At 68.5% G+C, this 57172-nt stretch carries 47 protein-coding genes and 1 pseudogene (1 of these 48 cut by a window edge); 23 read left to right on the forward strand and 25 right to left on the reverse strand.

From position 1 onward, the window contains the following. Positions 1 to 120 precede the first annotated feature (120 nt). Entirely contained in the window at positions 121 to 1551 is a 1431-nt protein-coding gene (locus D7X99_RS12830) for an SH3 domain-containing protein (protein WP_233613330.1), read from the reverse strand. Positions 1552 to 1871: 320 nt separating this feature from the next. On the opposite strand from D7X99_RS12830, the gene D7X99_RS12835 reads away from it, so the two are divergent. The 4 genes from D7X99_RS12835 to D7X99_RS12850 all read left to right on the forward strand — a co-directional run bounded on the left by D7X99_RS12835 (position 1872) and on the right by D7X99_RS12850 (position 7346). Next, the gene (locus tag D7X99_RS12835) at positions 1872 to 3719 is read left to right on the forward strand and encodes a M48 family metallopeptidase (protein WP_121752482.1); all 1848 of its coding nucleotides are present in this window, start codon (positions 1872 to 1874) and stop codon (positions 3717 to 3719) included. Between the two features lie 318 nt (positions 3720 to 4037). Continuing rightward, positions 4038 to 5201, forward strand: a complete 1164-nt coding sequence (locus D7X99_RS12840; RefSeq protein ID WP_121778054.1) for a hypothetical protein — start codon at positions 4038 to 4040, stop codon at positions 5199 to 5201. Positions 5202 to 5304: 103 nt separating this feature from the next. Continuing rightward, positions 5305 to 5856 carry a hypothetical protein gene (locus D7X99_RS12845; RefSeq protein ID WP_147476142.1) on the forward strand — a complete coding sequence of 184 codons (552 nt, stop codon included), beginning with the start codon at positions 5305 to 5307 and terminating at the stop codon, positions 5854 to 5856. Positions 5857 to 6047: 191 nt separating this feature from the next. Continuing rightward, complete coding sequence (locus tag D7X99_RS12850; RefSeq protein WP_121778056.1) at positions 6048 to 7346, forward strand: hypothetical protein; 1299 nt, start codon at positions 6048 to 6050, stop codon at positions 7344 to 7346. A gap of 507 nt (positions 7347 to 7853) precedes the next feature. Here the strand turns inward: D7X99_RS12850 and D7X99_RS12860 are convergent. The 3 genes from D7X99_RS12860 to D7X99_RS12870 form a co-directional block, all read right to left on the reverse strand. Then, positions 7854 to 8606 carry a hypothetical protein gene (locus D7X99_RS12860; RefSeq protein WP_121778057.1) on the reverse strand — a complete coding sequence of 251 codons (753 nt, stop codon included), beginning with the start codon at positions 8604 to 8606 and terminating at the stop codon, positions 7854 to 7856. A gap of 130 nt (positions 8607 to 8736) precedes the next feature. Beyond that, positions 8737 to 9375, reverse strand: coding sequence for an O-methyltransferase (locus tag D7X99_RS12865; RefSeq protein WP_233613332.1), 639 nt, complete (start codon positions 9373 to 9375; stop codon positions 8737 to 8739). 52 nt (positions 9376 to 9427) lie between these two features. Continuing rightward, a complete protein-coding gene (locus D7X99_RS12870) occupies positions 9428 to 10177 on the reverse strand; it encodes a siderophore-interacting protein (protein WP_158627001.1) in 750 nt (249 codons plus the stop codon). A gap of 110 nt (positions 10178 to 10287) precedes the next feature. Between D7X99_RS12870 and D7X99_RS12875 the strand changes: the two genes are divergently transcribed. Both D7X99_RS12875 and D7X99_RS12880 read left to right on the forward strand, forming a co-directional pair. Continuing rightward, a complete protein-coding gene (locus tag D7X99_RS12875) occupies positions 10288 to 11181 on the forward strand; it encodes a helix-turn-helix domain-containing protein (RefSeq protein WP_233613334.1) in 894 nt (297 codons plus the stop codon). A 149-nt stretch (positions 11182 to 11330) separates the two neighbouring features. Then, a complete protein-coding gene (locus tag D7X99_RS12880; RefSeq protein ID WP_121778061.1) occupies positions 11331 to 12353 on the forward strand; it encodes a deoxyhypusine synthase family protein in 1023 nt (340 codons plus the stop codon). Between the two features lie 68 nt (positions 12354 to 12421). On the opposite strand, the gene D7X99_RS12885 is transcribed toward D7X99_RS12880, so the two are convergent. Both D7X99_RS12885 and D7X99_RS12890 read right to left on the reverse strand, forming a co-directional pair. After that, the gene (locus D7X99_RS12885) at positions 12422 to 13690 is read right to left on the reverse strand and encodes an SBBP repeat-containing protein (protein WP_233613336.1); all 1269 of its coding nucleotides are present in this window, start codon (positions 13688 to 13690) and stop codon (positions 12422 to 12424) included. Positions 13691 to 13859: 169 nt separating this feature from the next. Beyond that, positions 13860 to 14774 (reverse strand): NmrA family NAD(P)-binding protein, encoded by a 915-nt coding sequence (locus tag D7X99_RS12890; protein ID WP_121778062.1) that lies wholly within the window; start codon positions 14772 to 14774, stop codon positions 13860 to 13862. 115 nt (positions 14775 to 14889) lie between these two features. Between D7X99_RS12890 and D7X99_RS12895 the strand changes: the two genes are divergently transcribed. Next, positions 14890 to 15432 (forward strand): TetR/AcrR family transcriptional regulator, encoded by a 543-nt coding sequence (locus tag D7X99_RS12895; RefSeq protein ID WP_211485034.1) that lies wholly within the window; start codon positions 14890 to 14892, stop codon positions 15430 to 15432. 136 nt (positions 15433 to 15568) lie between these two features. On the opposite strand, the gene D7X99_RS12900 is transcribed toward D7X99_RS12895, so the two are convergent. Further along, positions 15569 to 18499 carry a PQQ-dependent sugar dehydrogenase gene (locus D7X99_RS12900; protein WP_121778064.1) on the reverse strand — a complete coding sequence of 977 codons (2931 nt, stop codon included), beginning with the start codon at positions 18497 to 18499 and terminating at the stop codon, positions 15569 to 15571. Positions 18500 to 18583: 84 nt separating this feature from the next. Between D7X99_RS12900 and D7X99_RS12905 the strand changes: the two genes are divergently transcribed. Further along, entirely contained in the window at positions 18584 to 18982 is a 399-nt protein-coding gene (locus D7X99_RS12905; protein WP_121778113.1) for a GFA family protein, read from the forward strand. Here D7X99_RS12905 and D7X99_RS12910 read toward each other — a convergent pair. The 3 genes and pseudogenes from D7X99_RS12910 to D7X99_RS12920 form a co-directional block, all read right to left on the reverse strand. Next, positions 18925 to 20038 (reverse strand): annotated as a pseudogene (locus tag D7X99_RS12910) (low specificity L-threonine aldolase). The gene D7X99_RS12905 and the pseudogene D7X99_RS12910 overlap by 58 nt on opposite strands. A 24-nt stretch (positions 20039 to 20062) precedes the next feature. Beyond that, positions 20063 to 20893 carry an AraC family transcriptional regulator gene (locus D7X99_RS12915; protein WP_121778065.1) on the reverse strand — a complete coding sequence of 277 codons (831 nt, stop codon included), beginning with the start codon at positions 20891 to 20893 and terminating at the stop codon, positions 20063 to 20065. An 11-nt stretch (positions 20894 to 20904) separates the two neighbouring features. Further along, positions 20905 to 21576 carry a TetR/AcrR family transcriptional regulator gene (locus D7X99_RS12920; protein WP_121778066.1) on the reverse strand — a complete coding sequence of 224 codons (672 nt, stop codon included), beginning with the start codon at positions 21574 to 21576 and terminating at the stop codon, positions 20905 to 20907. An 83-nt stretch (positions 21577 to 21659) separates the two neighbouring features. Between D7X99_RS12920 and D7X99_RS12925 the strand changes: the two genes are divergently transcribed. Then, positions 21660 to 22823: an NAD(P)/FAD-dependent oxidoreductase gene (locus D7X99_RS12925; protein WP_121778067.1), complete on the forward strand. Its 1164-nt coding sequence runs from the start codon at positions 21660 to 21662 to the stop codon at positions 22821 to 22823. A gap of 46 nt (positions 22824 to 22869) precedes the next feature. Here the strand turns inward: D7X99_RS12925 and D7X99_RS43660 are convergent, their stop codons facing one another. Beyond that, positions 22870 to 23556 carry a hypothetical protein gene (locus tag D7X99_RS43660; RefSeq protein ID WP_233613340.1) on the reverse strand — a complete coding sequence of 229 codons (687 nt, stop codon included), beginning with the start codon at positions 23554 to 23556 and terminating at the stop codon, positions 22870 to 22872. Between the two features lie 261 nt (positions 23557 to 23817). Here D7X99_RS43660 and D7X99_RS12935 point away from each other — a divergent pair, with 261 nt between their 5' ends. After that, positions 23818 to 24279 (forward strand): hypothetical protein, encoded by a 462-nt coding sequence (locus D7X99_RS12935; protein ID WP_233613342.1) that lies wholly within the window; start codon positions 23818 to 23820, stop codon positions 24277 to 24279. Positions 24280 to 24369: 90 nt separating this feature from the next. Here the strand turns inward: D7X99_RS12935 and D7X99_RS12940 are convergent, their stop codons facing one another. After that, on the reverse strand, positions 24370 to 25476 hold the full coding sequence (locus D7X99_RS12940; protein WP_121778068.1) for a helix-turn-helix transcriptional regulator: 1107 nt from the start codon (positions 25474 to 25476) through the stop codon (positions 24370 to 24372). 226 nt (positions 25477 to 25702) lie between these two features. On the opposite strand from D7X99_RS12940, the gene D7X99_RS12945 reads away from it, so the two are divergent. Then, a complete protein-coding gene (locus tag D7X99_RS12945; RefSeq protein ID WP_147476143.1) occupies positions 25703 to 26203 on the forward strand; it encodes a hypothetical protein in 501 nt (166 codons plus the stop codon). Between the two features lie 118 nt (positions 26204 to 26321). After that, entirely contained in the window at positions 26322 to 26906 is a 585-nt protein-coding gene (locus tag D7X99_RS12950; RefSeq protein ID WP_121778070.1) for a class I SAM-dependent methyltransferase, read from the forward strand. 124 nt (positions 26907 to 27030) lie between these two features. On the opposite strand, the gene D7X99_RS12955 is transcribed toward D7X99_RS12950, so the two are convergent. Continuing rightward, entirely contained in the window at positions 27031 to 27930 is a 900-nt protein-coding gene (locus D7X99_RS12955) for a LysR family transcriptional regulator (RefSeq protein WP_121778071.1), read from the reverse strand. Positions 27931 to 28075: 145 nt separating this feature from the next. On the opposite strand from D7X99_RS12955, the gene D7X99_RS12960 reads away from it, so the two are divergent. The 3 genes from D7X99_RS12960 (at position 28076) to D7X99_RS12970 (ending at position 30594) form a co-directional block, all read left to right on the forward strand. Beyond that, positions 28076 to 28996 carry a pyridoxal-phosphate dependent enzyme gene (locus D7X99_RS12960; RefSeq protein ID WP_121778115.1) on the forward strand — a complete coding sequence of 307 codons (921 nt, stop codon included), beginning with the start codon at positions 28076 to 28078 and terminating at the stop codon, positions 28994 to 28996. Between the two features lie 90 nt (positions 28997 to 29086). Then, the gene (locus tag D7X99_RS12965) at positions 29087 to 29683 is read left to right on the forward strand and encodes a carboxymuconolactone decarboxylase family protein (RefSeq protein ID WP_121778072.1); all 597 of its coding nucleotides are present in this window, start codon (positions 29087 to 29089) and stop codon (positions 29681 to 29683) included. Continuing rightward, positions 29680 to 30594: an RNA polymerase sigma-70 factor gene (locus D7X99_RS12970; protein ID WP_121778073.1), complete on the forward strand. Its 915-nt coding sequence runs from the start codon at positions 29680 to 29682 to the stop codon at positions 30592 to 30594. The genes D7X99_RS12965 and D7X99_RS12970 overlap by 4 nt, the downstream gene beginning before the upstream one ends. Positions 30595 to 30605: 11 nt before the next feature. Here the strand turns inward: D7X99_RS12970 and D7X99_RS12975 are convergent, their stop codons facing one another. Further along, complete coding sequence (locus D7X99_RS12975; protein ID WP_169824449.1) at positions 30606 to 31184, reverse strand: TMEM175 family protein; 579 nt, start codon at positions 31182 to 31184, stop codon at positions 30606 to 30608. Positions 31185 to 31253: 69 nt separating this feature from the next. After that, entirely contained in the window at positions 31254 to 32126 is an 873-nt protein-coding gene (locus D7X99_RS12980) for an aldo/keto reductase family oxidoreductase (protein WP_121778075.1), read from the reverse strand. A gap of 105 nt (positions 32127 to 32231) precedes the next feature. On the opposite strand from D7X99_RS12980, the gene D7X99_RS12985 reads away from it, so the two are divergent. Continuing rightward, positions 32232 to 33134, forward strand: a complete 903-nt coding sequence (locus D7X99_RS12985) for a LysR family transcriptional regulator (protein ID WP_171805192.1) — start codon at positions 32232 to 32234, stop codon at positions 33132 to 33134. A 3-nt stretch (positions 33135 to 33137) separates the two neighbouring features. Here the strand turns inward: D7X99_RS12985 and D7X99_RS12990 are convergent, their stop codons facing one another. Continuing rightward, positions 33138 to 34211 carry a DUF3592 domain-containing protein gene (locus D7X99_RS12990; protein ID WP_121778077.1) on the reverse strand — a complete coding sequence of 358 codons (1074 nt, stop codon included), beginning with the start codon at positions 34209 to 34211 and terminating at the stop codon, positions 33138 to 33140. 128 nt (positions 34212 to 34339) lie between these two features. Between D7X99_RS12990 and D7X99_RS12995 the strand changes: the two genes are divergently transcribed. From D7X99_RS12995 to D7X99_RS43665, 3 genes are all read left to right on the forward strand, one after another. After that, a complete protein-coding gene (locus tag D7X99_RS12995; RefSeq protein ID WP_121778078.1) occupies positions 34340 to 34531 on the forward strand; it encodes a hypothetical protein in 192 nt (63 codons plus the stop codon). Between the two features lie 13 nt (positions 34532 to 34544). After that, on the forward strand, positions 34545 to 35573 hold the full coding sequence (locus tag D7X99_RS13000; RefSeq protein ID WP_121778079.1) for a hypothetical protein: 1029 nt from the start codon (positions 34545 to 34547) through the stop codon (positions 35571 to 35573). A 282-nt stretch (positions 35574 to 35855) separates the two neighbouring features. Further along, positions 35856 to 37556 (forward strand): Ig-like domain-containing protein, encoded by a 1701-nt coding sequence (locus tag D7X99_RS43665; RefSeq protein WP_233613344.1) that lies wholly within the window; start codon positions 35856 to 35858, stop codon positions 37554 to 37556. A gap of 2 nt (positions 37557 to 37558) precedes the next feature. On the opposite strand, the gene D7X99_RS13010 is transcribed toward D7X99_RS43665, so the two are convergent. Both D7X99_RS13010 and D7X99_RS13020 read right to left on the reverse strand, forming a co-directional pair. Further along, the gene (locus D7X99_RS13010) at positions 37559 to 39037 is read right to left on the reverse strand and encodes an FAD-dependent monooxygenase (protein WP_121778080.1); all 1479 of its coding nucleotides are present in this window, start codon (positions 39035 to 39037) and stop codon (positions 37559 to 37561) included. A gap of 441 nt (positions 39038 to 39478) precedes the next feature. Then, complete coding sequence (locus D7X99_RS13020; protein WP_121778081.1) at positions 39479 to 40822, reverse strand: PQQ-dependent sugar dehydrogenase; 1344 nt, start codon at positions 40820 to 40822, stop codon at positions 39479 to 39481. 160 nt (positions 40823 to 40982) lie between these two features. Here D7X99_RS13020 and D7X99_RS13025 point away from each other — a divergent pair, with 160 nt between their 5' ends. Further along, a complete protein-coding gene (locus tag D7X99_RS13025; RefSeq protein WP_121778082.1) occupies positions 40983 to 41840 on the forward strand; it encodes a DUF2911 domain-containing protein in 858 nt (285 codons plus the stop codon). A gap of 23 nt (positions 41841 to 41863) precedes the next feature. On the opposite strand, the gene bshA is transcribed toward D7X99_RS13025, so the two are convergent. Genes bshA through bshC form a run of 3 tightly spaced genes read right to left on the reverse strand, consistent with a single transcriptional unit; the run spans position 41864 to position 45452 of the window. Further along, complete coding sequence (gene bshA / locus D7X99_RS13030; RefSeq protein WP_121778083.1) at positions 41864 to 43027, reverse strand: N-acetyl-alpha-D-glucosaminyl L-malate synthase BshA; 1164 nt, start codon at positions 43025 to 43027, stop codon at positions 41864 to 41866. Next, positions 43024 to 43830, reverse strand: a complete 807-nt coding sequence (gene bshB1, locus D7X99_RS13035; protein WP_121778084.1) for a bacillithiol biosynthesis deacetylase BshB1 — start codon at positions 43828 to 43830, stop codon at positions 43024 to 43026. The genes bshA and bshB1 overlap by 4 nt, the downstream gene beginning before the upstream one ends. Continuing rightward, positions 43827 to 45452, reverse strand: a complete 1626-nt coding sequence (gene bshC, locus D7X99_RS13040) for a bacillithiol biosynthesis cysteine-adding enzyme BshC (protein ID WP_121778085.1) — start codon at positions 45450 to 45452, stop codon at positions 43827 to 43829. Before bshC ends, bshB1 begins: the two co-directional genes overlap by 4 nt. A gap of 132 nt (positions 45453 to 45584) precedes the next feature. Here bshC and D7X99_RS13045 point away from each other — a divergent pair, with 132 nt between their 5' ends. From D7X99_RS13045 to D7X99_RS13055, 3 genes are read left to right on the forward strand one after another with little or no spacing between them, the layout of a single operon-like run. Beyond that, complete coding sequence (locus D7X99_RS13045) at positions 45585 to 48068, forward strand: PIG-L family deacetylase (protein WP_121778086.1); 2484 nt, start codon at positions 45585 to 45587, stop codon at positions 48066 to 48068. After that, positions 48065 to 48244: a hypothetical protein gene (locus D7X99_RS13050; RefSeq protein WP_120575079.1), complete on the forward strand. Its 180-nt coding sequence runs from the start codon at positions 48065 to 48067 to the stop codon at positions 48242 to 48244. Before D7X99_RS13045 ends, D7X99_RS13050 begins: the two co-directional genes overlap by 4 nt. Next, complete coding sequence (locus tag D7X99_RS13055; protein WP_121778087.1) at positions 48241 to 49953, forward strand: sodium:solute symporter; 1713 nt, start codon at positions 48241 to 48243, stop codon at positions 49951 to 49953. The genes D7X99_RS13050 and D7X99_RS13055 overlap by 4 nt, the downstream gene beginning before the upstream one ends. Positions 49954 to 50352: 399 nt before the next feature. Here the strand turns inward: D7X99_RS13055 and D7X99_RS13060 are convergent, their stop codons facing one another. The 4 genes from D7X99_RS13060 to D7X99_RS13075 form a co-directional block, all read right to left on the reverse strand. Further along, entirely contained in the window at positions 50353 to 51102 is a 750-nt protein-coding gene (locus D7X99_RS13060) for a hypothetical protein (protein ID WP_199745992.1), read from the reverse strand. Positions 51103 to 51323: 221 nt separating this feature from the next. Continuing rightward, positions 51324 to 55085 carry a bifunctional serine/threonine-protein kinase/formylglycine-generating enzyme family protein gene (locus tag D7X99_RS13065; RefSeq protein ID WP_121778088.1) on the reverse strand — a complete coding sequence of 1254 codons (3762 nt, stop codon included), beginning with the start codon at positions 55083 to 55085 and terminating at the stop codon, positions 51324 to 51326. Continuing rightward, positions 55082 to 56194: an ADYC domain-containing protein gene (locus D7X99_RS13070; protein ID WP_233613350.1), complete on the reverse strand. Its 1113-nt coding sequence runs from the start codon at positions 56192 to 56194 to the stop codon at positions 55082 to 55084. Before D7X99_RS13070 ends, D7X99_RS13065 begins: the two co-directional genes overlap by 4 nt. A gap of 18 nt (positions 56195 to 56212) precedes the next feature. Then, positions 56213 to 57172 carry the 3' portion of a sigma 54-interacting transcriptional regulator gene (locus D7X99_RS13075; protein WP_211486152.1) on the reverse strand. 426 nt of this gene lie beyond the right edge of the window, so the window shows 960 of its 1386 coding nt (coding positions 427-1386); its start codon lies off the right edge, out of view; it ends in the stop codon at positions 56213 to 56215.

Consider the following 57172-nt stretch of genomic DNA (forward strand, 5'->3'; position numbering starts at 1 on the left):
CATGTCGGTGCACTCACCAGGGGTGCTCAGCTCTTCCTTTCCCTGCAAGCTCAACCCTGCCCACGGGGCTGGCGGCCGCTCGGCCTCCAGCACCTTTCTTCAGATAATTAGGGACACCCCCTAGGGCCGCGTGACGTGCACGAGGCTCGTCATCGCGTCCACGTACAGGGTCGTGTCGTCGGCGTACAGCGGCAGCAGCGGGGTGACCGACACCTGGTTGAGCTTCGTCTTGCGGACCTGCTGCGTGGCCGGGTCCTTGAACACGGCATACGGGACATCCTGGATGACGTAGGGCTCGCCGTTCACGTGGCCGATGATCATCAGCACATGGCCGGGGACGACGACGAGGTCGCCCACCTCCGTCTGTTCCAGCGCGCGCACCCGTTCGGCGTGTGAGTCGTGCGCCGTGAAGAGGCGGTGTTTCAGCGCCGCGCTCTTGCCCTGCATCCCGGAGTTGGGCGGAAGCAGCAGCCCCATGCTGCGGTACACCTCGCTGGTCAGGCCGCTGCAATCACGCGCATTGAACTGGTGCCCCCAGCCGTAGCGCTCGCCGAGGAACTTGAAGGACTGGCGGAGGATGTTGGCGCGGGTCAGCGGCAGATAGCCGGGCGCGGTGTCGGCGGTCCGGCGCAGCAGGGCGCTCCGGAAGGCCAGTGAGCCGTCCTGCTCGCGCACCGGCAACTGCACCGGCCACGAGGCATAGCTGCTGGCGCCGTTGACGGGCTCGCCGGGCGCCACGTCGGCCCGCGGCAGCGCGACCCCCATGTCGAGATCGAGCTCGGACACTCCCGGCGCTTCCGGCGTGAAGACCGTGCGCACCTGATCACCCGTGACGACGCGCCCGGGCGCCTTCGCCACGTAGGAGAACACCGCGTCCGCCGTGCCTTCCGCGATGTCGCCGCGCTTGACCCACGCGGGCCCCTGCGTCGTCTGGACGAACAGCCATTGCTGGTCCGCGCTCTGGTGCGCGATGGCGACCGGCTCGCCCGGGAACAGGACGCCGGCCTGAAGGCTCTCGTAGTCGCGCAGGTCCTGCGAGGCGAAGAACAGTCGACCGGACGGCAGTGACCGCAAGGGCGTGCGCCGCACGCTGAGGCCGTAGCGTGCAGTGGAGGTTTCGGGGATGTGCTCGGCCGCGGCGTTCTGGCGGAGTTCGCCGAGCATCGCCTCCGTCACCGGCTGGCCCTGTTCGTCGATGACCGCCTGGATGGGCGTCTGCTGCGCATCCCTGACCCAACCGGCGACCTGTGCCCGTGTCAGCGTGGCCGGGATGCCCTTCAGGTCGACCAGGCCGCCCTCCGGGCCGAACGCGCGCAGGCGCTTCGCCGCAACCTGGTCGGCATCGAGCAGCACCGCATCGGGAGACGGCGCGCGGCGGATCCAGAACTCAGGCGACAGCATGTCTTCGCTGAACGCCGGCACCCCGGACGAAGACACCGCGAGCGCGGACGGCGTGGCGCACGCGCCAAGGCTGGCTGCGGCCCCCATCACCGCGAGCGAGAGTGCCCGCATGCGCCACGTACGACGAGAAGGGAAGGCCAGGCGGCTCATGGGTTCTGCTCCCGCTTGAGGGTCGGTTGCTCTCCTATCGGGAGAACGAACTCTCAGTGGGGGCTATTTCGCAGGGTGGAGCAATCAGGGGGACTCCAGAATGTGGCCGAGATCGCGGTCCACCACGGTGAATTCGGGGGACTGGTAGCGGACGCCGAGGTGTCTTCGAAGGCGTGCACGATGGCGCGCCTGGCGCCCATCCCGTGCATGCGCCCGAGCCATGAGGTGCTCCATGGCTTCGAGGTCGGCCATGTCTCGATGGAGACGGAGCAGGGGATGGGGCGGAGCGCGCGCCGCGCTATGCTGCGTCACCTGTCCCCATGGCCTCTTCTCGCAAATCCCCTGGTTTCGTCCGCAGCCTCGTGTTGCCCGCGCTGCTGCTCTTCGCCCTGCCGCTGTTCGGGCTCTGGTTCTCCGGTCATGCCTCCGACCGCTTCGACGCGCAGGTGTTCGAAGTCATCGAGAAGCAGATTGGACGCGACACGGAGTTGAGCGCGGAGGATCGCCAGGAGGCGCTCGCCTTCTACCGCGAGGTCCCCGCGTCGGCGGCCTGCACGAGCGACAGCGAGGACCTGGCGCGCTACCGCAACAGCCTGGGCGAAGCGTGCTCGGACGCGAAGCAGTTCGGGTGGGCGTACCTGGCCTCCTGGGTCCTGCTGGCGCTCGGGCTTGCCTCCACGGGGGTCGCGCTCCTGTGCGGCCTGGCTGCGTTCATCTCGCGTCCCTTCCAGTACGGCAGCTTCGTGGTGGGCTGGCTCGTGCTCCGCATCACCAGCGCGCTCCAGGTGCTGGGCCAGGGTGTGCTGCTGGTGTGGCTCTCCTACTGGGTGACCGCGCTCTGGGCCAATCGCTACTACCCGAAGCTCATCGGCATCATGGCCCTCCTGGCGGCGGTCGCCGTCTTCCTGGTGGTGGTGGCCATCTTCCGCCGCCCGCCCATGGACTTCGACGTGGAGGCGGAGGAGGTGCCCGAAGCGCGCGCCCCGGAGCTGTGGGCCTGCGTGCGCCGGCTGTGCGAGCGGCTCCAGACGACGCCGCCCGACCACATCCTCGCGGGCATCGACACCAACTTCTTCGTCACGGAGAACGACGTGCGCGTGGACGGGCGCATCCTCTCCGGCCGCACGCTCTTCGTGAGCCTGTCCCTGCTGCGCCTGCTGGAGCGCTCCGAAGCGGAGGCCGTGCTGGCGCACGAGATGGGGCACCTGCTGGGCGGCGACACGGGGCACGGCAAGCGCCTGGCGCCCATGCTCTCGCACTTCGGCCACTACCTGGAGACGCTGTACGAGGGCGGCGTGACGCGCCCTGTCTTCTATTTCATGGCGGCCTACCGCGGGCTGTTCGAGCTGTCCCTGGGCCGCAGCCGTCGCGCCAGCGAACTCGCGGCGGACCGGCTGGCGGCGGGTGTCACGTCGGGGCAGGACATCGCCCGCTCGCTGGTGAAGGTGGGCGCGTACTCGAGCTTCCGGGACCGCGTGGAGGCGAAGCTCTTCGCCCAGGACGAGCAGCACCAGTCGGTGGGCATCTCCCAGCGGGTCGCGCACGGCTTCTCCGAATACGCCCAGTCCGAGGCGGTGCACGACGACCTGCAGGGCGCCGTGACGCCCCATCCGTTCGACTCACACCCGCCGCTGGGCGCGCGCATGGAGAACGTGGGCGTCCACCTCAAGCCCGCGGACATGGCGCAGGTGCTCCTGGAGCCCGTGGAGTCCTCGTGGGCGGAGGCCTTCGAGGACGCGGAGGCCATCGAGGCGCGGCTGTGGGGCGCCTACGAGGCGCGCTTCTCCCAGGCCCATGACCTGGCGCTCGCGTGCCGTTACGAGCCGTCCACGGACGAGGAGCGGCAGCACGTGGAGAAGTTCTTCCCGGCGCTCGTCTTCGAGGGCAAGGAGGCCGGCTACGAGGTGCGGATGGACTACGCGCAGGTGAGCTGCTCGGAGTGGGAAGAGCCCGTCGAGTTCGAGCGGATCGCCTCCGCCTCCACCGCCGACCGCATGTTCAAGAAGTACCTGGACCTGAAGGTCACCGGCGAGGGCCGCTTCAAGGGCGGGCGCTCCATCTGCTTGAGCAAGCTGAAGGAGCAGGACGCGGTGCTGGCGGCCTTCGAGCGCTACCTGGGACGACACCGGTTCATGAAGGCGCACCGCTCGGACTCGCGGGCCGCTTGAGCAGGAGCTCCGCCCGCTGGCGTCACGTCGCCGGCGGGCGGGTGCGGTAGAGAACTCCGTTCGCGAGCTCGAACGAGGTGCCGGCGGCAAGCCGGGTCCCCGGGCGGCAAGCGCGGGCCCATGGTGACTGGCGCCATCCTCCTGGTGACCGCGGTCACCAGCCCGCGGGCCCTTTCCGTGAAGCCCCTTCCGCCAACTCGTTGAAACCACAGGCGGGCATGAGGCCACACCGGTCGACATGAGCCCGGCATGCCGGGTGCAGTAGGGCAGGGCATCGCTGTACTGCTCCCCCTTCGACGCACTCCTGAGGTTCCTGCCATGGCCCGTCGCATCGGTTCGTCCCTGCCCCGCACCTCCAGCCTCCCGACCTCCACGGTGTCTCAGCCGAAGCCCCCGGCGCGCGCGTCGACGCTCCCTGCCTCGACGACGGCCGCGAAGCCCACGGCCACCAAGCCCACGGCGACCCCGCCCGCGGCAACGGCGACCAAGCCCACGGCGACGACGCCCGCCGCGAACACGGCGACGCCTCCGAAGCACGCGGCGGCTCCCGAGGGGCAGCCCTCCTACAGCCCCTGGGAGCTGACCTCGGGCGCCTCGGACGTGGCGGTGAGCGGCGGTGACAACAAGCTCACGGCGCCCGCGGCCGCGAAGCAGACGATGTTCATCGACAAGCCGGCGACGCCCTACCAGAAGGACACCTTCGGCGGTGGCCGGGTGAGCGCCAACATGGGCTCGGCGCAGGCCTCCACCACCAGCCACAGCGGCGGTGGCGTGCACCACTACTCGGCCCAGGCCGAGGCCCAGGGGCCCAACGCCTCCTTCGAGTGGCAGAAGTCGCACTCCGGCCGGATGGGCGTGTCGAGCGCGCAGGTCACCGGCGAGGCCAACACCTTCAAGGCGCAGGCCCAGGCCGGTGTGTCGGCCGACACGAACTCGCACGCCTACACCGCCGCGCTGACGGCCAAGGCGGAGACGGGCGTGGGCGTCACGGCGAGTGCGAACCACGACTTCAACCGGCACGTGGGCGGCTACGTGAAGGGTGAGGCGAAGGCCGGCGCCTCCGCCTACGCCGAGGGCGTGGCCACCCTGGACCCGAAGACGGCCACGGCGATGGTCTCCGGGCAGGTGGGCGCGGGTGCCACGGCGGGCGCGTACGCCACGGCGGGCGGGCACGTGGGCCGGGTGCACGGCTCGGTCACCGCCGGCGCGGTGGCGGGCGCGTCGGCCCAGGCGGGCGGCAAGTTCGGCCTGGAGAATGGCTTCCTCAAGCAGTCCGCGGACGTGAACACCGCCCTGGGCGTGGGCACCCACGTGAAGTCGGACGTGGCGGTCGACCTGCGTCACCACATCAAGCCGGGCATCGCCTCGGGCCTGCGCCCCGCGCTCGGCACCGCGATGGGCGTGCCCGCGCCCGCGATCGCCATCGAGCCCGAGAAGTCGGGCATCGAGAAGCTCTTCGCCAAGGCCTTCGGCAAGGAGTGACCCGCTGGGGGCATACCCCCCGTCCGGGTGTTCCTCCCTGGCGTCGTCATGGGCCACTTCGTAGGTTGCGCTCCCCCCCAGTCCTTCGAGCGCTTCCCACTCCATGACGACGTCCATCCTCCGAACCCTCCTCCTCGGTGCTCTTGTTCTCCAGGCGCTCTCCGCCTGCGCCACGGCCCCACTGCGTCACGAGCAGCCGCCGCATACCGCTCCTCCCGCGGCGGAGCTGACCGAGGCACTGAAGCCCTTTTCCTTCCTCATGGGAGCGTGGGACGCGGAGGGTGGCGGTACGCCCGGTGCGTCCGCCGGAACCTTCACGTTCCAGCCGGATGTGCAGGGTCATGTGCTGATCCGCCGGAACGCATCCTCCACGCCGGGTGGGCGGCACGAGGACCTGATGGTCCTGTATCCGGGAGCACCTGGCGCGGTGCGTGCGAGCTACTTCGACAACGAAGGGCACGTCATTCAGTACTCAGCCCGCGCGGAGAGTTCCCCGGCGAGCGCGGAGTTCGTCACCGACGAGGCCGCAGGCACGCCCCGGTTCCGTCTGTCGTATCTGCTGAACACAGACGGCACACTCAACGTCAAGTTCGAGATCGCCCCTCCCGGTGCCGGCTTCCGGACCTACCTCGAGGGTACTGCCCGGCGGAGATAGGCATTGGCGGCGGGTGCGACATCGTGACGGCCAATACCCAGCACATGAGGTGAAAGGCAGCCGCCGAATCCTCTACACTGACAGTCATGTCACGATGGCTGATTGCGCTGGTGATGCTTTCGGGATGTACGGGCTCTGTCTCGCCGTCCGACGCGGGCATACGCGACGCGGGTCCGTCCTTCGATGCAGGCGTGCGCGACGCTGGCGTCTCCCCGGGCTGGGGGCAGGGCACGGAGGTCGGCACGGTCGTCAACGACGTCTGGACCCCCGGGCGTGACAATGACGGCCGCGTGAACGAATCCAGCTGGGCGCTGGTGCCGCATGGCCGGTGGGTGAGCGTCTCGGACACGAACCTCGACGTCCTGGGGGCGCAGGTGCAGGCCGCCATTCCCGGGTGGAGGGACTACGGCAGCCAGGGCTGGGGCGGCGTCACCGAGGCGTGGAACGCGCCGGCCTTCGACCTCGCCGGCCGTCGCCTGTGGCGTCACGGCGGCGGTCACGGCGACTCGAGCAACAACGGCATCTACCGCTTCGACCTGGACTCGATGCGCTGGTCGATTGAGCACATGCCGAGCGACACCAACCTCTGGAATCAGGCGTACCGCCAGTCCGCCACCTTCGCGGGTTGCCCGGAGTCGAGTGCGGCCTACCACGCGGAGGTCGACGCGGGCACCTGGGCGCAGCGCGACCACTGGTACTACGACGAAATCTTCTGGGACCGCACCGCGAGCAATCCCATGGGCAATCCCACGGCGCGGCACGTGTACGACGGTTTCATCTACGTGCCGGAGAGTGACGAGCTCGTCGTCGCCTGCCGCCGGCTGTGGCGGTACTCGCTCGAAAGCCACACGTGGACAATCAAGACGCATCCGCGCGCGAACGGTGACGAATATGCCTTCACGGAGGACATCATCGCGGTGCTCGACCACGAGTCGAAGCTGGTGATTGGCTCTTGTGGTTCCGGTGGCCCCTTCGCCGCGGACTACGACCTGCGCACCGACACCTGGCTCGCCCCGCGTGCGAGCTGGGGAAGCTGGGACTGGACCGGCGCCGCCTACACGCAGGATGGCGACATCGTCACCATCTTCATGCCGCCGCACAGCTCAGGGAACTACGCCTCCCCCGGCCGCTGGCAGCGCTACGACGTGGCCACCCACTCCGTGCTCGCGTCGGGCTCGACGTGGAACTACGAAGGCGGTCTGTCGCTCGCGTCATTCCCGGACACCGAACATGCCACCGACGGTCACGGCATGGTCTACGTGCCGACCGAGGGCGTCTACTGGGTGTACACGAAGCTCAACAGCGGCATGGCCTGGCTGGAGCTCGACCTCAAGACGACGCCCGCGACGTTGCGGCCGAAGACCTTCGCCAACGCTGCTCCCGTCCTGCCGAGCGGCATCGCGCGGCGCCGGGCCATCTACTTCCCCAGCCTCGACGCCATCGTGTGGATGAGCCCCGCGGACCAGGATGTGATCGTCTTCCGTCTGTGAGGCCTCATGCAGCGTACGCCGATCAGGCGCTGGACGTAGCTCGCGTCCAGCGCCTGCTTCCAGGCCGGTCCAGCGACATCAACCGAAGCGAAGGCTAGTTACAGGGCGCGCCGCAGGTGCCCGCCCCACGGGCCTGACATGCCGCCGTGTTGATGCAGAACAAGCCATCACCCGTGCAGCACCCGAGCAAACGCGAGGACTCGTCCGTGGTCTCGTCCGGAACCGCGCTGCTGGGGCTGGTCGAAACGAGCACGGCCTCGTTCGGCACGACTTCGCTCGGGGCGAGCTGAGAGGAGGAAACAGCCATTCCCACCACGAAGGCAAAACTCAGGGCAACTCCGGAAACAAGCGTCCGCAGCATCTGATGCTCCTTGGGTTGAGAGGCGTCTGGGATGGTACTCCCAGTGTGCCCCTCAATCCAAGACTCCGGAGTCTGGCTTTGTTTGGTGTTCGGGGTGTTGAGTGTGGATGTATTTTGATGGGTGGGGCAAATGACACGCTGCGAAGTCAGGTCTTCCCGTAGCGGCGCACGGCCTCGTCGAATTCAATTCGGCGTGCGCGCAGCAGTCCACCCGCCAGGGGCTCTGCTCCGTCGACGTCCACGTAGTCGAGCTTCCAGGCGAAGCCGAGTGCCGGGTCGAGCCGGTCGACGATGAGGTCGAAGGTGTATGCGGGGCCCTTCGTGGCCACCAACCCATGCACGTTGTCGTGTTGGTCCGAGATGCTTGAGAGATCCCCGGGTCCGGACACGCGGTCGATGCTCGGACGCAGCACCAGGTGCTTGGGCTGACTTTCGACGCGTTCGAAGTGGCGCAGGTGGAACTCCCCGGCGAGCACCACGTGCATGGACACCATGTTCTGATGTCCGTGAGGCACGATGGCTCTGCCTTGAGCCAGCCCGAAGAGCTTCGTGCCAAAGACGCGCGGCAACCCCTCGACCCTGGGCAATGGCGCGGACATCGCACCGGCTCGGTCATCCGGCAGCTCGAGGCCCGGCTTCAGTCGGTCGGCGTCGATGGCCCGAACCAGCTCGGAGAGAGGGACCCGGGCGAAGAGCGCCTCGACCTGCTGCTGCCATTCCCGTGGCTCGAGCTTCCGGTCATGGACATCCGAACAGAGTTGATGGGTACGGGAGAGCCACGCCTGGACCTCCTTGCGCACGGGCCCCGCGAGCGCGTCCTGCCGCAGGAGCATGGGGATCAGGGCATAGCCCGTCAGTGCTTGGAGCAGGACCTCTCGCCGCGTAGAGCGCTGAGTCATACCCGAGCAAGGAAGCAGGGTGCATGCCAGCATTGCGGACGGCATGTTCGAGGCAAGGTCCCGACTCCATGCGCTCGCCCGCGGGTGAGCAGCCACAGGTGTGGCTGGATCCGCACAGGCCTGGCCGCGCCTACTGCCGGACCGAGTACTCGGTGCCCGAGCGGAAGGGGATGGTCATCGACGCGAAGCCGTGGCGCGGGTCGCGCACCCAGGTGACGTAGTCGCGGTAGTCGGCCTTGAAGACACCGACGTTGTCGGTCACCACCACGGCGCCCGGACGCAGGGCCGGGGCGACGAGCTTGAGCACGTCGAGCGCCCGCACGGGGAACCCATCGTTGAGCATGAAGTCCACCTCGCCGAGGTCCTCCGCTCGCAGCGTCTCCGTCGCGTCACCCACGCGAATCTCCGCGAAGGACGCGAGCCCCGCCTCCTCCAGGTGCGCCTGCGCGCGCCGCGCCTTCTCTGGCAGGAGTTCGGTGCCAATGACACGGCCGCCGCCGTTGTCGCGCACCGCCGCCGCCAGCCACAGCGTCGAGACGCCAAAGGACGTGCCGAACTCGACGACGGTCCTGGCGCGGAGCGCCCGCGCCGTCAGGTAGCAGAAGGCGCCCTGGGCGCGCTCGATCGCAAGGTACTTGTCCGCGAAGGCGTGCTCGGTGCCCGGCTTGTCGATGGGGCGGCCGAGGAGCATTCGCGGCAGCTGTGGCAGGAGGTGGAGGAGGACGCCCGGCATCTGCCGTTCGGCCTCTCCGTGGAGTCGCCGCAGCACGGCGCGCACCCGTTCGTCGGGCAGGACGGCCAGGGGACCCCTGGCATTGTCGTTAGCGCTGAACACCGGAGAATCCCTTTCGGCCTGGCGCCCAATAGGCGACGTTGGTGACCTGCTTCGCGGAGATGCCTGCTCGCCGCACCGCCTTGTAGAGGCGCTGGATTGACGGAGCCTTCCCGGTGAAGACACACCGCGTCCGCGGTTCGGCGAGCAGCGCGCGCATGAGTTCGTTCTCGATGCGATCGAGGTGAACAGCCTCCGGCTCGCGCGCGGTCAGCGTCACCCCATTCGTGACGCCAATCCGGTCGAGTGCGATGCGCGAGGCTTCGGTGGATTCCACCTCGAACGAGAACGCCACCTCCCGGATTCCCTCGGGTGTCGCTCGAAGCGCGGCCGCGGTGCTGAACGAGGTTTCGTCGCCGAAGAAGAACAACGGCCGGTCGACGGCGGCGAGGTCCAGCGCCGAACGTGGGCCCACGAGGAAGAGCGGCTCTCCCATGGTCGCCGACGCGAGCCAGTTCGACGCGATGCCCTGGCCGTGAACGAACCCGAGAAACGTGGCGGTGCCGGTTCGCGGCTCGAAGGAGAGCGGCGTGTACGCCCGCCCGGCCAGGCCGGCGAAGCCGATCTGGATCATGTCGCCGGGTGTCCAGCGGCGGCCTTCAAGGTCTTCTCCCTCAATCGTGACGAGGCGGAACGCATCGCCCACGGACTCGACTTCGCGAACCCTGGCGCGGCGCGAGACGAGGCGATGGAACATGGACTCGACGACGCCCGAAGGCGCGGTGGATGGCGACGGCATGCGGGAGACCATAGGGAGTCGCGCCCCTGGCCGCATTGCGCAATCAGGACAATTTGTTTATCAAAACGGTCATGGCGGCGAAGCGGCGGAAATCGAAGGCGACACGGCCCGTGGATCCGACGAGCTGGACGTTCAGCGGAGACGTACGGGTGGCGAACGGGCCTCCTGGCGCGGTGGCTTCGCTCGAGTCGCTCGGGGTCCGGTTCACGCTCGATGCGCGTGGACGCTTGAAGACCGCGGTCGAGCGGCCGGTGAACGCGATCGGGCTCAGCATGGCGAGCGGCGGGCTCGAAAGCGAACCCCACGCACACCGCGAATCACAGCTCATGTACCTGGTGCGCGGAGAGATGATCTGCGAGGCGTCGAACGCCCTCTGGATCGTCCCGCCGCAATCCGCGCTGTGGATCCCCGGAGGCGTGACGCACCGGATCCGGGGTCGCGCGCCGCTCGAAGGCTACAGCGTCTTCCTCAATCCGCGCTCGGCGCCGAACCTTCCGAAGGATTGCTGCGCGGTGTCGGTGACGCCGCTCTTCCGTGAGCTCCTGCTGCGCCTGGCGACGCGTCCCGCGCTCTACGACCTCAAGGGGCCGGACGCACGCCTGGTGACCGTGCTCCTCGACGAACTGGCGACGGTCTCCATCGAGAAGCACCGCCTGCCGATGCCGAGCGATCCCCGGCTCCGGCGTCTGGTGGACGCGATGGCCGCCGAGCCGGCGATTGGCGTGACGACGAAGACATGGGCGAAGCGAATCGGCGTCAGCGAGCGCACCTTGAACCGCGTCCTCGTCGAGGAGACGGGCTTGAGCTTCGGCCGCTGGCGCCAGCAGCTCCACATCATCCTGGCCATCCAGAAGCTCTCCCGGGACGCGACCGTGCAGAACGTGGCGTTGGAGCTCGGCTACGAGAACGCGAGCAGCTTCGTGACCATGTTCCGCAAGGCGCTCGGGACGTCGCCCGCGCAGTACATGGCGAACCGCCTGGCCACGCCGGCGGGGAAGCGATAGCCGCAAGCCCCCTTCCGTGGTACCTGCCCGGCAGCCACTTGACGCTCCGATGGCGGTGCGACGTTCTGTCGCGACCGTAGGGTGTCCTCGGGTGGCATTCGTCGGCTGGCGCCTCCCGGGTCATGACCCCGTTGTTTCTGGAGGCCCCCATGTCCACGTCCGAACTGCCCGTCCTCGAGTTCATCCTCACGAACTACAAGAACTTCAACGCCCGCGCGACGCGCGACGCGCTCCTGTCCTACTGGGAGCATGTGTCGAGCGGTGGCCGGATGTTCTGGAGCGTCGCGGGCGCCATGTCGTCCGCGCAGCTCGGCATCACGCTCGCGCCCGCCATCCGCTCGGGCCTGATTCACGGCCTGTCGGTGACGGGCGCCAACCTGGAGGAGTCGCTCTTCCGGCTCGTCGCGCACACGGCGTACAAGGACTTCCCCGAGTACCGCTACTTCACCAAGCAGGACGACACGAAAATCCTCGAGCAGCGGATGCGCCGGGTCACCGACACGAGCATCCCGGAGGACGAGGCGTTCCGGGCGGTGGAGAAGATCGTCGTCCCCATGTGGAAGAACGCCTCCGCGAAGGGCGAGCGCCGCTTCTGGCACGAGTACTTCTACGAGCTCATCCAGGTGCTGGAGCCCTCGGCGTACGAGGGAGACCCGGAGGCCTGCTGGCTGATGGAGGCGGCGAAGCGCAAGCTGCCCATCGTCGTCCCGGGCTACGAGGACTCGACGTTCGGGAACATCTTCGCGTCCTACGTGAAGACGGGCGACTGCAACCCGAGCATCGCCAAGTCTGGCATCGAGTACATGGCCGACTTCTACGACCGCTACGAGGAGCTGTCCGCGGGCAAGGGCGTGGGCTTCTTCCAGATTGGCGGCGGCATCGCCGGTGACTTCCCCATCTGCGTCGTGCCGTCGACGAAGTACGACATGCAGAAGCCCGTGAAGCCGTGGGCCTACTTCTGCCAGATCAGCGACTCGACGACGTCCTACGGCTCGTACTCGGGCGCGACGCCCAACGAGAAGATCACCTGGGACAAGCTGACGGAGACGACGCCGATGTACGTCATCGAGTCGGACGCCACCATCGTCGTCCCGCTGATGCTCCGCGCGCTGCTGGAGTGCCAGGGCCATCCGGAAGCGGCGAACGCGCTCATCGCCCGGCACCGGCGCTAGTCACGCGCGAACCGCGGCAGGGCCCGGAACGTGTTCGGGCCCTGCCGGGCTTTCGTCAGAGGCCTTGCTCAGAAGCGGGCGAGGAAGGCGTCGTTGCTGCCGGCGTTGATATTGCCGCCGAGGCTTCCGCCCGTCTGTCCGGCGACGTAGGCGTTGCCGGAAGCGTCCACGGCCACGCCGCGGGCGACGTCCTGGCGCGAGGTGCCCAGGGTCTGGCTGCCCAGCTTCGTGCCGAGCGCGTCGTAGCGAGTGAGGAAGGCGTCGGAGGCGCCCGCATACGGGATGCCGGCGAGCCCGCCCGTGTAGCCGACCACCTGTACGACGTTGTTCGAGGAGACGGCGACGCCGAACGCGTAGTCGGGCTGCCCACCTCCGAGCATGCGGCTCCAGTCGCGGTTGCCGGCGCTGTCGTAGCGGGCGAGCAGCACGTCGATGGTGCCGTTATTGGTGTTGCCGTCCAGGCTGCCGAACGTTTCACCAACAATGTAGACGCCGCCATCGGGGCCCACGGCGACGCTCTTGCCGTCATCCAGCTCGCCCGCGTCAATCTGCCGGACCCACTGCTGGGCGCCCAGGATGTTGAGCTTGAGCAGGAAGATGTCGCTGTTCACCGCCGGGGTGGTGCCGTCGAGGCTGCCGTAGGTGTTCCCGACGATGTAGACCTCGTGGGTGGGCGTGACGGCGATGCCGCGAGCCATGTCGCTCGCGGAGCTGCCGAACTGCTGGAGCCAGTACGGGTTGCCCGCCGTGTCATAGAGCCCGGCGATGATGTCGTAGTTATTGGGGTTGCCGCCGTTGGCGAAGCTGCCGCCGGTGTAACCGGTGAAGTAGAGGGTGTCGTCCGCGCCAATGGCGATGCCGGTGGCGAAGTCATCCATCTGCGTGCCGTTCTGGCGCAACCACAGGCGGTTGCCGGCTGCGTCATACTTGGCGATGAAGAAGTCGATGCCGCCCGCGTTGCTGTAGAAGTCGAAGCCACCGAAGGTGGTGCCGGCCACATACGCGTTGCCGTCCGCGTCAGTGGCCACGGCGGTGGCGCGGTCCGCCCCGGTGGTGCCGAGCTGGTGGACCCACTGGAGGTTGCCGGCGGTGTCGTACCGGGCAATGAACGCGTCCTGACCGCCGGCCTTCGGGTCGGCGCCGAGCTGGCTGGTCGTCTGACCCACCACGTAGACGCTCGCGCCCGACACGGCCACGGCGTTGGCCTGCTCATCCAGGTTGGCGCCGAGCTGGGCCACCCAGGAGGGGGACGGAACCTGGGCCGCGGCGACGGAGGGGATGGCCGCGGCGCCGACGACGCCCGCGAACCCAAACATGCTCAAGAGAAGGTGTTTCATCACGAACTCCATTTCTCAGTGGGGGGAACAGCTCCGCGGCGTCAGGGAGGGAAATCTGCCGCCACGGCATCCTTTCAAGACCACGAGAATCGGTCGCGCGGAAGATGGGTAGTGAAAGACACACATGCGACAGTGTCTGGCTTGAACACGACCGTGACACATGGACGCGTCATGTCATTTCGCGACGCTGCCGCGCCCAGGCCTCGAAGCTCATGGGGGAGAGGCCGTAGGAGCGCGCGATTTCAGGCCGAGCCAGCACCGGGGCGACGTTCATGTACGTCATGCCTTGCGCCACGCCGGGATGCAGGCCGGCCGCGACGGCCTCTTCGATCGTGGAGGACTGGACCACGTACTCCTTGCCGTCGACGCGCGAGAGGACCTCGGTGATTTGAGGGAGCGTGAGCACGTCACCCGCGAGCTCCAGCGTCACCCCATGGAACTTCGCAGGCTCGTTGATCGCCGCCGCGGCCGCCTTGCCGATGTCCTCGGGGGCGATGAGCCCGATGGGCTTGTCGGCTCTGACCACCGTGAGCAACCGGCGCCCGTCGACGAAGCCGGAGGGATCCAACATCGCGTGGTCCATGAAGGTGGCGGGCAGGAGGAGGGTCCAGTGCTTGAAGCCCGCGGTGCGGACGAGGTCGCACGTGGCCAGCTTGTTCTCCCAGTACTCCTCGTGGAACTTCCAGCGCCCCTCCGCCCAGCCCTCGACGTCGCGGTGGGCGCCGACGCCGGTCGTCGCGGTGTGCACGAACGTCTCGACGCCCTCGGAAAGCGCGGCCTCGACGAGGTTCTTCCCTTGCTGGCGCTCCTTGCTGAAGTCGATGCCGGTCGCGGAGACGATGGGTGACTGCATGGAGAAGACCGCCCGCGTCCCGGCGCAGGCGGCGCGCAACGACGCTGGATCGTCCAGGTCCCCGACGACCACCTCCGCGCCAGCCGCCGCGAGGGCCCTGGCGTTCGCCGCCTCCGGATTGCGCACCAGGACGCGCACTTTCGTGCGGCCCTCGGCCAGCAATGCCCGGGCGGTGGCACCCCCCTGGCGTCCTGTGGCGGCGGTAACAAGAACGGACGCGTTGCTGCGCATCGGCGGCTCCTTTGTAAGTGGTGGACCCCACCGTTTATTGTTCGTGTTAAATACGGAGGGGCCCCCCGTTTGTCAAAGAGAAGGGTCTCGTGAGGAGGAGTTCGCCGTGGAGCAGATGAAGCGGTTGCGCGCGGACGGGCAACGCAACCGGGAGCGGATTGTCGCGATCGCCGCCGAACTGGTCGCCAGGGAGGGCGCGCAGGTGTCTCTCGAGGAGATCGCTCGGAAGGCGGGGGTCGGTTCGGCGACCCTGCACCGGCATTTCCCGTCGCGGCAGGCGCTGCTGGAGGTGGTCTTCCGCGATGGCGTCGCGCAGCTTTGTGAGCGGGCCGCCACGCAACCGGGTAAGGCACCCGCCGCCGAGCTGGCGGACTGGATCGAAGAGGTGACGGTCTACACCGCGACCCACCGCGGGCTCGCCGCCGCGCTACTGGCCGGCCCGGATGGCCTGTCCGCCGAAGACATCTGCTGCACCGACATGCTGCTCAACGTGCTGAAGGTGCTGGTGGCGCGGGCGTCATCCGTGGGTGCGCTTCAAGCGGGCGCCACGGCGGAGGACCTGATGATGCTGGCGAACGCGATCGCCGTCGCGAACGAAAACGATCCGAACACCGCGCGCCGGGTGCTGCGCCTCGCGCTCACCGGCATCCGGCGCTGAGCGCGGTCGAGGGGGCGCGGGTCCCGGGGGAGCAGGCAACCCCAGGCCCCAAACGCGAAGGCCCTCAGGCGGTGCTGGAGGCCTTCGTGGGTCTGTCGTTCCGAGCGCTCCAGAAGGTCGTCATGGAGCGCTTCGACTACGGACCAGATGGGGGGCAGGTCGCGGGCTCGAGGTAGAAGGCTTCCCACGAGCCCGTGTCGGTGGGATTGCAGATGCCTCCGTTGCCGCCATTTCCGCTCTGGATGGGAGCGCCGGGGGTGTTCTCCTTCCAGTTGCGCGCGGTGCCTGTCGTCGACTCGAAGCCATAGCGATTGCGGCCGCCGAAGACGCCGCATGCGTGGCGGGTGAACGACTCCGCCGTGCCGAGCGAGGCATTCACGGTGAGTTGATCCGCGACCACCGCCAGGTACGCGCCGCTCGCTCCCTTGAGCTTGTATTTCGCGCCGCTGGTGACGAGCTCGAAGACCTCGCCACCGGTCTGCGTCGTGCCGAGCGCGGCCACCTTGCCCGCGCCGTCGACGGTGAGCCACTGGTCGGTGCGCTCACTCTGGATGCGGAAGCAGCCCGCGCTGCCGCTGGCCTCGGTATGGCAGGTCGCATCGCAGCCATCGCCCGGCTGGGTGTTGCCATCGTCGCACTGCTCGCCGCTCTCGACCGTGCCGTTGCCGCACACGGGGCCGCCGCCGCTGCCCGGGCAGCTCACCGGTTCGAGGTAGAAGGCCTCCCAGGCGCCGCCATCGGCCGGATTGCAGGCGCCGCCATTGCCGCCGTCACCACTCTGGATGGGCTCGCCCGGCGCGGCTTCCTTCCAGTGGGGCGCGCTCCCCACGGAGGCCCGGAAGCCGACGCGGGTGCGCCCGCCGTAGCCGCAGGCCAGCTGGGTGAACGACTCCCCGCTGGTGAAGTTGGCGCCCATCGTGAGCTGGTTCGCCACCACCGTCAGGAACGCGTCGCCCGAACCCTTGAGCTTGTACTGGGCTCCGTTCGGAACGAGCTGGAAGACCTGCCCGCCGGCTTGCGTCGTGCTGCCGGCGATGACCTTGCCCGCGATGTTGACGGTGAGCCACTTGTCGGTGCGCTCGCTTTGAATCTGATAGCAGCTCCCGCCCGAGGTCTCGACGAACCAGGCGGTGTAGGTGGCCGCGCTGCCAGGCGTGATGAAGGTGTGTGATTGCGCGCCTCCGTCCGACCACGACGAGAACGCCCAGAACCTACCGCCCGCATACTGCGGCGACTCGGCGCCCACGGAGCGGACGACACCGACCACGCCCGTCGTGTTGTGCGGCGCCGCGACCGGCCGCCCGTCCATCAGGACCTGCAGTCCGCTCGGCACGCTGGTCACGGTGAGCGGGACCGTGACGGGGTGGACGTCGCGATACGTCGTGTGGGTGAGGCCAATCGAGTCGCGCACCGTGAGCCGCAGGCGATACCAGACGTTGGCCGAGCTCTCTCCGATGCTCGGGATGGGCCAGCTCCCGCTCGCGACGCCGGTGGTATCCGCCATGGCCGGGTGCGTGTGGGTGTCGTGATGGAAGGTGATGTTCCAGGTCATCGCGCTCGGCGGCAGCGCGCCATCCTCCAGGTCGCTGGCCGAGCCGGAGAACGTCATGTTGGTGGAGGCGATGTAGGTCGCGCCCGTGGCGGGCGTCACAATCGTGGCCACCGGCGGCTTGTTGGTCGTCACCGTCAGCACGGCCTCGGCGCTGGTGGCCGAGCCAAGCCCGTTGGTCACGACCGCGCGGAAGCGCGCGCCGGTGTCGGAGAGCTGCGCAGCGGCCAGCTCGTAGCTCGGCGAGGTCGCGCCGGCGATGTCCACGCCGTTGCGCTGCCACCGGTAGGTGAGGGGCGGCTCGCCGCTCGCCGACACCGTGAAGGTGGCAGGATAGCCGACCGATACCAACGTGCTCGCAGGCTGCTGCGCGATGCTCGGCGGCAGCGAGGCCGTATAGGCGATGCGGCCCACCTGGCCCGAGCCGCGCGCCAGGTAGTAGAGCGCGCCATCGGGCCCGACATCGAGGTCCACGGGCCCCGCGGCGGCCGTCGCGAACAGCGAATTCGCACCGGTGTTCGGGTCGATGCGCGCAATCCAATTGTTGGTGTAGTCCGCGAAGAAGTACTGACCGACATACGCGCTGGGAAAGGCCGAGACGGGTGGATTGTAGAAGGCTCCGCCCGCGATGCAGTTGCCGGCGGCCGTGCCGGAGCCATGCGGGTACGCGTAGAACGGCTGCGTGAGTTCCGGGCGGTTCGTGAAGTAGCCCTCCGTCATCGGCCAGCCGTAGTTGGCACCGGCCTGTCCGCGGTTGATCTCCTCCCAGCCGCCTTCGCCCACGTCGTTGATGAACAGGATGCCCGTGCCGGGTTGAACGTCGAAGGTGAAGGGGTTGCGCAGCCCCATCGCCCAGGTCGCCTTCGCGAGCCCGGTGGCGGTCGCATAGAACGGATTGTCCGTGGGGATGCTGCCGTCAGGGTTGAAGCGCAGCAGCTTGCCGAGCGGCGTGTTCAGGCTCTGTGAATTGGAGGAGACCGCGTTCTCGCCGACGGAGACATAGAGCTTGCCGTCGAGTCCGAAGCGGACCGCGCCGCCGTTGTGGTTGGCGGCGTCCAGCGTCGGAAAGTCGGCGAGCACCAGCTCGCTTCCGGGAACCGCCACATTGCCGTTGGCGGTGAAGCGGCTGACCCGGTTGTGGATGCTGCCGGCGACCGACGTGTAATAGACGTAGAGATAGTGGTTGCTGCCGAAGTTGGGATCGAACGCGATGCCCATCAACCCACGCTCGTTGTCGTTGTCCACGGCGAGCGTCATGAACGGAGTCGCCAGAAGCTGACCGTTCACGACGACGCGCAGCGAGCCATTCTTCTCCGAGATGAACAGGCGCCCGTCAGGCGCGAAGGTCATGGTGGTGGGGCCCTGGAGGCCACTGACAAAGACCGAGTCGGCGAAGTTTGCGTCTTGCATGACCGCGGCTGCGCGCGCTTCCGCCAGCTCCGGGGGCGACTGCATCGAACAGCCCACGAGGAGGGAGAAGACCGCGCACACGACGGCTCGCACATTCGTTCCTGGCATCCCTGCTGCTCCCGGTCGAGTAGTGATGTCCGCTTTTACGCTGAAAACATGTTCGACTGGAATAGCATAAAGATGAGGTCATCCATGCATCGAGGTTCCTGTTTGTGCGGCGCGGTCCGCTTCACCGTGGAGGGCGAATTGCACAGCCCTGACGCATGCCACTGCAGTCAGTGCCGCAAGCATTCGGGCCACTATTTTGTCTCGACGGACGTGCCGCGCTCAGCCGTCACGATCGAAGGCCAAGACAAGATCAGCTGGTTCCAGTCATCCGAGAAGGTGCGTCGCGGCTTCTGCTCCGTCTGCGGATCGTCGCTGTTCTGGGATCCCATTCAACGCGATTGGATTGGAATCGCGATGGGCGCCTTCGACACGCCTACCCACACCCGCATCGCCGTTCACGTCTACATGGCCAACAAGGGCGACTACTACGACGTCGAGGACGGGGTGCCGCGATTCGACACGATTCCTCCAAAGCCGGGGTGAGGCCGTTCCCCCGCTGCGATGGCGGCCACTTCCGCGAGCGTCGTTTCGATGTCGTGACGATTGACGTCGATGTGGGTCACCGCTCGAATCAGTCCACGGACCTGCCCTACGCGCACGCCACGGCTGGCAAGCGCCGTGACGAATTGTTCATTTGACAGTCCGATGCCACTGACATCGAAGAACACCATGTTGGTCTCGGGGTGGAGCGTCGTCAGCCGGATGCCTGGAATCCGCGCCAGGCCGTCGGCCAACAGCCGGGCGTTCGCGTGGTCTTCAGCCAGGCGGTCCACATGATGGTCGAGCGCGTACAAGCACCCGGCGGCAGCAATCCCCGCCTGGCGCATCGCTCCGCCGAAGACGTGCTTGTAGCGCCGAGCCTGGGCAATGAACTCCTTGCTGCCCGCGAGCATCGCCCCGATGGGAGCGCCCAGCCCCTTGGTGAAGTCGATCCAGAGGCTGTCGGCCTGGGCCGCGAACCGGGCAGCAGACACGCCGCTGGCGACGCACGCATTGAAAAGGCGTGCTCCATCCATGTGGACCGCGAGGCCTTCGGCTCGTGCGGCTTCCGCCACCGCCGTCAGTTCCTCGAGCGACCAGACGGTGCCGCCTCCGAAGTTGTGTGTCTGCTCGACGCACACCAGCCTGGCGATGGGTCCGTAGGGCGAGGGCACGGTCTTCACTCGCGACAAGGCCTGGCGCAGTTCGTCCGCGGTGAAGATGCCTCGCTCCGTCGGAACACCCTCCCGACTCCGCCCGGATGATGTGGGCCATTCCGTCCGCGATGACGGCGTCCGCTGGCCGTGTGTGGACCTTGACGGCGACGAAGTTGCACATCGTTCCCCCAGGGAACCAGAGCGCCGCCTCCTTGCCCAGGAGCGCCGCGACGCGCTCCTGCAGCAGGTTCTCCGTGGGGTCTTCGCCATGCTGCTCGTCGCCGACCTCGGCGCTCGCGATGGCCTGGCGCATGGCCGCGGTGGGCTTGCTCTCGGTATCACTGGACAGCGGAATCAGGTGCGCAGGGGAGGGCAGGTTCATGGGTTCTCTCTGCCTCCTCATGGTGAGAGGTGTCTTGAACGTTCCTTACCTGCGGCCCGCCATCCTGGCGAAGGCGCCCGGCGTGATGCTGGTGATGCGCTTGAAGTGTCTCGTGAGATGGCTTTGATCCGAGAATCCCGCGAGGGCCGTGACCTCCACCAACGGCATCCCGAGTCGGATGAAGTGCCTGGCGCGCTCCACTCGCAGCGCGATGAGATACGCATGCGGAGCAAGGCCGGTGGCCGCACTGAACGAACGGATCACCTGGGTCTCGGAGACACCCGACTCGGCGGCAAGCTCCGCGATGCTGATGTTCTCCGAGAACCGGTCGTGAAGGGACTGCCTGACCCGCGAGACGGTTCGTGGGTCACGCAAGAGCCTTGAGCCCGCGGGTGCCGCGGTATGCCGAGTGAACAGCTCACGCAGGAACATGAGCGTGCGGCTCTCCCGCTCCAACAGGTCCTCGGCGCATTGGGACGCTCGATGGAGGGCTTCGAACTGCCGGTACAGCGAGCTGTCCAGCAACACGTGGCCATCGAAGGACGGGGGGCTCCGGTGGGTTTCCAGCGCGCGAAGGACCAGCGTCGGGGAGGGGTAGAACATCCGATAGCGCCAGCCACCGTCGACGCCGCAATTCCCTTCGTGGACCATGCCGGGATTGATGACGCACAGAGTCCCCTCTGGCATCAACAGGGGAGAGGACCGGCCCGGACGGAAACGCTGAGCGCCTCGCTCGATGATCCCGATGGCATAGGTCTCATGGAAGTGAGCAGGGAAGGCGAAGTCCCGGTACTCCGCGCACAGGTATTCGACTGACTCCAGTGCGGGTTCAGGCCAGAACTTCACCTGGTTCTCGTTCGCACCCGCGGACGCCATGGGAACCGCCTTTAGCGGGAGGCCGCGATCCCCGTCAGGATGAGATCGATGCCGGCCAGGAACTCGGCGAGGTCATCGTGCCCGGGCAGTTGGGCGGCGAGCTTGCGGGTGAACGGATACTCATTCGCGTCGAGCTCCTTCCACCGGGCCGACACCGTGTTGAGAAACTCAACGCGGTCCACGGACGGATCGAGCATGCGGCCGTTCGCGGCATTCTGGATGCTCACGCCGACGATGTAGCTCATCAGCGTCGACCCCGCCGTGAACCAGGCTCTGTCTGAAAGCCCCATCGCCTGGAGCTGGTGCCCGATGCGCTCGAAGATCCGCAGCATCGGGGACTCCCACGGGGCGCGAGAGAGCTGCGCGCCCACCCACGGATGCGCATCGACCGTCTCGAACACAGCGACGGCGAGCCCGCGGAGTGATTCCTGGGGCGTGGCGGATGCGGAGACTTCGGGCATCGCGCGGGCGACGACGACGTCGGCGGCGGCCACGAGCAGCTCGTCCTTGTTCGCGATGTGCCAGTAGATCGCGCCGGCGCCGGTCTCCAGCCGCGTGGCGAGCGCGCGGAAGGTCAACCCGTCCTCTCCCTGGTCGTCGAGCAGCGCGATCGCCGCTTCGACGATCCGCTCGCGTGAGAGCGCGTCCTCACGCCGTTCCGACCCGCGCCTTTCCTTTCCCATGGCTCCATCTTGACAGAACTGGAACAGCGTTCCAATGTGGTTTATGGAACGGTGTTCCAGTGGCCATTCCAAGAGGAAGCACGATGACTCCCATTGCCATCATTGGCGCTGGCCTGGGCGGGCTGACGCTCGCTCGCGTCCTTCACGTTCACGGCATCTCCGCCACCGTCTACGAGGCCGACGCGTCCGCCGATGCGCGCACGCAGGGCGGCATGCTCGACATCCATGACTACAACGGGCAGCTCGCGCTGAAGGCGGCCGGGCTGTTCGACGAGTTCCGCCGGATCATCCATGAAGGCGGCGAGGCTTCGCGGATCCTCGACCCACACGGCACGGTCCTGCTCGACCAGCCTGACGACGGCAGCGGTATTCGCCCCGAGGTGCCGCGCGGCGAACTGCGGCGCATCCTCCTCGACTCGCTGCCTGACGGCACCGTGCAGTGGGGACGCAAGGTCACGTCCATCCGCTCGCTCAGCGGCGGGCAGCACACGCTGACGTTCGCGGATGGGGCGAGCGTGACGGCGAGCCTCGTGGTGGGCGCGGACGGCGCCTGGTCGAAGGTCCGGCCGCTGCTGTCCGACGCGAAGCCCGCGTATGTCGGCACCTCGTTCGTCGAGACCTACCTGCTCGACGCCGACGCACGCCACCCGGCCAGCGCGAAGCTCGTCGGCGGCGGAGCCCTCTACGTCCTCGCACCCGGCAAGGCCATCCTCGCCCACCGCGAGCCCCACGGCGTCCTGCACACCTACGTCGCGCTCAGCCGGCCGCAGGAGTGGTTCACGGACATCGACTTCTCCGACCCGAAGGAGGTGAAGGCTCGAGTCGCGGCGGAGTTCGACGGCTGGGCGCCGGAGCTCACCGCGCTGATCACCGACGGTGAGACAGCCCCCGTCCTCCGGAAGATCCATGCGCTCCCGCCCGGACATCGGTGGACTCACGTGCCCGGTGTGACACTGCTCGGCGACGCCGCGCATCTGAACCCGCCCGACGGAGAGGGCGCCAACCTCGCGATGTACGACGGCGCCGAGCTGGGCAAGGCCCTGGCCTCGCACCGGGGCGACTTCGATGCCGCGGTCGCCGAGTACGAGGAGGCCATGTTCCTGAGGAGCGTGGATGCCTCAGCGGAGGCCGCGAGGATCCACACGCTCTGCTTCAACGATGACAACGCACCGCACGGGCTGATCAACCTGCTGTCCGGCGGCGCCGCACCGGTCCGGGAGAGCACGTCATCCCGCGGGCAGTCCTGATGCCTGAGGTGCCGTGTCATTCCGGAAGTCCTTGGTTCCACCTGGGCTACGGGATGAAGGTCGGGAGAGCCCGCCCCTTCATCCAGGCGTCCATCATCCCGTCCTCGAGCAGCTTCCCGACGACGTGGTAGCGCGACACCATCGCCGGGGACGTGAGCGCGTCCTCGCAGACGACCTTGGCTTCGCCCAGGTAGGACGAGTGACACATCCATATCTTCGCGCTGTCGTTCCAGAGGAACCCGACGTGGTAGTCGAGTCCGACGACGTAGAGCCCGGCACCGGCGCTCCTCAACCGGTCGATGACTTCGGACACAGGACGGTCGCGAAACCGCCAGGTCGTCAGCCCAGGTGCCAGCGTCTTCACGATGTGCTCGGCGGGCTGTTGGGCCATTCGTACGCGCTCGATTCGGAAGCCCGCGTCCCGAAGCACGGTGGAGACGAAGTAGCCACAGGCAATGCTCCCTGTTCCGGGAGTCTGGCTATGGCCGTAGAACTCCCAGGGCGTGCCGTACCAGGCCGGCATCAGCTGTCGGGTGATGGCATCCAGTACGGTTGAACGGGCCTCGTCCCGCAGGGATGTGCGCTTGATGCCGGGCTGGTGCCACCGTGTGCCGAAGTCCTGTCGTCGGGCCTCCAATCCAGCGACCACCTCGGCATAGGGACGCTCTGGACCTGGGGGCTCGGGCTCCGCGTCGACAGGGGTCAAGGCGAGGAGCAGCAGGATGGGAACCATGCGCCTGTGGACGCCTGGGCCCGCACGGGGGTTCCCTGTGAGATGAGTCAGAGCCGACGCAGGAACGCGATCAAGTCGCTCTTCTGTTCAGGAGTGAGGGACTCCGGTGGGCCCTGAAACATCCCCTCAAAGGAGTTCGAGCGCGACAGCGAAACCAGGGTCTGGGTGGGCGAGGGACTCGCTGCGGACGGTCGCGGCATCCATGCGCCTGTGGCTCGTGAGCAGGCCCGCCGCTTGCGCGTCTCCGGAAAGGATGTGGCCGTGGCCGCCATCGACGCCGACAGGGCCCACGGCAATGAGCGCGAGGCGCAGATGGCCCAGCACCTGCTGAACGCCCAATCGGAGCGTCCCCAGGCCTGGACGCTGGTCCTCACGGGCAGCGTCCACGCGCGCACCACGGAGGTGAGCTGGGATGGCGACTTCGAGCCCATGGGCGCTCGCGTGGCACGTGTCCTGCCCTCGGTGCGTTTCCTGGACGTGGGCTTCCAGCGAGGCACCCAGTTCGCCTGCCGCTACAACGTCTGGAACGAGGGCGTGGAGTGCAACGTCTTCGGCATCAGCCCGGCGCTCGAGGCATGGCAGTCCTCCAAGCAGGCCGAGGGACTGAAGCTCTTCACGTCCCAGCAGCCTGACGGATTCCATGGCCGGCTCTACCTGGGCTCTCTGACCGCATCGCCGCCCGCGCTCACCACCGTCAACCCCGTGCCCTCGGGTCCTCGATGAAACTCCCGGAACGACTGACAGGTCTCAGCGCGGGAGGGAGCTCCTCGCGCCGATAGAGGCGAGGCTGGTGGCGCGTCCGACACGGGGAGTCTACCCTGCTGCCTCGGCGCTCTGCTCCTGCGCGAGGAGGATCAGCTTGGCGCGGCTGGGCACGGCCAGCTTGACGAAGACCCGCTTCAGGTGCGTCTTCAACGTGTTCAGCGAGCTTCCCATGTCCTCCGCGATGGTTCGGTTGTCCCAACCATTCAAGACGCGCTGAACCACGTCCAGCTCGCGAGGGGTGAGCCGCTTGCGCCACTCGGTGGGAACCTGAACGCTGTGAGACACCTCCTGGAACAACAGCGCCCAGGGCGTTCTCCCGGGATGGGTTGGCAACGGGAGGAACGTCACCTTCAAGCTCCGCCCCAGCCGCCGGAACGTCAGGACGTCCTGCCCTGCGAGCATCCGCTGTCCGGAGCGACTGAGCCGCTCCAAGGCGTCCAGGAGGACCTGGGGCAGGCCGAAGCGGCCACAGGGCTCATCCGGGAACCAGCGCTGGAGCAGCGCCGTGGAGCGGGGCGTGCGCATCAGCTCGATGGCCGGCGGGCTCAGCACGATGCTCTCAAGCCCTGTATGGCGGAAGAGCTGGTCCAGGAGGTCTCCCTGACGGACCAGGTCTCCCAGCATGAGGCAGTTGCGAACCGTTCTGGCCAGGATGGGCGTCAGGCGTTGAAGAAAGGCCTGCTCCTGCTCCGAGAAGGCCTTCCGGTGCTCCCGGTACAGGGTGAAGCCGCTGTGCCAGCCCAGCCCCATGTCCAGCGACACAGACAGGATGCGCTCCACCGGCATGTGCATCTCCCGGCAGTGCGCGTACATGGCGCTGTTCCTCATCTCCAGGCGCGACAGCATCTCCGACTCCCGCAGCACGGTGTTGGGCTGCTGGACCACCGCGGCGCTCACGAAGCACTCGTGTGAAATCTCCGGGTAGCGGTCAAAGAAGACCTGGGGCATGTCCTGGATCATGGGCCAGTCGTATTGGCCGGGCTCGCCGGGCCTGGACACGCAGAGCCCGCCAAAGTCCGCGGCCAGCACGCGCGACAGAATCCTGTGGGACTCGGAGAAGACCTCTTTCATGTCGAGCGAGCTGGTCAGCGCTGTCATGACATCCAACAGCACCTGCTCCCGCTGCATGGAATCCGGCTGGCCCTTCACGCGCATGACTTTCCTCCACGTCTGGATTCAAGCGTAAGCACGACGGTTGGGATGGTTTTACCATGCGGGACAGCGTCACCCCTATGGGTGATGCCCGCTTTCAACGGGTTCCCGTACTTTCCGCGAGCTCCGTCGTCGAGTGGAACTCATGCGAATGACAGTGACTGAATCGAGCTTGCCCGTGGGCCGGTGCTCACGGGGGTAACCCCGCTGTACGCCAAGGAGAGAGTCAATGCGAAATCAAATGTTTGCATGCATTCTGGCTGTCAGTGTCTTTCTGGTTGGAGGCAAGGCCGAAGCCCTTCCCGGCGGTTGGCACATGGGGGAGACGGGCAACAGAGTCATCCTCTACGATCAAAATCACGAGGCTGTCTGGGCTGGCTACTTCGATGAGGAAGGGAAGTGGCACGAGTCGACCTACACGCCCAGGGGCGGCAGCTCGGGGGACCAGGGCGAAACGATGGGCGACATCAATAGCTCGGCGGACTACGTCTTGGTGAACATCACGAGAAGGGTGGGAGGGATCATCGTCTTTGACCCCACGAAGCGTGTGGTCGTCTTCGAGGTCCGTGGCGGTGTGGCGGCTGGGACAACCGTCAGGATTCCCGCGAACAGGCTCAGCGACACCGTGCAACTGGTGGCCGCGGTCGACGACAAGGGGGCGGCACTCGACGTTGCGTTCTTCAAACGCGCGGTCTCCTGCGGCAGCAGGTCCTTCTGGGTCAGTCGCTAGCCCTCCGCGCAGTCAGCGCCCGGAGCTGCTCGGCTCCGGGCGTACTGGATGGATGCTGGGGCTACGATGTGGGAAGAGTGCAGCCTCCCCGAACGGCTCCGATGGAGGAGGCTGACGCGTGCACGAGTACGATTTGATCGCGGACTGGTATGCATCCCACCGTGCGGGCCCCATGGGCGTCCCGGAGGTGACGGCGCTCGCGGCCTCACTGCCGGCCGGTGCCTCGGTGCTGGACGTCGGCTGCGGCACGGGACTGCCGCTGACGCGGGTGCTGCTTGAGCACGGCTGCCACGTGATGGGCGTGGATAGCTCCCGCGAGTTGCTGGCGCGGTTTCAAGCGAACTTCCCCCACGTGCCGGTGAAGTGTGCGCCCATCCAGTCATGTGAGCTTCAGGAGCGGGCGTTCGATGCCGCGATCGCATGGGGCGTCCTGTTCCACCTGGGCCACGAAGAGCAGGAACAGGCTATCGCCCATATCGCGAGGGCATTGAAACCTGGCGCCGCGTTCCTCTTCACCTCGGGCGACGCCCACGGCTCCATCGACGGCGAGCCGATGAATGGCGTCCCGTTCCGCTATCACTCGTACAGCGTCGACGGGTATCGCGACCTGCTGCGCGCGCACGGGCTCACGCTGGAAGCGACGCACACGGACCCGGGCGGGAACGCCTACTACCTGTCGCGCAAGACGGGATCGGGCGGCTGAATGCCATCCGCGACACACCGGCCCGAGGCGTTTGGATTGCGCCGTCCTGGGGAGTGCGCCGCGGACTGGAGGCAAGGCAGCCCCGCTCGCGCTGTCGACGCTGCGACCTCCGGCGCGGTCCCGCTCATGCGTTGGCGGTCGCGCGCAGCGCCGCGAGGAATTGCTGCACGACCGGAGAGCCTGCCTGGCCGTCATACACGAATTCGACGTCGAAGCGGCCGTCGAGCTCGTCAAGCGCGACCAGTCGCACCGTGCGCGGGCACGTAGGTGAAGTGCTTTCCGGCACGAACGCGTAGCCCATTCCGGCTGCGACGAGTCCGATGAGCGTCGGGATGTCGCTGCCGACCTGCGCGATGCGAGGCGTGAAGCCGGCCCGCCGGCACTGCTCGAGCAAGAACCGGTGATTCGCGGCGGACCGGAGCGGGTCGAACCAGACAAACGGCGCGCCTGCGAGTTCGGCCAGTTGACGGGGCGCGCGGGAGCGCTGGCCCGGCGTGGACAGCATCGCGAGCACGAACCGGTCGCGTAGCAGCCGCGTGCCTGACAAATGCGGCGCTTCATCCTGCCGCCACGCCATGATGCCGCCATCGAGATCGCCGCGTGCGATGGCCGTCGCCTGCTCGGCCGACAGCATTGGCGAGATGGACAGCATCACGTCCGGGCAGGCGTTCCGGAAGGCCTTGAGAACATTCGACACCACAGGCAATGGGAAATAGTTCGGCAGCACGCCGAGACGCAGTTCGCCGAGTTGGCCGGCCGCGCTGCGCAGCGCACGTTCTCGGCTGTCCTGCAGCTCGGCGAGCATGCGCGTAGCGTCCTGCAGGAAGCTCGCGCCGGCCGCTGTGAGCGCGATGCCCGTCGAGCGGCGGATCAACAGCGGGGTGCCGATCGCCTCCTCAAGCTCGCGGAGCTGGCGGGAAAGCGCGGGTTGCACAATCCCGATTGCGCGGGCGCCGGCCACCACACTGCCGGCTTCAGCGACGGCCACGAAGTAGCGTAGATGGCGCAACTCGACCTGTCGCATGCAGTGCCTGTCCGTTCCGTGGATATACCTGGAAGGTATAGCATGCTGCCTTGAATGGTATTGGGAAGTATGGGTGCCCCGGTTTAGGTTGGCCTGTGTCGTGACACCTGTCCGCGCGTCGCGGACGTTTGTCGCGCTCCTTCACATGCCACTCCATATCCAGACTCCCTACCTCCGTTCGCAAGCCGCGTCCCGCCGGCTCGGCAAAGACGTCCTGCTCAAGCTCGAGGCGATGCAGCCGTCCGGGTCGTTCAAGCTGCGCGGCGTCGGTGCGGTATGCGACGCGCGGCGCGCGGCAGGCGCCCGTCGTTTCGTGTCGTCTTCGGGCGGCAACGCGGGCATTGCGGTCGCCTATGCCGGTCGCGAGCTCGGTGTGCCCGTGCTCGTCGTTGTTCCGGAGAGCACGTCCGCGCGCGCACGCGAGCTGATCCGTCTTGAAGGCGCGGAGTTGATCGTCCATGGCGCTTCGTGGGCAGAGGCGAACACGTTCGCGCAATCCGTGATCGGCTCGCACGACGCGTTCGTACATCCCTTCGACGATCCGGTGCTGTGGCAGGGCCATTCAACGATGATCGACGAGATGGCGGCAGCCGGACCGAAACCGGACGCAGTCGTGCTGGCGGTTGGCGGCGGCGGGTTGCTGTGCGGGGTGCTCGAAGGGATGGCGCGCAACGGTTGGGGCGATGTGCCGGTCGTCGCGTCCGAGACCCAAGGCGCGGACTGCTATGCGCGTTCGGTCGCGCAGGGGCGACCTGTCGAATTGCCAGGGATTTCGAGCGTCGCCACGTCGCTCGGCGCGAAGAGGCCTTGTGACGCCGCGGTTGAGTGGGCGACGCGCCACGCGATCGACACCATCGTTGTGTCCGATGCGGCAGCCGTGGCGGCCTCCCTTCGGTTTCTCGACGAACACCGGATTCTGGTGGAGCCCGCGTGCGGGGCCGCGCTGGCCGCGCTCGACTCGGCGTCGTCGGCGCTTGCCGCCGCGTCACGCATCGCGGTGATCGTCTGCGGTGGCGTCACGGCTACGGTTGAGCATCTGCGGGCATTGGGCGGCCGGGAGCGATGAAAAGGTGGAGCCCTCTTCGGGGGATGTCACATCCCGCGGAGGACCGGTGTCTTCAGGCCGACGGCACCCGATGCTGACACCGGAGAAGACATGACCTCGACCAGGATTCCCCCCAAGGAACTCACCGGACTCCATGGCGCCATGGCGAAGTTGTTCGCCCGCAGGACGTTCGGCCGGGTCCCCAAGTCACTTGGCGTGATGTGGCACCACCTGCCGGTGCTCAAGGCCAGCATGGGCTTCGGGCAGAAGGTCCAGAAGTGGGACCAGTGCGATGAGAGCCTGAAGTCGTATGCGCACATGGTGGTGGCCTCGCTGGTGGGCTGCTCGTTCTGTCTGGACTTCAACTATTTCATGGCCCACAACCACGGGTTGGACGTGGCCAAGGCGCGGGAGATTCCGCGGTGGCGGGAGTCGGCCGTGTTCACCTCCCTGGAACGGGAGGTGCTGGAGTATGCCGAGGCGGTGAGCCAGACACCCCCCACGGTGACGGACGAGATGGTCGCGAGCCTGCGGGCGCAGCTGGGGGCCGCGGCGCTCATCGAGCTCACCACGGTGATCGGGTTCGCCAACCTGACGACCCGCTCCAACACCGCCCTGGGCATCGAGTCGGAGGGCTTCGCCGCCTCGTGTGGGCTGAAGCCGATGGCCCAGCCGAGCGCAAGGCTGGGGGAGGCGTCCGCGTCATGACGTCCTCGCCCGATGCGGCCGGCGCTCCGCCAGGCTCGGAGGACCTCTTCGTCACCCAGCGCAGCCTGCTCTTCACGATCGCGTACGAGATGCTCGGCTCCGCGGCCGACGCAGAGGACGTCGTGCAGGAGACCTGGCTGCGGTGGGCGGACATCGGTGATGCAAGCCGGGCGGAGGTGCGCGACCCGCGCAGCTACCTGGTCCGGATCGTCACCCGCCAGGCGCTCAACCGGCTGCGCACGCTCACCCGTCGCAAGGAGGAGTACGTCGGCGAATGGCTGCCCGAGCCGCTGCTCACCAGCCCCGATGTCGCCGAGGACCTCGCGCTCGCGGAGAGTGTTTCCATCGCGATGCTCACCGTGCTGGAGACCCTCACTCCGGCCGAGCGGGTGGTGTTCGTGCTCCGGGAGGTCTTCGACATGCCGTACGACGAGATTGCCCCGGCGCTCGACAAGACGCCCGCCGCCGTCCGGCAGATTGCCCACCGGGCGCGGGAACACGTGGCCGCACGTCGACCCCGGATGCAGGTCGGCCGGGCGGAGCAGCAGGCGGTCCTGGAGCGGTTCATGGCCGCGGTCAACTCCGGCGATTTGAAGAGCCTGCTCGACGTGCTCGCCCCCAACGTGGTGCTGGTCGCCGACGGCGGCGGCGTGGTGACGGCGGTCCGGACCCCGATTGTCGGCGGCGATCGCGTGGCCCGGCTCCTGTCCCGCTTCCCCACGCTCGCGCCTGGCGCCCGGATCGCGACCATGTGGCTCAACGGAGCGCCCTCGCTCCGTGTCGACATCGATGGAAACCTCGACACAGCAATCAGCGTCGTCGTCGAGAGCGGCCGGATCACCCGGATCTATGCCATGCGCAACCCTCAAAAGATGGGCCGGCTCGGCGAGCAGGTGGCGCTGAGCCGGTAGCGGCCCGAGGACTAGCTTGCATGCGTCGCCTTCTCGAAGCGGCGATCCGGCACCAGCCACATCAGCGCGGCCAGCACATAGATTGCCTCGGAGAAATACCCGTTGAAGAAGGCGCTGACGATGCCGGCCAGATAGAAGGCCGGTGAAATCTTGCCCTTGAAATCGCGCCCGACCGCCAGGGCCAGTGTCGACTGCTGGCCTTGCATCACCACCAGTCGGGTTTGCAACAGCCTCCAGGCGAAGGCGCTCATCAGGAGCACGAAGCCATAGAGCGCCAGCGGCACGGACGAGAAATGGTTTTCCCCCATCCAGCCGGTGGCGAAGGGGATCAGCGACAGCCAGAACAACAAGTGCAGGTTCGCCCACAGCACGCTGGCGGTGACATGGGTGATGGTGTGCAAGAGATGATGGTGGTTGTTCCAGTAGATGCCAATGTAGATGAAGCTGAGCACATAGCTGAGGAAGACGGGGATCAGCGGCTGCAGGTCGGCCAGTTGGCTGCCGTGCGGTACCTTGAGCTCCAGCACCATGATGGTGATGATGATGGCGATGACGCCGTCGCTGAACGCTTCCAGCCGGTGCTTGTCCATGCTTCCCCCCATGCACGCTTCGAGTCCGCTGGCCCAGGATAGGCGGAATGGGGGCCCGCTCGCATGCGGTCAGGTCCGCTCTGCAAGATGGTTCAAGGTGTCCATGTCCTCCGCGCTCAAGGTGAGTTCCGCACTGGCGAGGTTCTCCCGGAGGTGTGTGATTGACGACGTCCCCGGTATGAGAAGCACGTTGGGGGACCGGTGCAGGAGCCAGGCCAGCGCCACCTGCATCGGTGTCGCGCCCAACCGCGTGGCCACGTCGTTCAGCGTGCTCGACTGTAGCGGCGTGAAACCGCCCAGCGGGTAGAACGGCACGTAGGCCGTACCCATGGCGGCGAGCTGGTCGAGCAGGGCGTCGTCACTCCGGTGCGCCAGGTTGTAGTGGTTCTGCACGCAGACGATCTCGGCGACCTTGCGGCCCTCGGCGACCTGCGTCGGCGTGACGTTGCTCAAGCCGATGTGGCGGATGAGGCCTCGCTGCTGAAGCTCCGCGAGCGCGGTGAGCGGCGCCTCGATGGAGCCTTCCACCGGACCCGCGGCGCTGAACATTGCTCGGAAGTTCACGACATCGAGCACCTCGAGCCCGAGATTGCGCAGGTTGTCGTGGACCGCGCGTTCGAGGTCAGCGGGGGAGAACGCAGGCTCCCACGAACCGTTGGGCCCGCGGACCGCGCCGACCTTCGTGGCGATCACCAGACCGTCGCGAAACGGGTGCAGCGCCTCACGGATGAGCTGGTTGGTCACGTGGGGGCCGTAGATGTCACTGGTGTCCAGATGGTCGACGCCCTGGGCGATGGCCTCTTGCAGCACCGCGACCGCCGCCTTGCGGTCCCTGGGCGGGCCGAAGACGCCGGGGCCGGAGAGCTGCATCGCGCCGTAACCCACGCGGCGAACGGTGTGTGTGCCAATGCGATAGCTTTTGGAGATGTGATTGTGGGCCACGGCGGGGCTCCTTCGTTGTTCGAGGTTGCCCACTCATTTACGCAAGGAATCACTGCGCGACTATCGGTGGCAATCCGCACAGGTCGTGCGAAAATCCGCACGGTGATGGATGACCTCTCTGATCTCACGGCGTTCCTGGCGGTCGCTCGCGAGGGCGGATTTCGCAGCGCGGCTCGCGCGTCTGGCACGAGCGCCTCCCGTTTGGGTGATGCGATCCGCCGCCTTGAGTCCCGTCTGGGCGTTCGCCTGCTCAACAGGAACACGCGCAGCGTGACGCCGACGGACGCGGGGGCGCGTTTGCTCGAACGGCTCACTCCAGCGCTGGGTGAGGTGCGGTCCGCGCTGGACGTGGTGAACACCTTCCGTGACCGGCCCGCGGGGCGCTTGAGGCTCAATGTGCCCATCGCCGCCGCGCGCCTCATCCTCCCTCGCATCGTGCAGCCGTTCCTCGCGAAGTACCCCGACATCTCCATGGAGGTGACCGCCGAAGAGCGGCTCATCGACGTGGTCGCGGAAGGCTATGACGCCGGGATCCGCTACGAGGAGCGCCTCGAGCAGGACATGGTGGCGGTGCCCATCGGGCCACGCACGCAGCGTTACGCGGCGGCCGCCTCGCCCGCATACCTCGAGCGTCGGGGCCGGCCGAAGCATCCTCGCGAGCTGCTCGAACACGACTGCCTGCGCGGGCGCCTGCTGAGTGGACCGGTGTATGCGTGGGAGTTTGAACGTCGTGGAGAGACGATCCACGTCGAACCCAAAGGGCCGCTGCTCTTCAGCCTCAACACGAGCACCGACCTCGCCGTGGAGTCCGCGGTCGCGGGCGGTGGAATCGTCTATCTGCTGGAGGATTGGCTGCGCCCCTACATCAACCGGGGAGAACTGGAGCCCGTGCTCGAACGGTGGTGGCCGAGCTTCTCGGGGCCCTTCCTCTACTATTCAGGCCGGAAGCACCTGCCGGTGCCGCTGCGCACGTTCGTCGACTTCATCAAGGCGACACCGTGGAGCTGACATTCAAAACAGTCGCTGGCGGCCTGGAGGCCTGGCGCGAGGCTGCGCGGCGCGCCGTTCTTCCGGAGCCGCCTCGCCAACGTCGAGGTGCGTCCGCAGCCAGTGTGCCATGGCTTCCGCCTGCTCCTCGCGGAGGAAGGAGTCGATGGTTTCCCGGCGCGCTTCGCCGTCGGCGGTGACGTGTTCGAGCGTGAGAGGGTAGCGGTTGACGCTTCCCCGTTGGTTCCCGCGAACCGGCGGGTCGACGCGGATCGCCCGCACGTCGCGCCACCGTAGGTCGAGCCGGTGCTTCCGTCCGGAGACGGGCGGCAGGGAAAGACTGCGCGCCTGGACGTGGAGGCGCAGATCGTAGCGCCCGGCCTTCCGCCATGCGCTCGACAGCCGTCCGGTGAGCACACCGCAGGCGATGACGACCCCCCAGGCCCCCACGCCCACAATCGCCGGTGCGTTGTGTCCCCCGGTGACTCCTCCGAGCACGCCGCAAAGGAAGGCGGAGCCACCCAAGGCCAGGAACACCCAGATGGTGGTCCCCATCTCCGTGAGCGTCACGCACTCGCTGCCGTCCTCCCGGAAGTAGGTGGGCACGAGCGGCGGCTCTGGCCTCCAGTTTCGCGACGCCATGATCCACGGCCAGATTGCCAGCAGATTGAAGGGCAGCAGGAACATGAGCATGAACAGCTCCGCGCTCCCCGGGCCCGGCTGCAATACCGCCTCCGAGGGCTGAGCGGGGCGGTAGTACACGGGGATGGTGGCCCCCACGGGGTAGCGCGTCACCAGCGCCTCCACCGGCTCGAGGTCCCCCGTACTCCAGGCGTACAAGCGGCGCTTGCCGCCCTCATGGGACTGTCCGTCGACGGAGTAGGTGTAGGCCAGCTTCAGGCGATAGGTGGTGCTCTTGTTCGAGCGCACCGTCTCCACCTCGCTCCGGGTGATGGTGCCCTGCACGGTCGGCCAGCTCGTGGACTGCGCCTGGAGGACCGCGGTGGATACGACGAAGAAATCCACGGTCAACATGCCGGCGGTCAGCGGCAACAGGACCAGGAGCCACAAGACGGAGGATGTCGCGCGAGAAGACATGGCCCCAATCTACAGGGCGGCTCCGGAATGAACGAAGCGGCCTCTCCTTGACGCACTCCTGATGCCGCGAACAAATTCTGGCCGGGCACAGCGCCTTCCCATGGGCGGTCGAAGACGAGGGGTTCTCGGTGCGCATCCTGAAATGGCTCTTGGGTGGCGTGGCCTTGTTGCTGGGCGGGGCGTTCGTCTGGGGCAGGCAGCATGTGAGCGCGGCGCTGCACCAGGGCGTGGAGAAGCTCACCGGAGGAACGCTGATGGCGGAGTTCTTCGATGTGCGCCGGCCATTCGTGCCATTCGCCAATGCCTCAGGCGCAGTCTGAGCGAGGACAGACCGTGGAAATCCGACACCTCTCCGCACCCGCCTGGTCGGCGTTCAAGGCCTGGCTGCTCAAGTTGCACGGCGTTCCCATCTCCCACCTCCGGCTCCTGACCGGGGGCTGTCCGGCGGAGGAGCTGCCCGCGCTCGCGAAGGAGCTCAAGCGCGTGCGGGCCGACTTCAAGAAGCGCCCCAACGAGGTCTCGGCCCCCGCGGACGAACGCCTCCGGAAGGACTACGCGGCGCTCGGTGTGCCCTGGTCCGCGTGGAGCGAGGTGGCGAGCGAGGTCCAGCGCGACCTGAAGCGCAAGCGGTACGCGCGCTGGACGGGGGCGGATGCGCTCGAGTTCCCCGAGGGGCCTTCCGCCGGGGATCTGGTGACCGTCTTGTTGTTCGGAGGCGTGGAGCAGGCGCGAGCGCATCTGCTGCGCCGCGCGTCGCTCGCCGCGGGCTCGATCGAGGCGCTGTGGTGCCGCTGGCTGGCGGGTGAGCCGCTCGAACCCGAAACGCTGCGCTCGTTCGCGGGGGCTCCGGAGCAACTCGCGGAGCCCCTCTACACTCCAGGCATCGAGGAGGTGCTGCCGCTGTTCTTCGTCGAGCCCGACCCCGCACGCGCCGAGCGGGCGCTGGAGGTCGCCTCGGCCCAGATGGGCTCGTCCCGGTCGCAACCGTTGATGGACTTCCTGCGCTCCTTGCTCGGCTTGTGGCGTCAGGACACTCCGGTGGAGGAGGTGAGGGCGCGCTTCGATGCGTATGTCGCGACCGTCCCGCCCTCCGATGTCGCAAATCTGACCGCGCCCGCCTATCTGTATGGCCGATACATCGAGGCACTCCCTCCGCACACGCTGCTGGAACAGGTGGGCTCGCGTCTCGAGCGCATCGCCGTGCCGGCCCGGGTTGCCGATGTCCCGCCCGTCATGGAGGCCCTCGCCGCGCTCGAGGAGTTGACGACCCTGGGCCTGGGCCTCCGCGTGGAGCAGCGGCCCGGGGATGTCCTCCTGTCCGCACAGGAGCCGGAGACTGGGGGCGGGGACGAGTTCCTGTAGCGCTGCCGTCTGCGATTGGCGTCAGCCGGAACGGGTGGACTGTCGTCACCGTGAAAGGCTTGTAATGTCCTCTCAACTTGTCGCGCCGCCGCACATGGTGGGCGGTGGCGCGCGGGCCCCGTGAGGAACATGAAAAAGACATTCGTGATGGCTGTCGTGATGGGCGCGGCGATGGTGACAGGCTGTGGTGGCGCGGAGAATCCGTCTCCAGAGCCCCGGGGGCACGTCGCTACCACCGGACAGGCGCTCCTCTCCCCGGAGCTCGAGGCGTCGCTCTCTTGCGTGCAGGGCTACGTCAACGCGGGGACCTGCGATTGGGCGCACTGGAGCGAATTCTGGGAAACGTGCCAGACCTACGAGCACCCGGAGCTCGAGGACGGTCTCTTCCTCGATGAGGTACAGGCAGGACGCTGTACGTCCGCCAACTGGCCCACGTTGCGCGCTCAGCTCATCGCTTCCCGTGCGCCGCGCGTCCGCGTGCGCGAGGCCTGCGACGGCGACTCCTCGGTGATGCAGGAAGCCGAGCTTGACGGCTGCTACACACTCGGTGGCGCGGAGGCTTCCTACGTCGATGTTCCGTTTGGCAAGACCGTGACGCTCCACGCTGGCGCGGGCTGCACCGGCGAATCGACGGTCGTCCAATCCGACACGAACCTCTGCGAAACCCCGTTCCCGAGCGGCACTGGCACGAACGACAACGTGCGGTCGTTCCGGGTTCAGTCCGCCGACGAGGAGACGTCGTTGGCCAGCTACGTCTGTGCCGCCAACGAGCCGACTTGCGTCAGGAATTTCAACAGGAAGCTGGGCGCGATCAACACGACGCACACGGCCAAGGTCGTCCGCGTCGTCTTCGATGGGCGCGAAACCCCCTTGATCGCGACAGGCCGGGGCAACATCCAGGCGATGTATGACTTCTTCGCCGTGGCGTCGCACGGTCAGGTGCGCCTGAGATTCCTCAACACGGATCAAACAGTGAGGGTGACGAGCAGCGATTGTGCGACGGCGAAGGGCCAGGCCATGAAGGGCAGCACCTCGAACGCGTTCCTGAACGTGTTCCTCATGCCCAAGGGGATGTGCTCGGTCTCGCGTGCCACCGGGCACCGCATCTTCCTCAATGACGGCCTGATGCGGACCTACTACCACGAGACCGGACACATCCTCGGCCTCGCGCACGGCAATCGGCTGGATGCGACTGGCGCTGTCGATGCCTACGGCGACTCGAGCACGAACATGGGCAGTACTCCGGCGGACAACTACAACCTCCCGCAACTCCACTGGCTGGGTTGGACGAAGAAGGCGGAGCTGGTCAAGGTCAACCCGGCGATCGAAGCCGGTGGATCGATTGACATCATGCTCCGGCCGGTGGACAGCAACGCCGAAAACGTCAGCTCCCTGCCGTTGGGCGCCGTCTGGGAAATCCCCAACTCCGACAAGCGGCTGTTCGTCGCCGTGCCGAAGTCACGCGTCAACAGCGTGAACCAGATTGGCGGTGGCGCTGTGTTCGTGTACAGCGCACCCAAGTGCGAGGGATGCACGGGCATGGCGATGGGCACGATGCAGGTCGGGCGGTTTGGCCCGAAGGCGATCGTCAGCAACATCGCCAGCGACCTCCTCATCACACCGGTGAGCTACGCGAGCCAGCAAATCCTGGTGAATGGGGTCAGCACCGAGGTGTTCACCTCCGTCACACTGCGCATCAAGCGGTCGGCTCCGACGGTGCTGACTCCGGCGGCTGGCTCGGTGACGAGCGACACCACGCCCACCTACAGCGGAAAGACGGAGGCCGGCTTCTCCGTCGCGATCATCGTGGATGGCGTCAAGGTGGGCACCACCAAGGCCACCGCCGAGGGCACCTGGAGCTTCACTCCCACCAAGGCGCTGGCGCGGGGAACGCACACGGTGAAGGCCTGGGCGACGGATGCGGCGGGCAATAAAGGCAACAGCTTCGCCCCTCAGACCTTCACCGTGGCCGCCTCCGGCTGAAGTCAAGTCGCCCGCGGCGGGCCGAACCATCGGGTCAGGGCCTCACTCAGACCCTGACCCGTGCCCGCCCCGACCCACGCGACGTGTCCGTCCGGTCGAATCAGCACCGCGGCGGGCGCAGTGACGGCGCCGAGCACCGGGAGCTCCCACGCCCCCGTGTAGCGAGCAGTGACGCTCCGAACCCGGTCCGCCCAGGGCGTGACGTCGAGCGTGCCGGGCTCGCCCAGGTCGAGCAGCACGGGCCGCGCGTCGTGCAACAGGTGGAACACGCGCCGGGGGCCGTCGGCGGTGACCAGGTCGAGGTCTGGCATGCGGCGCCCGAGCTGCGGGTGTCCGTTGCCCAGGTCGTAGTGGACGTCCAGCCCCGACATCATCGCCGCGTACTCCTTGCGTGGCCCGTCCATCCGCAGCAACTCAGACAGCGTCTCGCGCACGGCGTCCATGCGCGCGTCACCGCGGCTCAGCGCGGTCTGCGCCATGGTCTTGCGCAGCGCACGGGCCGCGACGGGGTGCCGCTCGGCCTGGTACGTGTCGAGCAGGTTCTCCGGCGAGACGCCGCGCACGACCTGGGCCAGCTTCCACCCCAGGTTCACGGCGTCCTGCACGCCGAGGTTGAGCCCCTGTCCGCCCATGGGCGAGTGCACGTGGGCCGCGTCGCCGGCCAGGAGCACGCGCCGGTCCCGGTAGGACGCTGCCTGCCGCGTCATGTCGGTGAACCTGGAGAGGTACGTGGCGCCGCGCAGGCCGTAGTCCGTCCCGTAGAGCGCGACGAGTCCCTCGCGCAGAGTCCCGAGGGTCGGCGCGTCGCCCGTGCAGACCTGCTCCTCTCTCAGCACGACGCCCACGCGTCCGTCTTCCAGCTTGCCCATGGCGTAGGTGCCCTTCTCGTCCCGGCGGATGCCGAACGACGGCGCTCCGGTCATCTCGACCTCGGCGATGAGGTAGCTGATGGACGCGTCCCACCCCGGAAACCCGATGCCCGCCTGCTTGCGGACGAGGCTGCGACCCCCGTCGCACCCGACGAGGTACTTCGCCCGCAACGCGCGGCCGTCGGACACCGCGACGTCGACGCCGGTGTCGTCCTGCGCGAAGCCCGTCACCTCGCACCCACGGTAGGTGGGCACCGCCAGCTCGGCCACCCACTCCGCCAGGATGCGCTCGAAGCGCTCCTGCAAGAGCGCGAGCCCATGGTTGTGACGCGTCGGGAAGTCGCTGAGGTCCAGGGGCGCCTGCCCGAACGCGACGTTCTGGACCGCTTGCCCTTGCGAGGTGAAGCGCTCGGCGACCCCGCGCTGGTCGAGCACCTCCAGGCTGCGCGCGTGCAGGCCCCGCGCGCGAGATCCGGCGACCTCCTGACTGGCGCGCCGCTCGACGATGGCCACGTCCACCTGCGCCAACGCCAGCTCCGCCGCCAGCATCAGCCCGGTCGGGCCTCCTCCAGCAATCACCACCGCGTGCTGTGTCACCACGTCCGTGTGCATCTCTCCGACCTCCCGCTCGTGGACCGAAACGGGCGATGGTGGAGCATGGCCGGGGGGGCTTGCGGCAACACCCGGGGTCTGGCATTTGCTGGCTGTGGAAAGAGCGGAGAGGGCTGCCGAGGCGAACCCGAGCCCGTGCCCGAATCAGGGTGGCCGTGGTTTGCTTTCAACCCGTCCCTGCGGGGTTGGGCTTGTCATCAACTCCTCGCACGCCACGGCCCACGCACGCTTGCCAGGGTAGAACGCCTCGTGGAGGTACGCCCAACTTGGGGCCCGGGCTCGCTGTGGCGGGTCGACGTGAACGGCACGAATGCCATTGAGCTCGGGCAGCGCCAGGAACCTGGGGCTGGCCTGGATGCCGGCGGAGTCGCCACGGCGCCCCTTCCGCTCCCCGAGGTTTGATGCTCTGGGGGAGTGGGGAGCGCGTGGCCTACGGATGCTTCACTCCGGCGTGACCTTGAGCAGCTTGCCGTTGGTGGCGTCGGTGAGCAGGTAGAGGGCGCCTTCGGGGCCCTGCACCACCTCGCGGATGCGCGCGTTCAGGTTCTTGAGGAGGTGCTCCTCGCCCACCACGCGGTCATTGCGCACCATGAGCCGCACCAGCGTCTGGGCGGCCAGGCCGCCGATGAACATGTTGTTCCGCCACTCGGGGAACAGGGTCCCGGAGTAGATGGCCATCCCGGAGGGCGCGATCACCGGGTCCCAGTAGTACACGGGCTGCTCCATGCCCGGAGCCTGGGTGCTCTGGTGGATGGGCGCGCCGGAGTACTCCTCGCCATACCCGATGGTGGGCCAGCCGTAGTCCTTGCCCGCCTCGGGGCGGTTCACCTCGTCACCTCCCTGCGGCCCCATCTCCACCGTCCACAGCCGGTTCTGGCTGTCGAGCGCCGCGGACAGGACGTTGCGGTGACCGATGGACCAGATCTCCGGCTTCGCCTCCGGGTTGTTCAGGTACGGGTTGTCCTGGGGGACGCTGCCGTCGGGATTGATGCGGACGATCTTGCCGAAGTGGCTCTTCACGTCCTGGGCCTGGACACGGCCCGCGAGGATGGAGCGCTCCCCGAGCGTGACGAACAGCTTGCCGTCCGGGGTGAACACCATCCGTCCCCCGGAGTGCAGCGTCGACTCGAGCGTGGGCATCATGCGGAAGATGACCTGGACGTTCTCCACGCGAGGCTGCGCTCCGTCCACCAGCCGCGCGCGCGCCACCGCCAGCCCGTTGCCGCCCGTGCGGGGCTCGGTATAGGTCCAGTAGATGCGCCCGCTCTCGGCGTAGTCCGGGCCCACCTCCACGTCGAGCAAGCCGCCCTGACCGCGCGCGTCCACGGCGGGCAGGCCGCTGACGGCGGGGGACTTCGCGCCCTGCTGCGTGACGATGTAGAGCGAGCCGGTGGCCTTCTCCGTCACCAGCATGCGCTGGTCCGGCAGGAAGGCGATGGCCCAGGGGTTCCTGAAGCCCGAGGCAATCTCGGTGACCTGGAAGGGCGTCTTCGTCTGGATGGCGGGGACGCGCGTCTGCCCGGGGAAGGCCGGCGTGTTTTCAGGCACGTTGGGCGGGCCCCGCGGAACCGGGGGGCCGCTGGGGAGCGGATCTTCCGGGACGCCCGCGTCTTCAGTGACGCCCGCGTCTTCAGTGACGCCCGCGTCTTCAGTGACGCCCGCGTCCTGTTGGGGAACGCCCGAGTCCTGCTGCGTGACGCCCGAGTCCTGGGGTGTGGGTTCTGGATCCTCCTGGCAACCGACCAGGAGGGTGGCGACGATGAGGGACGTTGTCAGGATGCGCATTCGACTCACTCCAGAGGGGGAAAAGGAGGAAGGGTTGAACATCTCGTTCTTCGGGTCGACTGGGAAGGGCGCGTTACGACGGGTGGTGGTGGTGGACATCCGACTGCGCGTCCCTACACTCCGCGGGCACTGCGACCCTTCGCGGGTCGGAAAGGACGAAGTGAAGACGATGAGGAACCCGCTTTTCGGCTGTATGGCCTCCGCGCTCATGACCCTGGCGGCGACGCCCGCGCTGGCTCAGCTCCAACTGCCGGCCCCCAGTCCCGCGGCGAAGGTGTCGCAGGCGGTGGGTGTCTCCGAAATCTCCGTCGAATATTCCAGCCCCGGAGTGAAGGGCCGGAAGGTCTGGGGCGAGCTGGTCCCCAATGACAAGGCGTGGCGCAGCGGCGCCAACGCGGCGACGAAGATTACGTTCAGCCACCCTGTCACCTTTGGCGACAAGGCCGTCCCGGCCGGCTCCTATGCCATCGTCAGCCTGCCCTCGCAGAAGGGCTGGAAGGTGATGCTGAACACGGACCTGGGCCTGTGGCGCGGCGCCGCGCCCTATGACGCCTCCAAGGACGTGGCCTCGGTGAGCGCCACCACCGCGGCGATTCCGGCGCGCGAGCGCCTGACGTACCTCTTCACCGACACCACGGACACCGGCACGCGGCTGGACCTGGAGTGGGAGAAGCTGCGCGTCTCCGTGCCCATCACGGTGGACACCGCCGCCTTCGCGAAGGCCAATATCGAGCAGGCGGAGAAGAGCGCGGCCAGCATGCACGCGAGCGCGGCCTCCTACCTGTCGGGCACCCCCCAGGACCTTCCCGCCGCGCTGAAGCACGCCGACGCGGCCGTGGCCGCCAACCCCACGTGGTACGCCCATTGGACTCGCGCGAACGTCCTGTCGCAGATGGGCAAGTACGCCGAGGCCCGCAAGGCCGCGCAGACCGCGTGGGACCTGGGGCAGAAGGACAAGAACTTCTACGCCCGTGATCAGGTCACCCAGTCGCTGGCGGAGTGGAAGAACAAGAAGTAGCCCGCTTTCGCTCCCGGGGCCCCTCAGCGACCGAGGGGCTCCGTCAGGAGCCGGCGGTAGAGCGCCTCGTAGCGGTCGATGGCGGGGGCCATCTGGAAGTGCTCCAGGACCCGCGCCCGCGCGCGGTGTGAGAAGCCCCGCCAGCGCTCCGCGTCCTCGACCAGCGTGAGCACGTGCCGGGCCATGGCGGGGACATCCCCCAGCGGCGCCAGGAAGCCCGTCTCTCCGTGCGTGACAAGCTCTGGGATTCCGCCCAGGTCGCTGGCCACCACGGGAATGCCGCAGCTCAGCGCCTCCAGCGCGGCGAGCCCGAAGCTCTCCTGCTCGCTGGGGAGCAGGAAGACGTCGGAGGCGGCGATCAGCTCCTCGAAGCGGTCCTGCTTGCCGAGGAACGCGACGTGGGCCTCCAGGCCCATCTCCCGCAGCATCCGCTCCGCGGGCGAGCGCTCTGGGCCGTCTCCCACCATCACCAACCGGCAGGGACGGCGGCGGTGGACTTCCGTGAAGATGGAGACCACGTCGACGATGCGCTTCACCGGCCGGAAGTTGGAGACGTGGATGAGCACCGGCTCGTGGTCTTGCAGGGCCGGGAAGAGCGCGCGCAGGCTGGCGCGGTCGCGTACCGGGGCGAAGCGCGCGGTGTCCGCGAAGTTGGCGATGACGTCGATGGGGACGTTCTCGGGGATGTCGAAGCCCCGCCACGTCGCGCGGCGCAGGTAGGCCGACGGCACCGTCACCGCGTCGCTGCGCATGATGGAGAAGCGCGTAATCGGCAGGTAGCTGGGGTCGATTCCCACCAGCGTGGTGTCCGTCCCGTGCAGCGTGGTGACGACGCGCGGTGCCCTGGGGCCCAGCACCTCGCGCGCCATCCACGCGGCGGTGGCGTGCGGCACCGCGTAGTGGACGTGCAGGATGTCCAGGCGCTCGTAGCTGGCGACCTCGATCATCTTGGAGGCCAGCGCGATGGGATAGGTGCTGGACTGCTGGAGCGCCGGGTAGTCGCTCTCCGTCACCTCGTGGAAGACGACCTTCCGGTTCGCGCCATGGAGCCGGACCGGCAGGTCCCGGGCGATGAAGTGGACGCGGTGGCCCCGGTCCGCCATCGCGAGGCCAATCTCCGTGGCGACCATGCCGCTGCCACCGAACGTCGGAAAGCAGGTGATGGCCACGTTGAGCGGGGCGTTCATGGGCGTGCTGGGAAGAACAGGGGCCGGGCGAAGCTATTCCTTCGGAAGTGGTCGAGCGGGTCGGCCAGTCCCAGCGCCTCGCGGAGGATGTAGGGCTCGCCGTGGGTGACGCCAATCTGCGCGCCATGGAAGCGGTCCCGGGCTTCCAGCGAGGACAGCGACAGCGGTGAGCCCACCAGCGTGGGCGGCGCGTCCGGGCGGGGCATCACCTGGCTGGCGTAGCAGTGCACCGCCGCGAGCTTGCGCTCGTAGACGGCGGAGACGTCGATGATGACGCCAGGCTCGGCCAGGTGCCGCAGCGGATAGTAGAGGACCTGCCGAGGTGTGAAGGGCTCCGCGGCGGGCTGCGCGTCGAACTTGCGCACGCCCGCGAAGAAGAGGGCGCGCGTCACCAGCGCGCTGGCCGCCTCGTGGTCCGGGTGTCGCTCCTGCTCCCAGGGCACGACGACCAGCTCCGGACGCAGGCGGCGCAGCGCCTCCACCACGCGGACCACGGCGGCGGTGCGGGCGCGCTCGGGCTCGGGCGTGTCGAAGCCCGCCCATGGATTGAGCCAGCCGTCTGGCAGCTCCAGGTTCTCCCGGTGGGCCAGCCCCAGCGCGCGGGTGGCGGCTTCTGTCTCCTCCGCGCGGGATTGCGGCGTGCCGCGCGAGCTCTTCTCGCCGCGCGTCAGGTCGACGATGCCGGTGCGGTAGCCGCGGGCGGCCATGCTCGCCATCAGCCCGCCGCAGAACAGCTCCACGTCATCCGGGTGTGGGCCAAACGCGAGGACGTCGATGTCGTAGGCGGTGTTGGTCGCGCTCATGGCGTCAGGTCCTTCGAGTCACCGGAGAAGGGGACACACGCGTCCAGCACCTGCTTCGTGAAGGCACGTGTCCCGATGCGGCAGGCGAAGTAGGGCAGCCCCAGGACACGCTCCTGGGGCGCGTCCTCCGGGAAGAGGAACGTGCGCAGGCGGTCCACCTGTCCGGCCGCCGTGGCATCGCGCCGGGCGAGCGCGCGGCGGTAGCGGCCCGCCAGCCGGGACACCGCGACCCGCACCGTGCCCTGGGTGCGGCGCAGCGCGTCCTGGAGGCTCGCGTCCACCGCCGACACCTGTCCGGCGACGCGCTCCAGCTCGGAAGAGAATGCGTTGAAGAGGCGGGCCTCCAGGGACTCGGGTGTCTCCACCGGCTCCGGGGCATCCCGCGTGGCCAGCCGCGTGAGCAGCGTGTCGCGCGGCACGTTCACCTCATCCGGCTGGAGCCCCACCTTGCCCAGCCACCGGCGCGCGCGGTCATCGAGCACGCGGAAGCGGGCCCGGGGAATGGCGAGCGGCATCGGCTGGCCCGCGTGGGCGTAGAGCGGCGCCAGTTGCGCGAAGTAGGCCAGCTCGCCCGGGCCGCCGACATACGCCGCCGTGGGGAGCCAGGTGTCCTGGAGGAAGGGGCGCAGCAGCGCGGACGTGGTGAAGCGCAGCGGTTCACGCTCCAGGGCGGCGTGCAGCGCGTCCTGGGGGATGGCGCTGCCTTCCGGGTGGCCCACCAGACTCCAGGCGCCTGCTTCCGCCGGATCCAGCCGGTAGCGCGGGCCATCGAGCGCATCCGGTGAGAAGAAGCTGAGCGGCGAGCCGGGGCGGACGTGGACCTGCACCGCGTAGCCCGCGCGGGTGAGCGCCTCCGCGCGGGCCGCGAGCACCGCGGAGAGTGTTCCCGCTTCCTGGAGGGCGAAGCGATGCACGGGCGCGGCCAGTGGCGCCAGCCGTGCGTCTCTCGGGTCGAGGAAGACCAGGCCCTCGTCGGCGAAGAGGGACGACAGCACGTCGGTGAAGGCACCCGCGAGCGTGGCTTCGGGACGGTAGGCCTGCTCCAGCAGGGAGAGGAACTCCTCCGCGTGGGGCTCTGCTCCCAGCTCGGCGCGGAGGGTGGCCAGGGCGGGGAGGACGCTCGGGCCCAGGTGGCGGTGGGCGATGGGCGCTCGAGACGTTGCCGCATCTGGAAGCTCGAGCGCCAGGCGACAGGGCCCTTTGCCCGGGCGTGGGATGACACAGTGGTCGATCTCCGGAAGGTCGTGGTCCTCCGTCTGGAGCCAGAAGACGGGAACGCAGGGCCGGCCGGTTTCTTCCTGGAGCGCGCGCGCCGTGACGATGGCGGACGCGGCTTTGTAGAGCGTGTACAGCGGGCCCAGGAAGAGGCCCATCTGCTGTCCCGTCACCACCGCCACGGTGCCGGGCCGCGCGAGCAGCGCGAGGTTTCGCTCCCGGGCGGGACTCGGCGCGAGGCGCGCGTTCTGCGCGGCGAGGACGTCCAGCAGCGCGGGCGACACCGTGCGCGACGCGGCGGCGGCCACGGCCCGGGCGCGCGCTTCACGGTGCCGATAGTCATCCGAAAGAAAGGAGAGCGCGGACGCATCTCCGCGAAGCCACGCGGTCGAGAAGGAGGACGTCACGGCCTGCGGTGATAACAGGTCGCGGCGGGCCCGCCACCGGAAGTGCGTGCTCGCACGTCGCGTCCGGATGTGACGGCGGGCGTCATCCCGGAATGAATGCGGACCGCGCGGGTTGGTATAGGGTCCGTCCGGATGCGGAACCTGCTCCTCGGAATGATGCTGGCCATGAGCCTTGGATTCGGGTCGACGGCGGTGGCGCGGCCTGCCCGGCAGCCCCACGCGGGTGAAATCGCGGCGGGCCTGAAGCGGCTCGGAGTGACGGGCAGCGTGCTCTATGTCGCGGCCCACCCGGACGACGAGAACACGCGCCTGCTCGCATGGCTGGTGGGAGAACGCGGCCTGCGCACGGGTTACCTGTCCGTGACGCGCGGGGATGGTGGGCAGAACCTCATCGGCACCGAGCAGGGCGCCCTGCTCGGCCTCATCCGCACGCATGAGCTGCTCGCCGCGCGGAGCGTGGACGGCGCGGAGCAGTTCTTCACGCGGGCGCGGGACTTCGGTTATTCGAAGAGCGCGGAAGAGACGCTGCGCATCTGGGGACATGACGCGGTGCTGGCGGATGTGGTGCTCGCCATCCGGCGCTTCCAGCCGGACATCATCATCACCCGCTTCACCACGGAGCCTCCGAACCACGGCCACCACACGGCCTCCGCGCTGCTGGCGGCGGAGGCCTTCATCGCCGCCGCCGACCCGAAGCGCTTCCCCGAGCAGTTGTCCGAGGTGAAGCCGTGGAAGGCGGACCGCCTGCTACAGAACGCCTCCTCGTGGTCGTTCAAGCCCGATGAGGACCTGTCCCGCTACGTGAAGCTGGAGGTGGGCGGCTACGACGCGTTGCTCGGGCGTTCGTGGGGCGAGGTCGCCGCGGAGAGCCGCAGCCAGCACAAGAGCCAGGGCTTCGGCCAGGCCGCGGACCGGGGCCCCGCCGCCGAGTACTTCACGCCGCTGGCGGGGACGCTTCCGAAGCGCGAGGTGTTCGAGGGGCTCGACCTCTCCTGGAAGCGTTGGACGGGCTCGGAGGCGGTGTCCCGCGCGGTGGCCGCCGCGACGAAGGCGTTCGATGCGCGCGCCCCTCACCGCTCCCTGCCCGCGCTCGTCCGCGTCCACGAGGCGTTGACCGCGCTGCCGGACACCCACCCGTGGAAGGCGCCCAAGCTGCGTGAGGTGGAGGCGCTCATCGCAGCCTGCGCGGGGCTGTTCCTGGAGGTGCGTGCCGCCGCGCCCACGGGCATCCCGGGGCTGCCCGTGGCGTTGGAGGTGGTGGCGCTGAACCGCTCGCCCGCCGCCGTCGAGTGGGTGGGGCTGACACTGCCAGGCGGGAAACCCGAGGCCGTGGGGAAGGCGCTGGCCGCGAACGTGCCCCTGAAGCTGTCGCGCACGGTGACGCTGCCGGCGACGGCGCCCATCTCCACGCCCTACTGGCTCCGGGAGCCTGTCACCGGAGGGCTCTACACGCTCAAGGGCGAGGACCGCGCGCTCACCGGCCAGCCGGAGGGCGTTCCCGCGCTGTCGGTGGCGTTCGAGTACCAGGTCGCGGGCCGGCGCTTCCGCGCGATGCGTCCGGTGGTCCACGCCTGGACGGACCCGGTGCGCGGCGAACTCTACCGTGACTTCGAGGTCGTCCCGCCCGTCACCGCCACGCTGGCGCAGGACGTGCTCATGTTCCCCAACGGCGAGTCCCGAGCCGTGCCGGTGGTGCTGGTCGCGGAGATGGACCAGGTGCCGGGCACGGCGCGGATGGTGGCGCCTCCCGGCTGGCGCGTGGAGCCCGCGTCGGTCGGGTTCAAGCTCGCGGCACGCGGAGACGAGCGCACCGTCACCTTCCAGATCACTCCGCCCCCGGGCTCGACGCAGGAGGGAGTCCTCTCCGTGGAGGTCGACGTGGGAGGCCGCGCCTGGTCGTGGAGTGCCCGTTCCGTGTCCCATCCCCACATCCCGCCGTTGACGGTGCGCCAGCCCTCCACGGCCACGGGGGTGCCGTTCTCCCTGGCCATGAAGGGCAAGCGCATCGGCTACATCCCCGGTCCGGGCGACCGCGTCGCGGAGAGCCTGAGCGCGGTGGGCTACGACGTGACGCTGCTTCCAGAGGAGCGGCTGGCCCGGGAGCCGCTGGAGCGCTTCGACGCCATCCTCGTGGGCGTGCGCGCCTTCAACGCCAACACGCACCTGGCCGTCCACCGGGAGCGGCTGCTCCAGTACGTGGAAGGCGGCGGGCGGCTGGTGGTGCAGTACAACACCAACAGCCGCGTGGGGCCGCTCACGTCCTTCGTCGGGCCCTATCCGCTGGAGATTGGCCGCGACCGGGTGACGGATGAGACGGCGGTGATGACGCCGCTGCGCGCCAATGAGCCGCTGCTGCGCGCGCCCAATGCGCTGACGGCCGCGGACTTCGAGGGCTGGGTGCAGGAGCGTGGCCTCTACTTCGCGTCGTCGTGGGACGCCCGCTATCAGCCCGTGTTCGCCATGCACGACGCCGGCGAGGCGCCGCTCCACGGCGCGCTGCTGGTCGCGCGCCATGGCAAGGGCACCTTCATCTACACGGGCCTCGCCTTCTTCCGTCAGCTCCCCGCCGGGGTTCCCGGCGCCTACCGCCTGTTGGCCAACATCCTCTCTCCATGAGCACCGCTCCCAACCTGACCCCTCCCGAGCCCGCCGCCGTCGCCCCCGTGCGCCGGCCCGAGCTCGATGACGCGCCGCCGCTGCTGGGCTCCTGGCGCAACATCTACATCCTGGTGCTGGGCGCCTTCGTGCTGTTCGTCGCCGTGTTCTGGGGCCTCACCGAGGCGTACGCGTGACGGGGCTCGACTGGCTGGTCCTGGGCGGGACGATTGCGTTCATCGTGGTGTGGGGCCTCTGGAAGTCCCGGGGGCAGGCCACCAGCGACGAGTACCTGCGTGGAGGCCGTGAGCTGCGGTGGCCCACCATTGGCCTGGCCGTCATGGCCACGCAGGCAAGCGCCGTCACCTTCCTCTCCGTCCCCGGGCAGGCCTACGAGGACGGGATGCGCTTCGTGCAGTTCTACTTCGGCCTGCCGATCGCGATGGTCATCATCAGCGCTGTCTTCGTGCCCATCTACTACCGGCTGAACGTCATCACCGCGTACGAATACCTGGAGTCGCGCTTCGACCTGAAGACGCGGCTCTTGGGCGCCTTCCTCTTCCTCATCCAGCGCGGGCTGGCCGCGGGCATCACCCTCTACGCGCCGGCCATCATCCTCTCCACCATCCTCGGTTGGCCTCTGGAGCCCACGGTCATCGCCATGGGCGCGCTCGTCATCCTCTACACGGTGACGGGGGGCGCCAGGGCGGTGAGCCAGACGCAGAAGCAGCAGATGGTGGTGATGATGGGCGGCATGGTGGTGGCCGCCGCGGTCATCCTCTGGCGCCTGCCGGAGCACGTGTCGTTCGGCAAGGCGGTGGACGTCGCCGGCGCGTTCGGCCGGATGAACGTGGTGAGCTTCGACTTCGACATGCAGGACCGCTACAACTTCTGGTCCGGCATCACGGGAGGTCTGTTCCTGTCACTGTCGTACTTCGGCACGGACCAGTCCCAGGTGGGTCGCTACCTGACGGGCCGCTCCATCTCCGAGAGCCGGCTGGGGCTGCTCTTCAACGGCGTGCTGAAGATCCCGATGCAGTTCTTCATCCTCTTCGTCGGGATTCTCGTCTTCGTCTTCTACCAGTTCAGCACGCCGCCGCTGCTCTTCAACGACGCGCTGCGCACCCGCGTGCAGGGCACGGCGCAGGCGGCCGAGTACGCCGACCTGGAAGCGAAGTGGGAGCAGGTCCAGTCCGGCAAGCGCGCGGAGGTGGAGCGCTACCTGTCGGCCGTCGAGTCGGGCGACGTGGCGGCCGGCGAGGCATCACGGGCGCTGCTCCAGGGCGCACAGCGGCAGGCGAGCGAGGTCCGCAAGGAGGCCAAGGCCATGGTGGCGCGCGCGCTTCCGGGCGCGGAGACGAAGGACTCGGACTACATCTTCATCGCCTTCGTGAAGCGCTGGTTGCCCAGCGGGCTGTTCGGGTTGCTCATCGCCGTCATCCTGTCCGCGGCCATGAGCTCCATCTCCAGCGAGCTGGTGGCGTTGGGGACCACCACGACGGTGGACTTCTACCGGCGGGTGTTCCGGCCCGGCGCCTCGGACCGGCATGTCCTGGTGGCGTCCAAGCTGTTCACCGTGTTCTGGGGGCTGGTCGCGGTGGCCTTCGCGACCTTCGCCTCGCTGCTGGACAACCTCATCCAGGCCATCAACATCCTGGGCTCCATCTTCTACGGCACGGTGCTGGGCCTCTTCCTGGTGGCCTTCTTCGTGAAGCACGTGCGCGGCCATGCCGTGTTCGCGGCGGCCGTCATCTCCCAGGCGACGGTGATTGCCCTCTACTTCCTCTCCGACGTGGGCTACCTCTGGTTCAACGTCATCGGCTGTGCGCTGGTGATGGTGCTGAGCCTGGTGATGCAGGGCGTCCTGCCGCGCGGCGAGACGCCGGCCCCGGCGACGGGGGCCTGAGGCTGGCGCTGGGCCTGGTCGCCGAGCCATGCCCGACCCGAACTCCCGGCGGAGGACCTCGCAGGCGAGAAGTTCTCCGAAGGCGACGAAGGGGAGGGCACCGGGGGCGGTGTTTCCGCGGCGGTCACCCAGTGCAAGCGCGCGTGCAACAGCAACTGCAAGGGCGCCAGGAACAAGTCGAAGTGTGTGGGCGAGTGCCGCCGTGCCTGCGACTGAGTGCTACGGAATGCGCCCCCTTCGTTGAGGGCTGACCGGGACGGGGATACACGGGGGTTGAAGGAGGCGAAGCGGACCTTGCCGCCCTCATGGGGCTGCCCCATGCATTCACGAGGAATGGGGGAGCGCCGAACCGACCTCAGGCGCACCTCCCGAGGTCGTTCGAGAATCATGGGCGCGGGTTCAGGGCTTGACGCTCCACGTGTTGTCGTCTTGCAGTGTCGCAGTGAGTGAGTAGACATTGGCCGGGTAGACGACCGGAGCCGTCTGGGTGACGGTCTGGATGTCCAGCACCGTCCCCACTTTCTGGTCAACCCCGGCCGCAACCCAATACGAGGGCGTGGGCGTAAAGACATGCTTGAGGTTGGTGCCGGCCTGGGTCGCGTACGTCCCGGCATCCCCCATTCCGATGCCCACCGAGAACTGGGAGTTGGGGACGTCAGACTGATCGTAGATGGTCAAGGTCCCGAGGGCGCCGCCGGTCTTCGCCGGAGTCAGGTTCGGGCCAGGCGTCACCGAAAACTGGGTCGTGTCCCCGACTGAGGGATCCGCATCGATTGACATCCCTGCCACGAACGACGCGCCGGGCTGCAGGACACCCGTCTGTCCCCAGAGGAAGGTGTAGTTGATCGTCCACTTGAAGGTGATCTGTGCTTTCGGCACGATCATGTACGGGCTGGCGAGCCACGCCAGCGAGAAGATGTCGTTCGTCTGCTCCGGAAACGTCTGATACACATAGAAAATCCACGGCTCGGCGGATTGATTCACCATGGTGAGGGTGTAGGTCGTGCCGTCGGCGGCCGAATTCACAGCCCCCGCCTCGAAGCCATAGGGATTGTCTCTTCCACGCGCCTGTGTATCCACCTTGGCAACGTAAGCGCTCTCATCTTGCGGGAGCGTCATCTCGGGCGACACGTCCATGGCAAACATCATGGGTTTCTCTCCGGTGGGGTGACTGCTGTTGGTGGGTGTGTCTGAACAGGATGTTCAAGGGGGTTGAGCGTGGGCTCGGGCGTCCCCTTGAGCACGCGTCGTGCCAGCCCACGTTGACGCGGTGACGGCAGTGACAGCCGTGGCGGTGGTCGCGCTGTCGCGTGCACGCGCCTGTCCTGGACATGTCCGGACATGTCCGGACGCGGACGGCTTCAGTCTCGTCAGGGGGCGTGTCGCGGAACCGGGGCGGGCGCGCAGACGCGGAGGCCGATGCGGATGTCCCTCGACCAGGGCTCGTTGGGCATGCGCGAATTGGAGCGGTTGGAGATCCGGTCGTAGTACCAGGACCCGCCGCGGGCCACCGCCTCTCCGGGCTCGCGGACCGACCGCACCCATTCGATGACGTTGCCGGCCAGGTCCATCACCCCGAAGGGGCTGGCGGAAGCAGGGTGAGCCCCCACCTCGTCTGGACCGAAGCCCAGCGGTTGCCGGCCATAGGTCTCATCGAAGTTCGCGTCGTCCGGCGCGAGCAGGTCGCCCATGGGAAACAGGCGGGCGTCCGCGCCACGCGCCGCGCGCTCCCACTCGTATTCGGAACACAGCCGGGCTCCCGGAACGCGCCCGGAGCGGTCCAGCCATGCGAGGTACGCCCGTGCGTCCTCCAGCGAGATGGCCGAGATGGGAAAGCGCAACCAGTCCTGCACGGCCCTGTGGGCGCGGCCCGGGTAACGGATGGGCTCGCCGCTGCTCGCGAAGAGGGGGTGCTGCGTGGGCTGCAGCATGAGCCGCCAGCCCGCCTTCTCCCGGGTGAGCGCCAGCGCGCCGGCCGTGGAACGCACGCCGGGCGTCCGTCGCCTCCGCTGGTCCGGTGTCAGCGCCTCAAGGAACGCGAGCCACTCGGCGAACGTCACCTCATGGCGGGCGATGAGGTACCCCCCGGTCGTCACCTGCCGGAGCGGGGGCGCCTGGAGGAACTCGCGCCGCAGGGCCTCGTCGTCGCTGCTTCCGAAGAGGAAACGGCCCGGCGGGACGTAGACGAAGCCCTCCGGGACGTCGGCCGCCCGCGGCAGGGGGATGCGCGCCCGCAGGTCCTCTCCCGAGGAGAGCACCACCGGCAGGACCGCGCGCGTCAGGCCCGGCGCCTGGAAGGTGAGGACATAGGACCCCGGGCCCGTGGCGAGGGCGTGCGACGCGATGGGCGTCGGGCCCAGGGAGATGCCTTCGGACAGCCTGGGCGCTCCGGGCACGCCCGTGTCGTGCTGGAGCAGCACCTCCGCGCCCGGTGGCTCCGTGGCGAGGTCCAGGACCGGCGGTGCGAGGAGCTGGCGTTGGCCGGTGCCGTCGTCATCGAGGCTCGCCAGCCTGCGCAGGGCTTCGCGCCGCTGTCCGGGACGGAAGAACCACTCCGCCAGCTCCATGCGCCGGAGCAGGACCTCCGCGAGCAGTCCGCGGGCCTCCCGCCGCGAGCCGTCCAGCAGCAGGGCGGTGTCGAGCGCCTGCGTGGCGCGCTGGTAGGCCTCGTCCGCGCGGCCATCGCTCGTTCGCGCCTCGGCCCAGGTCTCCTCCGGCGGCCCTCCCTCTGCCACGGCCGGAGCACCGGTGAGGGCGCGCTCCCCTCGCGCGTCCCATGTCTGGAAGGCGTCCGCGCGCGAGGCCTTCGCCGCGGAGTGGTGGGCCCGGGCTTCGGTGATGGACGCCCGGGCTTCATCCAGGTGCTCCTGCACGGTGCGCTCCAGCGCGTGGCGGCCCTTGAGCCAGGCCGTCCCCCCCGCCACCATCGCGGTGAGGGGCAGGGCCAGCGCCAGCCCCAGGCGCCGCGCGAAGGTGCGCCGGAGCGCCCGCCGCGAGGCCTTGAGGAATGCAGCTTCCCGCCGCGTCAGCGCGAGGTTGCCGGCCGCGGTCACCGCGTCGAGCTCACGCCGGCTCCACAGCGCCGAGGCGGGGCGGTCCGCGCGCTCCCAGCCGGCCGCGGCGAGCCTCACCCGTTCGAGCAGCTGCCGCTCCTGGTGGGCCGCTTCAAGCCATCCGCGCAGGGTGGACCAGCCCGCGAGCAGGGCTTCGTGCGCCACCTCGTGGACGTGCGCCTCGCCTTCCTGCCGGACCACGACGAGCCGCGCCCGGACCAGGGCCTCCAGCGCGATGCGATTCGCGGAGGTCTCCGCACCGAGCTCCCCGGTGGTCCGCCGGACCCGGGCGCCTTCCGGGCTGATGAGTCGCAAGAGCAGGCCGCGAGCCGCCAGGCGCGCATCGGGGGCCAGCGCCGCCAGCGCTCCGTCCGCGTGACGTCCCAGGGCCCCGGCCACGCCCCCGAGCGCCTCCAGCGACGCCTCCCGGATGTGCTGTGTCACCCGGTCGCGGGCATCCCACAGTTCGGCGAGCGTGAACTGGAGGATGGGCAGTCCTCCCGGGGCGTGGGCGGAGGACGCCACGAGCGTGTCCACCAGGGCCTCCGTCTCGAACGCGACGCCCGTCACGCGCGCCGGACCGACCACGGCCTCGCGCGTTCCTTCCGGGCCCAGCGGCTTGACGAGGAAGAGGGCGCGCGCCACTTCATCCTCCAGCCCCGGCAGCGCCGCCAGACGCGTGAAGTAGTCCCCTCGCACCGTGGCCAGCGTGCGCACCCCCCGGGCCAGGATGGCCAGGTGCCCGAGCACCTGCGTGAAGGCGGACGCCTCGTCCGGCTCGCTCTGGGTGAACAGCTCCTCGAGCTGATCGATGAACAGCAGGGTGCCCCGCATGGGCCCGGCGGCGCGCAGGGTCCGTGCCATCGCCGCGGGCTCACGCCGCACCTGGGCGGCCAGGGTCTCCTCGGACAGGCCGAGCCGGCTCGCCACCGCGGCGACCAACGCCGTGAGGGGCCGGCGCCCGGGCATGAGCGACAGCACGGTGTAGGCACAGCCGTCCTCGAGCCCCGCTTGCGTGACGAGCGGCGCCACTCCCGCCCGGCACAACGAGGACTTGCCCACGCCCGAGTCCCCCGCGACGAGCACCAGCGCCTGGGCGCGAAGCCGCTCATGGATGGCGCGGACCTCCGCGCCGCGTCCGAAGAAGAACCCCCGGTGCTCCGCCTCGAAGGCCTGGAGCCCGCGATAGGGATTGCCAGGGGGGACCGGCACCGGGGCGCCGTCCTCCTTCAGGCGTTCGAGCTCCGCGCACAGTGTGTCGGCGGAGGCGAAGCGCCGTGCCGGATCGTATTCCAGACACCGGAGGATGATGGCGCGCAGGCGGACGCCGAGCCCGCTTCCGGAGGGCTCCGGCTCCGGGTTGGGTGCGCGCGCTTCGGGGGCCCTGGGTTCGTCCACCGATCCGCTCGCGGTGAGCTCGTCGAAGGGGCGTTGGCCCGCCAGCAGCTCATGAAGCACCATGCCCAGGCCATAGACGTCTCCCCGCGGGCCGGGCGGTTCGCCACGCAAAGCCTCCGGCGCCATGTACCCGCGCGTGCCTGCGATTGGGACGGTGAGCCGGGCCGCGGGCGCGGCGTCCTCCGGAGCCGCCGTCCAGGAGAGGGCGAGCCCGAAGTCGACGAGCTTCACCTCGCCATCTGGAAGCACCATGACGTTGTCTGGTTTGACGTCGCGGTGGAGCACCTGCGCGCGGTGCGCGGCGGCCAGTCCCCGTCCCAGTCCCAGCGCGATGGCCAGGACCCGCTCCGGGGGGAGCGGCGTGGACAGGCTCCCCAGGGAGTCACCGGGGAGGAACTCCTGCACCAGATAGGGGTGGGAGCCCACTTCCGAGACCCGGTACACCGTCACCACGTTCGGATGGCGGAGGCGGGCGAGCGCCCGGGCCTCGGCGAAGAGCCGGTCGCGCTGGCCCGGGCCGGACCGCTCCGCGCCAATGAACTTGATGGCGACCCTCCGCTGGAGTGCCGTGTCTTCAGCCAGGTAGACGCGGCCCATTCCCCCCTGGCCCAGCAGGCGGATGAGGCGGTACTCGTCGAACGCTGGGGGAGGCTCCCAGCCCTCCGGGCCGGAGGCGCTCAAGGCATTGGAGGAAACGCGCAGTTCCCACCCTCACAGGTTTTCGGCCCGAGGGGATCCCCGCCGCACGAGGGACAGCGGGTGCGGAGCCCGCCCCCCGACCCATCGTCCGTGACGCAGTACTCGTTCTTCCAGGTCTGGGTCAGCAACAGGAAGGGCACGCCCCCATCGAAGTACTCCTTCAAGGGGGTCCCCGCCTTGCCGGGCTGCTGGCAGTCGTAGCTCGCCTTCAGGTGCGCTCCTGGCGCCCCGTGGATGCTCGAGAGGGGGGCGGGGGCGTAACGCGGCCGCAGACAACTTCCCCCGCCTGGCATCACCCCGAAGGGCAGGGCGCCTTGCTCGTTCCAGGCGGCCTCGAAGAGCAGCGGCGGGAGCCCTCCGCCGTCGAAGGTGTCCTGGGTCTGGATGCCATGGCCGTCGACGAAGTCGACGTAGGTGCCCTGGCACGTGAAGGGCTCGCCGTCACCGTTGTAGTCGGCGCGCGCGGCCCGCACACACGCCTGGAACAGCCGCGCGAGCGGGGGGCCTCCCTCCCACTCCTGATCCGGGAGGTAGCCCCAGTGCGCGCAGACGCCGACCGCGCCCGTCGTGCAGCTCGCCGTGAAACAGGGCGCGTCGCCGCCTCCGTCGTTGAAGCCTCCATCCGGCATCCAGCAGCCGGGGATGATCACGGCCTTCCCTTGATAGAAGTCGCCCGCGTCTGGTGAGCATTCATTGGGGTTCTGCGTGCGATAGCCCTTGCCGGCGCAGACGTTGCGGTTCAGGGCGACATCGGTCACGGTATAGAGCTTGAGCCTGGCGCCCGCGTCTTGAAGGACCGCGGGCAGGCACGGGTCCACGGGCGGGACCTCGGTGATTCGATAGGGCCGCTCATCGCTTCCCGTCCAGATGCCGACGACACCGTCGAACCGTCTCCGGAAGAAGACGCTGCCGCCATCGACTCCAGTCCAGCCGGTAGGGCTGGGCGCCTGGGGGTTGACGTGATCCGGTTGGAGGGGCGTGGCCGGGCGGGAGGCCTGGGCCCGCGGCCCGGAGGCGATGGGCACGGCACAGTCCTGGCCGCTCAGCGCCGCCATCAAGGCCATCATCGACAGGGGAAGCAGAGAACGCATGGGACCCTCTGGGAAGTCTCAACCGGGACGCGGCAGGGGGACGCGGTAGTGGTCCAGCTCGAGCCCGAAGTCCTCGATCCACCGATACACCTGCTGCCGCGAGCACCCGAGGTGCCGGGCGACCTCCGCGACCTTTCCCTGGTGCGCGCGCAGGTGGGTCTCCAACTCCTGGGGGGTGGCTTCGACGGCGCGCGCCGGACGCGGAGCAGGAGGCTGGGAGGACCCCTCCTCCGCTGACGTCGGCGCGGGAGTCCTGGCCGTCAGCATCCGTCGCTCCGCCTTCAGCTCGTGCTCCACCTGCATCCCCAGTTTCAGCGGTCCTCCGTCCGAAGCGATGACCGCGATGGAGAGCACGTTGAGCAGGCCCCGCACGTTGAGCGGCCAGTCATGCAGGAGCAGTGCCTCGGCGAGGCCCACGTCGATGGGCCGGGCTTCGGCCTTCATGCGGCCGAGGAGGTGGCGCGCGAGCGGCGCGATGTCCTCGCGGCGCTCGCGCAAGGGGGGCATCACGAGGCGCCACTGGACGAGCCTCGCGTAGAGGTCCGCGCGGAAGGCGGCCTCGTTCACCTGGGAGACGAGGTCCCGGTGGGTGGCCGCGAGCACCCGCACGTCGATGGGGAGCTCCTGCGTTCCTCCCAGGGCGCGGACCTGCCGAGTCTCCAGCACGCGGAGCAGCTTGACCTGGAGCATGGGAGGCATCTCCCCCAGCTCGTCCAGGAACAGCGTGCCTCCATGCGCCTCGCGCAGAAGCCCGTCCCGGGAGGCCGCCGCGCCAGTGAACGCGCCGCGCACATGCCCGAACAGCTCGCTGTCCAGCACGCTCTCCGCGACGCCACCGCAGTTGAGCGCGATGAAGGGCCCCGCGCGGCCGCTCAGTTCGTGCAGCGCGCGCGCCACGACCTCCTTGCCCGTCCCGGTTTCGCCCAGGATGAGCACCGACTGCTCATACCGCGCCGCCCGCTCCAGGTCGCGGTGGAG

The organism is Corallococcus sp. AB032C, from assembly GCF_003668935.1.
Taxonomy (GTDB): Bacteria; Myxococcota; Myxococcia; order Myxococcales; family Myxococcaceae; genus Corallococcus; species Corallococcus exiguus.

Bases quoted from the DNA above. Each gene is read 5' to 3' on its own strand.
- D7X99_RS12925 (WP_121778067.1), top strand. From the start codon at position 21,660: ATGACTCCCATTGCCATCATTGGCGCTGGCCTGGGCGGGCTGACGCTC.
- D7X99_RS12860 (WP_121778057.1), bottom strand. From the start codon at position 8,606: ATGACTCAGCGCTCTACGCGGCGAGAGGTCCTGCTCCAAGCACTGACG.
- D7X99_RS12940 (WP_121778068.1), bottom strand. From the start codon at position 25,476: ATGCGCGTGAAGGGCCAGCCGGATTCCATGCAGCGGGAGCAGGTGCTG.
- D7X99_RS12880 (WP_121778061.1), top strand. From the start codon at position 11,331: ATGTCCACGTCCGAACTGCCCGTCCTCGAGTTCATCCTCACGAACTAC.
- D7X99_RS12970 (WP_121778073.1), top strand. From the start codon at position 29,680: ATGACGTCCTCGCCCGATGCGGCCGGCGCTCCGCCAGGCTCGGAGGAC.
- D7X99_RS13010 (WP_121778080.1), bottom strand. From the start codon at position 39,037: ATGCACACGGACGTGGTGACACAGCACGCGGTGGTGATTGCTGGAGGA.
- D7X99_RS12960 (WP_121778115.1), top strand. From the start codon at position 28,076: ATGCCACTCCATATCCAGACTCCCTACCTCCGTTCGCAAGCCGCGTCC.
- D7X99_RS12965 (WP_121778072.1), top strand. From the start codon at position 29,087: ATGACCTCGACCAGGATTCCCCCCAAGGAACTCACCGGACTCCATGGC.
- D7X99_RS12955 (WP_121778071.1), bottom strand. From the start codon at position 27,930: ATGCGACAGGTCGAGTTGCGCCATCTACGCTACTTCGTGGCCGTCGCT.
- D7X99_RS12835 (WP_121752482.1), top strand. From the start codon at position 1,872: ATGGCCTCTTCTCGCAAATCCCCTGGTTTCGTCCGCAGCCTCGTGTTG.
- D7X99_RS12945 (WP_147476143.1), top strand. From the start codon at position 25,703: ATGCGAAATCAAATGTTTGCATGCATTCTGGCTGTCAGTGTCTTTCTG.
- D7X99_RS12830 (WP_233613330.1), bottom strand. From the start codon at position 1,551: ATGAGCCGCCTGGCCTTCCCTTCTCGTCGTACGTGGCGCATGCGGGCA.
- D7X99_RS12985 (WP_171805192.1), top strand. From the start codon at position 32,232: ATGGATGACCTCTCTGATCTCACGGCGTTCCTGGCGGTCGCTCGCGAG.
- D7X99_RS12895 (WP_211485034.1), top strand. From the start codon at position 14,890: ATGAAGCGGTTGCGCGCGGACGGGCAACGCAACCGGGAGCGGATTGTC.
- D7X99_RS12870 (WP_158627001.1), bottom strand. From the start codon at position 10,177: ATGCCGTCGCCATCCACCGCGCCTTCGGGCGTCGTCGAGTCCATGTTC.
- D7X99_RS12990 (WP_121778077.1), bottom strand. From the start codon at position 34,211: ATGTCTTCTCGCGCGACATCCTCCGTCTTGTGGCTCCTGGTCCTGTTG.
- D7X99_RS12840 (WP_121778054.1), top strand. From the start codon at position 4,038: ATGGCCCGTCGCATCGGTTCGTCCCTGCCCCGCACCTCCAGCCTCCCG.
- D7X99_RS12905 (WP_121778113.1), top strand. From the start codon at position 18,584: ATGCATCGAGGTTCCTGTTTGTGCGGCGCGGTCCGCTTCACCGTGGAG.
- D7X99_RS12845 (WP_147476142.1), top strand. From the start codon at position 5,305: ATGACGACGTCCATCCTCCGAACCCTCCTCCTCGGTGCTCTTGTTCTC.
- D7X99_RS12915 (WP_121778065.1), bottom strand. From the start codon at position 20,893: ATGGCGTCCGCGGGTGCGAACGAGAACCAGGTGAAGTTCTGGCCTGAA.
- D7X99_RS12975 (WP_169824449.1), bottom strand. From the start codon at position 31,184: ATGGACAAGCACCGGCTGGAAGCGTTCAGCGACGGCGTCATCGCCATC.
- D7X99_RS12920 (WP_121778066.1), bottom strand. From the start codon at position 21,576: ATGGGAAAGGAAAGGCGCGGGTCGGAACGGCGTGAGGACGCGCTCTCA.
- bshB1 (WP_121778084.1), bottom strand. From the start codon at position 43,830: ATGAGCGCGACCAACACCGCCTACGACATCGACGTCCTCGCGTTTGGC.
- D7X99_RS12890 (WP_121778062.1), bottom strand. From the start codon at position 14,774: ATGCGCAGCAACGCGTCCGTTCTTGTTACCGCCGCCACAGGACGCCAG.
- bshA (WP_121778083.1), bottom strand. From the start codon at position 43,027: ATGAACGCCCCGCTCAACGTGGCCATCACCTGCTTTCCGACGTTCGGT.
- D7X99_RS43660 (WP_233613340.1), bottom strand. From the start codon at position 23,556: ATGGTTCCCATCCTGCTGCTCCTCGCCTTGACCCCTGTCGACGCGGAG.
- D7X99_RS13045 (WP_121778086.1), top strand. From the start codon at position 45,585: ATGCGGAACCTGCTCCTCGGAATGATGCTGGCCATGAGCCTTGGATTC.
- D7X99_RS12885 (WP_233613336.1), bottom strand. From the start codon at position 13,690: ATGAAACACCTTCTCTTGAGCATGTTTGGGTTCGCGGGCGTCGTCGGC.
- D7X99_RS13060 (WP_199745992.1), bottom strand. From the start codon at position 51,102: ATGATGTTTGCCATGGACGTGTCGCCCGAGATGACGCTCCCGCAAGAT.
- D7X99_RS12900 (WP_121778064.1), bottom strand. From the start codon at position 18,499: ATGCCAGGAACGAATGTGCGAGCCGTCGTGTGCGCGGTCTTCTCCCTC.
- D7X99_RS13070 (WP_233613350.1), bottom strand. From the start codon at position 56,194: ATGCGTTCTCTGCTTCCCCTGTCGATGATGGCCTTGATGGCGGCGCTG.
- D7X99_RS13050 (WP_120575079.1), top strand. From the start codon at position 48,065: ATGAGCACCGCTCCCAACCTGACCCCTCCCGAGCCCGCCGCCGTCGCC.
- D7X99_RS13020 (WP_121778081.1), bottom strand. From the start codon at position 40,822: ATGCGCATCCTGACAACGTCCCTCATCGTCGCCACCCTCCTGGTCGGT.